This is a genomic window from Pseudoalteromonas luteoviolacea NCIMB 1942, from assembly GCF_001625595.1.
GTDB classification, from domain to species: Bacteria; Pseudomonadota; Gammaproteobacteria; order Enterobacterales; family Alteromonadaceae; genus Pseudoalteromonas; species Pseudoalteromonas luteoviolacea_A.
On sequence record NZ_AUXT01000154.1, the window covers coordinates 1 to 57,671 of the forward strand.

The window sequence follows — 57,671 nt, forward strand, 5'->3', positions numbered from 1 at the left end:
ATGGTAATCAATGTGTACGTGTACCTTCTTCACGAAGGTATATTGATAAACGGTTTGCGGTAAGGGTTTTAACGCGGGTTTATCTATTAAGGTCATGGTTTTACAGCTTAAGGCTTGCTTGACGGTAAGCCAATCAGGTAAAGCATACTGCTTAGGCTGGACTTTGGTTGCGAAGAATGCACGAGTGAGCTTACTGTCATCCCACGTATCATCTAATGGCCAACTGGTAATGCCGAGCTGTGCAGCTCGATTAGCATAAGTTGAAACAGACGATGGGGAAATAGATAAGCTTTTAGCTATTTGACGATGCGTTAAATCTGCGCCGTATTTTAGCCGTAATATTTCTTTTAATTTTCTCATTGATATAGGTGCCGTTGGCATAGTTACCCCCATCGCGGTTAAAACGATAAGAATAACGGTTAAACACACCTACAATGTGAGAGAAAGGGTGACTTTTACGTCAATAACATCAAGTCGATCACTCAACAACATTTTTAGCCAAAAGTGATCGGCATCAATGTTATTCGGTGATCGCGATGCATGAAAATATGCAGCTGGCTAACCGGATAATTTGAAGCTAGCTGTTTAACGGTTTCAAACGCTACTTGGTTTCCTTGAGCAACAGGGCACTGGCCTTTTATAATATATCTTTTTCCATCCTCAGCTCCTTATTTTCTTTGCGAAGACGGAGCAGCTCGTCACGCTCATCGGCACTTAATGCAACACCCGATTGCTCTGCTTCCAATTTGGCCTTCCAGTTGTAAAGCAGCTTGTCTGTTATCCCTAATGACGCCGCCGCTTTAGGCACGCTATAGCCTTGCTCGGTAACCAATGCGACAGCTTCTTGCTTAAACTCGTTGGTATAAGTTCTGTTTTTTCGTTTTGTCATGTAACACCTCAATATCAGGATATTATTCCTTTATTGAAGTGTCTGGTCTGATTAAAGCAGATCACATGCTGCTGCTGATAGTTTTGGAGATAGGGGAGAATTCAATGTTCATGAATTTAAGCTCGCCGGAAAGTTAAATAGTTTATACGCCGATTGGTGGGAAGCCATTGCATTTGGGCTACCGAGAGCTAAAAAACGGTTATGCAAGGAGAGCTTTAAAGTGCCAGTGCAAGAGAGGGCAAGGCACGTCGCCTCTCTAAAATAGAGGCTAGAAAGGTGAGAAAAAAGATAGGGGAAACCATTGCGCAATTGTACATAAATTGACTAATGAACTAAATGGCATATTGTTTTATATGGCTAGACTTATATTAGTTTGGTAAATGGGAATTATTATCATATAAATGCTATTTATACCGCGCATTAACTTTATAAATTAGCGTAACGTAGTGAATCTAGTGTATTTTGCGGCCCAAATAAAAACTAAAAAGTGCTTTTTAGTTAAATGATTACGAGCGCTTTAAAATAGGGTAAAATAACCCTGTTTTATCTATGCGTATTACTGCCTGACGAGGTTTATATGAGTTTGTATAATGAGTACTTGGATGAAATCCAGACCCGTAAAACGGAACAAGGACTAAATCCAAAACCAATTGATAGCGCAGAGCTATTATCTGAAATTATTGCCCAAATCAAAGATGATGGGCATGAGCACCGCGAAGATTCTCTTAAATTCTTCATCTACAACACACTTCCAGGCACAACGAGCGCTGCTGGTGTTAAAGCACAGTTCCTAAAAGAAATTATCCTAGGTGAAGAGATTGTCGCTGAAATCACAGCTGACTTCGCATTTGAGCTTCTTTCTCACATGAAAGGTGGTCCTTCAATCGCTGTGCTTCTTGATCTTGCTCTTGGCAATGACGAAGCGGTTGCGAAGCAAGCGGCTGACGTACTTAAAACACAGGTATTCTTATACGATGCTGATACTGCTCGTCTACAAGACGCATTCAAAGCAGGCAATGCAGTTGCTAAGGATATCCTAGAAAGCTATGCGAAAGCTGAGTTCTTCACTAAGCTTCCTGATGTTGCAGAAAAAATCGAAGTAGTTACTTTCATCGCGGGCGAAGGTGATATTTCTACTGACTTACTTTCTCCAGGTCACCAAGCGCACTCACGTGCTGACCGTGAACTTCACGGCCAATGTATGATCACACCTGAAGCACAACAAGAAATCGTTGCGCTGAAAGAAAAGCACCCTAACGCGAAAGTGATGCTTATCGCAGAAAAAGGTACTATGGGTGTTGGTTCTTCACGTATGTCTGGTGTGAACAACGTAGCACTATGGGCTGGTACTCAAGCAAGTCCTTACGTTCCATTTATCAATATCGCCCCGGTTGTTGCAGGTACAAATGGTATTGCTCCTATCTTCCTTACTACTGTTGATGTAACTGGTGGAATTGGTCTTGACCTTAAAAACTGGGTTAAGAAAGTAGACGCTGACGGCAATACTGTTACTGATCAAAATGGTGACTCAGTATTAGAAGAAGCATACTCAGTAGCAACTGGTACTGTGCTTACTATCGACACTAAAGCTAAAAAACTATTCAATGGCGAAGAAGAGCTTGCTGATATTTCATCTGCGTTTACTCCTCAAAAAGTAGAGTTCATGAAAGCCGGTGGTTCTTACGCGGTAGTATTCGGTAAGAAACTTCAAACGCTAGCTGCACAAACACTAGGTGTTGAAGCACCAACGGTTTATGCACCTTCTAAAGAAATCTCGCATGAAGGACAAGGTCTAACGGCTGTTGAGAAAATCTTCAACCGTAATGCCGTAGGTGTTGCTTCAGACACGCCACTACATGCAGGCTCTAACGTTCGCGTTAAAGTTAACATCGTAGGTTCGCAAGATACAACAGGTCCTATGACGTCACAGGAACTTGAAGCAATGGCTGCTTCAACGATTTCTCCACTTGTTGATGGCGCATACCAATCTGGTTGTCACACAGCGTCTGTTTGGGATAAGAAAGCGCAAGCTAACATTCCTAAGCTAATGGCATTCATGAACAAGTTTGGCCTTATCACTGCACGTGACCCGAAGGGCATTTACCATTCAATGACTGACGTTATCCACAAAGTACTTAATGATATTACTGTGGACGACCGTGCTATCATCATCGGTGGTGACTCTCATACTCGTATGTCTAAAGGTGTGGCGTTCGGTGCTGACTCAGGTACTGTAGCACTCGCGCTTGCAACGGGTGAGTCGGCAATGCCTATCCCTGACTCTGTAAAAGTTACCTTCAAAGGTAAAATGGCAGAGCACATGGACTTCCGTGACGTTGTACACGCAACTCAAGCACAAATGCTGAAGCAATTTGGCGGCGAGAACGTGTTCCAAGGTCGTATCATTGAAGTACACATTGGTACACTAATGGCTGACCAAGCGTTCACTTTCACTGACTGGACTGCAGAAATGAAAGCGAAAGCGTCAATCTGTATTTCAAACGATGAAACGCTTATCAAGTCAATTGAACTTGCTAAGAGCCGTATCCAGATCATGATCAACAAGGGGATGGAAAACGAAGCGAAGACGCTTCAAGGCCTTATCGACCTTGCTGACGAGCGTATTGCGGGTATCAATTCTGGTGAGCAACCAGCTCTTGCTCCAGATGACAATGCTAAGTACTACGCAGAAGTGATTGTTGACCTTGACGAAATCGTCGAGCCAATGATTGCAGACCCTGACGTAAACAACGAAGACGTTTCTAAGCGTTATACGCACGATGTAATTCGCCCAGTTTCATACTACAACGACAAGCCAGTTGATTTAGGTTTCGTTGGTTCTTGTATGGTTCACAAAGGTGACATGCAGATAATTGCGCAAATGCTTCGTAACCTTGAAAAGCAAAACGGCTCAATTTCATTCAAAGTGCCATTAGTTGTCGCGCCACCAACATACAACATTGTTGATGAGCTAAAAGCTGAAGGCGATTGGGAAATTCTAGCTAAGTACGCTGGTTTTGAGTTTGACGATGAAAAACCGAAAACAGCTGCACGTACTAAATATGAAAACATCCTATATCTAGAGCGCCCAGGGTGTAACCTATGTATGGGTAACCAAGAAAAGGCTGAGCCTGGTGACACTGTAATCGCAACTTCTACGCGTCTATTCCAAGGTCGTGTTGTAGCAGATACATCAGAGAAGAAAGGTGAGTCTCTGCTTGGCTCAACACCGTTGGTTGTACTTTCAACTGTACTTGGCCGCTTCCCAACTATGGACGAGTATAAAGCTGCGGTTGAAGGCATTGACCTAACAGCATTTACTCCACTTGAAGAAGAACTAACGACTAAGTTTGGTTCTGAGCAAGCAGTGCCGGTTAAAGTTGTATAATCTCTAAAGATTAACAAATAAACAGCCAGAAAAAGCGCGTTTTTATACGCGCTTTTTTATTACTTTTAAAAAATTGATCCTAGTGTCAGGTTTCGTTGTACACTGGTTTTATATGTAACGATTCATAGCTACCCGTGTGATCTCTATTCACTCTGAAATTAATAAGATGGATTACACTGTTAGCCCAGCCCTGTCTTCATCTCTATCTGTCTTCAAAAGTTAATAATTTGGAGCGTTCTACTGCTGTGTAAATAGTGGTATGAGTCTATTTGTTCATTACTCATCCTTTTAATAAATTTCGGTAGATTTTGGGGAGGGTTGCCTTTCTTAGTATTTTACCCTTTATTTTTAATTAAGGACTTATGATTTTAAGTAGTAAAATATAGAATTACATCTTGTTACAAGTTATAAAATAATTAATTTATAAATTTCGATTATTCTTTTTTTTTAAACTAATATAAAGTGAATAATTAATTTTTACCTTTTCTGGGGAATTAAAAGCTATAAAATCAATTGAAAAGGCTGAATTTAGGGTTAAAGTATTGGTTTGTTTTTTGAAATTAACCTAAAAACAATAATAAGTTTTTATGGATATTATGGTGTTGGGGATTTTTTTACTCGTTTTTTAATTGACATTGAATGTACCAAAGATCAAGAATAATACGCCATTAGGTGAAAATACATTGTTTCGTGGGTAATAACCAAAGGATATTGAAATGAAAACCCTATACGTGCTTACCGAAGCGCTGTTCCATACAGCGTATCTTGTAGATAAAATATCGAAAAATAAAGAATTTGATAATATAGTTTTTTTAGTAAGAGATAATAATAAACTGGACAAAGAAGCTCTCACCAGCTTGCATAAAAAATATGAGGGAAATTCTGACTTATCAATTGAACATATTAATGAATTTGACAAAGCATATGGTGGACTGTCTCTTTCAGAAATAGATATGATAAAGAGGTTTGGCGTACCTAGTACATCGGCTATTGGAATGGATAATTGCATCGTATTAACGAGTTTTAATAGCGATACCATAAAGCAAATGGTGAGTGCGGATAAAACATTTAAATGCGCGGCAATATTTCTAGACTGTATTTTAGATGATTGGTGGATTGATTGTTTTGAACAAAGAATTGTAAATGCTCATTCAGCCGTTCTACCTCATGCCCGTGGTATGTTTGCTATTGAGCAGTACCTGATTTGCGCATCTCCTGCTGATCTTGAAGAGGCTGCCGGTGCAACTATTCACTATGTAAACAGTGGTATAGATAAGGGAAATATCATAAGAACTAAAAAGCTGGAAAACATATGGGAATTAGAGTCAGTGTGGTCGATAAAAGCAGATTCCTACATGACTGCATTTAGTCTAATAGAAGAGTATACTAGCCAAAGAGATTGTTTTTCACTTTCTGATTCAACCCCACAAACCCATTTTGGTCCATTATTTTTGGAAAAAAACTTCACTAAAGAGAAGCGTATATTAGCTCAGGAAATGTTTTCTGAGATGAGAGAGTCTCTTGGAGTTTGCAATGGAGCAGCTTAACATTGTCTTATTTTTGACTACGAGTTTAGTAATAAACGCAATTCCCGGACCGGATGTACTGTATGTAATTAGTAATTACAAATATAAGGGATGGAAAGCGGCGACTCCTAGTATTATAGGGCTTTTCTTAGGGTATTTGTTTCATGTGTTGATTACATTTATTGGTATATCAGCAGTTATTGCTAGCAACCCTGTTTTATTCAGTGTAATAAAGTATCTTGGATCTGCTTATTTAATATGGATGGGTATTAGCATTATATTAGAAGTTTTTAGAAGGGACGGCCATAAGACAGTTCAAGTTGAACAGCCCAATCAAACAAATAAGTATCTAACAAGAGGTTTTATTATTAGTGCATTAAACCCCAAGGTTAGTGTCTTCTTTTTATCTTTTTTACCACAGTTTATTCCTCAGAATGATAAGAATAGTTTTGTTATCGTGATTCTTGGTCTTATTTTCTGTATAGGAGCTACTTTTTTCAATTTTTTATACTGTTTATTAAGCAGTGTAAAAACGAAAAGAGTATTCCAGCATAAACTTTTAGATTACCTCCCAGGCGTTATATTAGCTTCGGTAGGTGTGTATACCGCATTTTAAAAAACCTTATGTCAACCAAGGAACTCGGAGAAAATGATATGAGTATGGCAGAGATCACACTCGGCTTTAAATCAGTATCTTCACTTTTACCATCGGAAGAGCACTGTTCAAATCATGCTAGTTACCTAGCAGATAAAATATCTAAACATAAAGTTTGGACACATCCCGTTTTAATTGATGAACAAACCAATGTAATTCTTGACGGACATCATAGATTTAGCGCCGCTAGAGCACTGAAACTTACAAAAATACCTTGTCTAATGGTTAACTATGATAGTCCATTGATTAGTGTAAAGTGCTGGGATACTGGCGTTGAAATAGACAAATCTCAAGTAATTTCAACGGCGCTTGCAGGAAAATTGCTTAATAAAAAGTCGACTAAACATGAATTGCTGATAAAAATTCCACTTCAATATGCGCTGCCAATCGAGTTTTTGATGGAGAGTAGTCATGATCTTTAAGTCTCCCTTAGATTGCGTGTTTGATGATTTGTTTGTTGAAGAAAATACACTTTTGCCGCATGCCAATTTATTCCTAAAGATGGAAGGTTTTTCAATTGGAGGTTCTATAAAGATAAAACCTGCTCTTAAGATGATCAGCCGCCTTGAGTTGCAAGGTAAATTGAAACAGGGCAGTAAAGTTATTGAAAGCTCTTCAGGTAACTTAGGTATCGCATTAAGTATTATTTGTGCTGCGAAGGGTTATGAATTTATTTGTGTCGTTGACCCGAACATATTACCTAGCTCAGAAAGGCTTATTAGAGCTTACGGGGCTAAGATCATAAAAGTTAAAAACAAAGACGAAAATGGCGGCTTTCTAAATAGCCGAATCGCTAAAATAAGAGCTCTTTGCCAGCAAGATGAGTCGTTAGTATGGATAAATCAGTATGAGAATATCGATAACATAGAAGCACATTACTTGTACACGGCAAAGTCTATTGCGCGTCAATTTCCAGATTTAGATTATATCTTTGTAGGCGCTGGTACTACCGGAACCTTGGGTGGAATAAGCCAGTTTTTCAAAAAGAACATGCCTCAAACCAAAATCATTGCTGTAGATTCTGTCGGCTCAATCACTTTTGGCGGGATCAGTGGCAAGCGGAAAATCCCAGGGTTAGGAGCGAGTAAAGAGCCGCCGATTAGTCGCCTATCTTATTTTGATGGGTTGATAAGAATCGAAGAGCAAGACACGCTGGATATGTGTCATCAACTTGCAAATCGAGGTTTATTAGTCGGAGGCTCGACAGGAACCGTTTTGTGTGGTGTGAAAGCATATGCAGATCAAATACCCGTTGGGGCAAAGGTAGTCGCTATTTCACCAGATCATGGTGAACGTTACTTAAACACAATTTATTCACCCGAGTGGCTTGATGAACATTTCTCAATCAATAACGCCGACTCAGAGCAACTTTTACAAGAAAATTTCTAAAGGAGTATTAGTATGAAACCTTTTAAGGTTATTGGTGCCAAGGCTGTATCACAGTGGTTAAATAATCACGGAGATAAATTACTTGATAGTGTTGCTGATTGTTATTGCGAATTTGAAGCTGGTAACACAGTTTGCCCAGATAGTTATTTTCTGCGCTACCCTGAGCAACCACAAAATCGCATTATTGCGCTGCCAGCATCTATAGAGTCGGAAAAAGAACCGGTTTCAGGCATTAAATGGATAGCTAGTTTCCCTGATAACTTAAAGTCAGGTTTGGACAGAGCATCTGCGGTTGTGATCTTGAATGATAGAGAAACAGGGTACCCTCTTGCGTGTTTAGAAGGCTCGCAAATTTCATCATTTAGAACAGCTGCTTCAGCGGTTCTTGGTGCAAAATATCTGCACGCAACGCCAGGTAAAATTGAGAATTTATCAGTTGTTGGCAGTGGCTTGATATCTCATACAATTGTCAAGCTACTTGAGCAAACAGGGTGGCAAATCGATACGATGACAGTAATTGATTTAGACATTCAGCGAGCGCAAGAGTTCTGCGCTAAATTCCCTCATATCGAAGGCAAAGGAAGCAATGATATTTCTGATATTTCAAAGTCTGATTTAGTCATGTTCGCAACTTCTGCAATTACTCCTTATGTTAAAGATAAAGCGCTATTAGCACATAATCCAACGATTATTCACATGTCACTTAGAGACATTTCGGCGGAGCTAATAGTTGATAGCCAAAACTTTGCTGATGATATTGATCATGCAATTAAAGCCAACACTTCACTTGAACTGGCTGAGCAGATCAATGGCAATAGGGCGTTTATGGGGGGCAATATTGTTGATTTAATTAAACAAAGAGTGAAACCTGATTTTAATAAACCACGTGTCTATTCTCCATTTGGGATGGGCATACTTGACGTATTACTAGGCTATCGAATTTATCAGGATACCACGTCAGACAATTCAGTTGAAATAGAAGACTTCTTCCCTGTTCCGTACAGTAAAAACTAATCAATTTAAACTAAGAAGCAAGTTGTCACTTATGTTGCGCAACTTGCTTTTTTTGCCTATCACCCTACCTTTCGTGATTTACAGGTGCAGCGTTGAAGTGCGCCAAAATATGCCGTTAATTGTGCTGGGTTTTTCGTATTTACAGCTGAGTTTACATGCAAAGATTTGCAGTAAATTATGCGTAGTGACATACGATGGGAAGGCTAGAGGATAAGAGGCTTTATTGAACATTCTGTAGAGTACATTATTTTCTATCCCTGTTTCCTAAAACTCACCGCGCTTGCACAAAGCGCCAATAAATCACGAGGAAATTATGGGCGATCCAAAAGGCAATCCTGAGATAGAGCTTGGGGGTATAGAGAACGTAGCCGGACATACAAGCATTCTTCAGTTAGGTAAAGTTAAAGGTGTAGAAGGTAAAGCAAGCTTTAACCCTTTGGAAATAACAGGTGCTTTTTCAGCTGAATTTGGTATTACAGGGGGAGGTGCAAAAGCCGCCGTTAATTACCTTTCTCATCACTACAATGGTGATAAATTACCATACAAACGTGCTGAGTCAGATGTGGTTGATATTCTTACACCGGAATATCGCTCTTCATTGCATCATTTAGCGGGTGCCAAATATCAAGGCAAAATAGGGGGGAGTGTATTTGTAGGGGTAGCATCTCCGGAGATGGAAGGTACCGTTGTCGTGCAAGCAAAAGCTGGCGTCAGCGGGGAGGGGAAAATAGGCTGCAGTACTTTAATCTTAGCATGTATCAGCTCTGACTATTTTTCAGGAGATCTGATTCAAGTTACAAAAGATGCAGACCAATTGTCTCAAGATAGTCAAGGCATCAAAAATAAAGCGTTTAAAAAAGAAGTCGGCAAGTTCCTTAATGAACAGCACGAACTTAACAAGGAGCTTTATCCATTAAAGGTGGAAGAAAAGTGGTGGTGCTCTGAATATAAAACAGATTCCGTAATAGCAGCCTGTCGAGCACACGTAAAAGCACCTAATTCGGAGCAACCCCTAAACGCTCAAGCCAACTCAGTGGATACTAAAACAGCGGCGATACTGAATGAAATTAGACGGCTAGGCGAAGGCAAGTCGGTGAAACATGAGAATACTAAGGTATATATTACCTTGACTGAACTTGATGGAAGCATAGAAGGAAAGATTGGCGCGGAGGCTGAAGTTGGTCTCAATGCTGCTGTAGGTGAAATCAAGTTTAAAGCTTCAGGTGGTGCGGAACTAAATTTAGCGAGTGCGGACTATGCCAGAAAACATACTACAGGCCGTGTTCAGATTATGCTCCAGCCGCTTAGAGAGGGCCAGGAGGATGTCAGGTTAATGCATACTCAAGATATTGATATGACATACACCCAATATGGTGTAAAAGCGCTATCTGCGAAAGGACAAGTCAAGGGAACGGTTGGTATAGGGAGTGTTGAAGTCGACAAAAGCAAATCATTAGAAGCTGCCGCTTATGAGAGTACTTATTCTCAAGTTAGCTACATGGCATTGCATACATACTGGCGAACTCGACCAACAGCTGAATATCACTCTTCGGGACTCTCTGGTAATAGTTTAAGTGTTGGTAGTAGTGTAAGTTTAAGTTACTTAGACAGCATCGCGAAAAAGTTAGCAGGTCAAGGAAGCCATCTTACTGATGATGATGTAGAAAAGTTTGTAGCGCAGTGGGCTGCTCGATTAAAGGTTAAAGCTGAGGACTTTAGAGCATTTTTAAGTAATGTAAGCGCCTGCGATGGATTACTTTGGATTAGCGAAGGGCTAAAACGTATCAGCGGAAAAGATACCGTATTTATCGAATCTCAATACCTGCTAAAAACACCATTACCATTCTTATTTAATACAGACAATAAATTACAAAAGCATAACTTAAAAGAAATCTTTGTAGATACCAACATTACCCCTAAATACATTCACCTCAGAGCAAACCTGAACGATTCCTATACACCCAAAGACTGGAAGTTGTCGCTTGGTGTAGACTTTAAAGTGTTTAAGCTGGGCGTCGAGTTAAAGTCTGTAGATAACTTTGTTGCGCAGCAGTTATCTGATTTGATTGTCAAAACAGAAATCCTAAGTAGCGATGCTGAAGTAGAGTGGGAACTGCCCGTTGCTACACCTATGTTGCAGTCGTATGTAAGTTAACTAATCTATATATTGGCACATGTACGTTGTTAGCGCGTGATGTGCCTTAGCTTTTCTGAGAGCTTTTTGCCTTGGGCTCATAGGCCCTTAGTTCGTCTTCGTTCAATTTCTGACTAAACTTTGCATTATGTACTTCGTTTAATAACTAGGTGATTAGTGTGAGGTATTATGAATTCAGGACGGTCAGGTATTTTGCAAGCAAGTATATTTGCCGCAGGTATATAAGCACACTAAGGTGAAATCTTAAAGCTTTATGGGAGCCCAAGATATTATGGTTGACGCGACTAATTTTTATTTTCAAAGCTATGAGCAGTGGCGACATGCGATTACTGTGAAATGTCATATCAATCTGACGCCAGAGTATACGCGATCACGAATTGCATCACTACGTGACTCAAATGAGCGTCATACTAAGGAGTTTACCGCTAAATATGGTGAGGCTTACTTAATGCAGGTCATTGAGTGGTTTGCACGCGCTGAGCAGGAAAGCTAGCTGTAAATTCTAATAGGCTTAAATAGTAATAACCTTAGCTATCATTGATATATAAGACCCGTGCTAGCTAAGCGTTTGTTGTGTAAGACAAATACCTTCAAGATAGAGCACTTTCAAGTTTTTAATGCTCTTAGAGTTGTTCTTTGGGCGTGGAAAACTGATTCAATCGTTGCATAGTGATTATTTGCTACCTTGTCCTTTCAGATTCACATTGTGAAACGTTGGATATATGAGATGGGTATCAATGCCTTTCACAACTAAATCTATCTGATGTAGACAAGATGGCTATTTCATCGGAAATGGAGTGTGGCGTTTTGATAGTCTTAAAAAGCTCAATAAACTGAGGCGCTGGTTTTAAATTCGGACAAAAGTAAAGTGCTACCCCTATATATGTTTCTTGGAATGGATGGGCTTTATAGGTTTAAAGCTGCAAATTTTTTACCGCAATGGGCTTTTGTTACTCAGTTTAACAAGTTTTCATGCTGGGTTCGGAAATGAGTGTTTATGAGTGCTCTGAGAATAGTACTTGGTTGAAACAGCACTGTAGAGAATAAAAAGCTCTGTCATTTATATTTGGCAGAGCTTTTAAATTACGGAAAAGATATTAATTTTTATTCATGTCAAAATAGATTTTGCGAATGCCCTAGGTGGCGCATTACAATTCGACACAGCCTTCGCATGGAGGAACACTGGGGCCTTGTACCCAAGTACTACCCATATTAATGGTTCGGTGATAGTTGCCATCATGCACTGTTACTTGTATGTCGTAAATACCACCACCTGCGTGAGCAGAGATTGGCAGTGTGTAGCTACCTGATGTACGTGTAGTCGTAAATGTCTTTGAACTTCGAGTATCGTAACCGTCACTGCGAGAGGTAACAGTTAGTTTTACTGGAGTATTAGAGTCTTTAGCAGCTTTTGAGTAGTTATCTACAGAGTAGTTAACTTTTGCTGTGATCAGATCTCCAGACGTACTTAATCCACTGCCTGACACTGATGGGTTATTTTGAACCCATACACCTTCTGCAGAGCATAATGCACCGCGCGTTATCCAGATTAGGCCGTAACCGTGAGTCTTATCAAAAGACATGTAGTGGTAAGAGTTTGCGTCTAAATTGGATTTATCACGCCCCGTATAACCTTTCTCTGAATTGTGAAAGTTTACGTAGGCGTATTTATCAAATAAATTGCCTTTTGCTCTAAAGCTTGAGCCTCGCAAAACGTGCTTCGGAGTTTCAACTCGCAAATAGTCGAAACTGTCCAGTAGATCAGACATACTGTCAAAAAATTCATCCCACGCTGCGAGGTCGTATGGGTTGCCAAATACCTCTAACCCGTCTGATACAGCACTAGACACTTGATGAAATTCTACATCATATGGCGCATGACGGCCGTAATCACAATTAGCTGGTAGGCTATTTGTCACCGCGAATGCAGAGTTACTAACAATAAGTGTCGCTAAAGCAAGCATTGCTTTTTTCATTTTATATTTCCTTATTTAAGTATTACTTTTTATAAACTATGTTTTCTTTTTGTGGCTCTTAATTTGCGTATTTAAAGTATTTGTATTTTTTTGTTTTATCAATGGTTGTGGGTAATCTTTATGAATTTATTTATAAAATTTCGATGCTTTTAATGTTGGTTTTTGCAACTCGTTTATGTGTTTGTATTTTATTCTTTTTTTATTTTGTACTGTTATTTTTACCAGTTGTTTTTTATTTTCAATGGTTAGTTTTTTAAGTTTTTAATGTTGTTTTTTGACGGTGATTTTTATTTTATTTTTGTTTTTTCTTTTATGTAACAACTTTAATTTGATTGTTTTGTGATCTGGGTTTGATATTAATTAATTTAATTATAAATTTATTTTTGGTTTTTTGTTTCTTTTATATCGAATGGTAGAGAAATAGCAATCCAAAAGGGTTCAATTGGTGCAACGATAATAGTCTGTAATAAAGCTTTTGGCTGCTTTAAGCTAAATTGTGCTTTTAATTAACAGTGGTCATTAAGGAAAATAAATGAAAGTTCAAAGCGTGTAATAACGTTGCTGGCCATATGGTGTCATTCATCACTTGCACACTCTTCATCACACCCGTCATTGGAAAATACCGTGCTTCCTATAGCAGGTGGCGGCGTCAGTACTCAAGCTTTTCAATTTTATACCATGCTCGGTAAAGGGAATGGCTGGAAGTTAGCGCTTTATCAGAATAAAAGGTTGGCAGTCCATATTCTAAGTACATTTAATGCCTATGAGGAAAGAAGCCTATATGAATTTCAAGCGAAAGATATCCCTATCTTCATCACAGATTTACGATATATAGCAATAGCAATGATTGATATGAGTATGCAGGCGGATTTGTTGTGACAGGCATGTACTTTTATGATGAGGGGGACAGAAACGTAGAACGGTTTGAATGCACGAGGGTCTTAGGGAAATCAACTTCTTATCTCCATAGCTACAAAGATTCTGATATTAATGGTCCAGTAGTGTGTGGCAAAGTGGATGGTAGAGAAATTTACGCGACAGGGTTTTATTATCAAGATACTGGTGATGATCGTATTAGCTATGTGAAGTGTAGTTATTTTTATTGATAAATGAGAGCCCAGGGCAAGAGCGTGAATATTTATTAACCACCGGTCCTGATCACTTTATCTGAATTAGTGTGATTACCAAGGGAAACAGACGGTATAAGTACCAAGCGATTCTGACGTAATCACACCCTAGTAGACAAAAGCCGTAGAGCGCCAAATATAAAAAATCGAGTTGATGATGAGACTGAAAAAGCAGTCGTTCAGTATGCTATCGAATATCCAGCTCATGGTCAGCACAGAACGAGTAACGAGTTAAGAAAGCAAGGTATCTTCGTATCTGGAAGCGGTGTGCGTTCAATATGGCTTCGTCATGATTTAGAAAACTTCAAAAAGCGACTTAAAGCATTAGAAAATAAGGTCTCTAAAGAGGGAATTATTTTAACTGAAAGTCAAATAACAGCCCTTGAGAAGAAGAAAAATGATGATGAAGCATGTGGTGAAATAGAAACTGCTCACCCAGGTTATCTCGGTTCGCAGGACACATTTTATGTTGGCAACCTAAAAGGCGTTGGCCGTATTTACCAGCAAACCTTCATTGATACCTACAGCAAAGTCGCATTTGCTAAGCTCTATACGACTAAAACACCGATCACAGCAGCAGACATACTCAACGATAGGGTTTTGCCTTACTTCGGGCAATATGAGTTGCCAATGTTACGAATTCTGACTGATAGAGGCACCGAGTATTGCGGAAAAGTTGAGCATCACGATTATCAGCTATACCTTGCAATCAACGACATTGATCACACTAAAACCAAGGCTATGTCGCCTCAGACAAATGGAATCTGTGAACGCTTCCATAAGACAATTCTTAATGAGTTTTATCAAATTACGTTCCGTAAAAAACTATACGATTCGCTAGAAGAGTTGCAAAAGGATCTGGACGAATGGATGGTTTATTACAATAATGACCGAACCCACCAAGGGAAAATATGCTGTGGTAGGACTCCACTAGAAACACTGCTTGATGGGAAACGAGTTTGGGCTGGAAAGAACTTAGCGCAAAACTAAATAACTAAATTGACAGTCACCGATAGAAAAATGGGTAACTGTCAGATCAAGTCTGAGCTAGTACAGCTTATGACATCGCGAGTGTGTTTATTTCTAGTTTAAAGTAATTTTTTTGTGTGATATGGCAAATAAATGGGGTTGCTGAACAGCCCTAGTTATTGCTTGAATAAAACTGGCGCAGATAAGGAATAATCTCTTGTTTGGGCAGAGCTTTTTGGTAATACCACCCTTGTACAGTTTCTATTTGTAGAGCGCGAACAAATTTTAATTGTTTTTCTGTTTCAACGCCCTCAGCAACTAAGTGTTTGTTCATTTTGTGCAAGAGTGCCACAACATAAGTATAGAAATCTTCGCCAGTTTGGGTCTGAGCCTTGTCCAGCATGGATTTGTCTAATTTTATAATGTCTATGGGCAAGTCAGCCAGCATGGATAGACTAGAGTAACCCGTACCAAAGTCATCGATTACGGTTTTAATATTGTTGTTCTTTAACTTCTCGATATTGCTAATAACTGTGCGCTTATCTTTGAGGTAAGCTGACTCGACAACTTCAATTTTTAATTGATTAGGAAATAACTTAAAGTTTTCACACATGTGGGTGATGAGTATATTGTCGCACAGTACTTTGGGGTTTACATTGATGCTGATAATGGGCCTGTAATTTCTTTTAGCAAAGTAGTGCAGATCTCTCTGTGCTTGTTCTATCACCCATGTATCGATGATATCTGTCCTATCATGTTTTATTAAGGTGTCTAAAAAGTGTGGGCCTATAATCGTGTCGTCTGGCTTTTGTAATCTCAACAAAGCCTCAAAACCACGAATTTCATTTGTTTTCTGACATATCTGCGGCTGATAAAAGAGTAATAATTTACCGTTACTGATCTCTAACAATGTATGCTGTAACGCTTTGTTTGATTTTTCGATATCTTGCCTATGGGATAGAAAGTCCTTTTCGCTAGACTGCCTAAGTTGCTCTGCAATGTTTAATGAGTCGCTGAGTTTACTGACCGCATTGATAAAATGAAACTGCTCACTTTGCTTTTTCAAAAAAGGGTAATAGATAAACGCATTAAGCAATATTAAACAACATTGCAATATAACACCCGAAAAGCCTTTAGATACTTCATACCCGCTAAAAAGCGTAGGGAGCATCCAGCTTATATGTACATCAGACACAGTGACCCAGTCCGCGCTAATAACGATGTATGAAATAATAAAATTCACGATTGGTGCAAGTAAAAAAGGGACTAGCATGACGGGGTTCAAAAATACGGGTAACGCAAATAGGATTATTTCGCAAAAGTTGAAGATAGTGAAAGGCAAAGATAATTTGACGATGTTCTGTTCATGGCTACCACGTTTTAAGAAAAATGCTGCGATAATAAGTCCTGCAAAACAGCCTGTACCCCCCATCAAAACGAAAGTATCGTAAAAAGTTTTAGCTGGTAGATTGGCCAATATTGGTTGGGTTAAGTACTGCGCATCAAACAGCATGTTAAAGGTGTTGTCTCCATGGATACCAACAAACCATAAGGCATGAATGGCAATCATTCGCTGAAAAGTTAATTGAGCGATGGAGAGCTCATCAGGATTTGGAGTGATTAAAACGGCGATTTCATTCCCAATTAAATTGAGCAAGGGCATAAACGCATAAAAGCTGAAAAAAGCGATAAAGAAGGGCAGTATAATTAGCAATTTTTCACTTAGAAATCGACTAACTTGATGAAAGTAAGTAGCGAGATTAGGCTGTATCTTTACCAAGAAAGTTAATAGTAAACTGCTGATACTCGGGATAATAAGCGCGTAAGGCGTCGCCCCACTGGGGTTTAATGAAAAAGCGCCTTGGTCTATGACTATGTATTGACCATGAACCGAAAAGCAAAGCAGCGCTAACATTGCGCCAACAATGCCGCTCTGGCCGTAATTTTTACAAATGAAAAAGCCTATTGAAATCGCAACAATCACAGGGAAGAGAGCCAATATTAAAGAGGCTGCGTTGAATACATTTTCGTACAGAGAGTGCTTAACTGTGATGATGTTAAAAGCAAGTGCGCTATTTAAAATAAAAATCGCCAAAGCACTGCAAACAAAATAAGGGATTAAGGCGATGAATGCTTCTCTCAGCGAGAGCAAAAACTTGCTGTTTAGGATGGTTTTTAATATTGATTTTAAGCGAAGGTACGACAATCAATTAGCTCTTTAATTCTTGTAACGCTAAGTATAATCGCCTTCGGTAATTCTGCACGATACTTTACTTTGTTTGACTGAACATCACCGAATTACCAACGAGTGTAGTCACATTAGGTTCGCTATCTTACTTGTTCATATAGTAGCTGGAGTGAGAATATGAGCGACAACAGAGAGTCTACTTTGCAGAAAAGTCAGTCCTCTTCGTTGATCCAGAGAGTAAAGCAGAACATTCGCAGCATCATACTTGGCTTTGCAGGGGTAATTTCCGCAGCTGTGATCCCTGTGTGGCAAATTTATTTTGTTGAGACACCTGAAGTTGTGATCGAAATAGCGTCTATTAACCGCGATGAATCTTCGCGTTTCAGGGTACCACTTGATACTGACGAGCTCGCACTATTGGAACCGTACATCCCTGACGAATTGCTGTATGAATATAATAAGCTAGGGCAACGAGGTGACAAAATAGATTACCCAGAGTTTACGCTAAACACTGTATTCAGTGCATATGAAAAGGCCAAACAAGATCTAAAAAATATGGCCGTAACGAAGGCAAATTTGCAAAAAAGTATCGAGAGAATTGCAGCGTACTTGGATCCTAATAATCATCAATATCCATTAATTGAATTCAGAGTCAGTGAGCTTAAAGAATGGGATTTGAGCAATTACATCGATGATTCTGAAGCGCGCTATTTTGAAGAGCAGGTATTGGCAATTACACGAAATTATTCTCAAATGGTTTTTGATCAAAAGGAAGATCCAGAAATTAATATTGCTGCACTTAAGTTCCTACTTAATGATGTGAAAGAGGATATTCACGACGTCATCATGGAATCGAGCACTAGGCATGAGCGTCTGCGTGATGATATAAGGAACATAGAAACGCAACTTCAAAAGCTAAAGTCTCAGCAACTAGAGTTATATACTTACTTTGAAGTAGAAATTGTCGCTTCGAATGCTGGCCGAGCAAGTACATCATTGAGGCCTTTAGCGCTTATGCGTGTAAAGATAAGCCGAAATAACTATGTAGATATTCGTCTACAGCTTCTAGACTATACCGAGCAAGCTGAGCTTTCGCCTTCATCAACGAATATTTTGCGCTACCGCTCAAGTGAATTGAATACCTTCCCCCAAGAAGATCAAGGTCTTATCAATACGTTTTGGGGTAGCACTGGGCAGGTGCGACTCTATGCTATGGATACGAAACATAATGTGTTTGTGTCCAATCAAACTGCTTTTGTAGACAATCGCAATCAAAAACTAATAGTGGATAAGCTCAAAGAAGTGGCCACTTCGGATATCGAATAACTGCCAATTTACACTAGGATATTTGCGCGTCAATTGGGCGCAATAATCGCCGCATAAAACATAGTTTTTACAGATTATACTTTTCGCTGTCCAGATAAACTCCAGTTCATAACAATGAATAGATAAGGGGAGTTTTATGCAGGTTAACTCAATATCCGAGAAGTTTTCGAGCACGTTTTCCATTAAGCTAGCCACTACACAAGCAGAAAAGGAGATAAGTTACGGTATTCGTTACCAAGTGTATTGTTCCGAATTAAATTGGGAGCCAAAGAGTTCGTCAAAGCTGGAATCAGATAGACATGATGAGCGAGCACTGCACCTCTTGCTCAAACACAATGAATGTGATCAATTCATAGGGTGCAGTCGCCTCATTACAAGCCCCTCAGCAGGTCAAGTTAGCTCACTACCTTGTATGCACTATCTAACCGACTATCAAATTGAACAGCATCGTAAATTTTTTGACCAAGGTTGTCTTGGCGAGGCTTCACGTTTTGCAATATTGCCTCAAGTGAGAAAAAAAGAGTGTGAAACTTTTAAAATCGACGAGTACGCGCGCCCTTTAATGTCTGCAGGCATGTACTTCAGCAACATTGCACTTGCGAAGTTATTGGGTATGAAAGGCATGCTTATATTTGCCTCTCCTAAAGTGGCGCGTAGAGTTGAGATGTTAGGACTGGAGTTAACAAAGATAAGTCAAGGCATTGATCACAATGGGAGTCGCGCGATTTATTTCTTGCCGGTCGAGCAATCACCATACTTGCTTCAATCTAATCCCAAAATGATTGAGTTCTACAACAGTATTCACACCAGTATTGAGCCGCAAGTAGACGGCTTTCTTGCGTTAAATCAGGCGAAGTAAACTAAGAATAAGGATAAATAAAATGGCACATAATTTTGACTATGACCTCGCTTTTTCAAGAAATATCGGTTGGATTACGCAAACAGAGCAGCACGTTCTTCAAAACAAACGGATTGCGATAGCAGGTATGGGCGGCGTGGGTGGAGGTCACTTACTGGCATTGACTAGGCTAGGGATCACCAAGTTTAGTCTTGCTGACTTCGATGAATTTAATTGTGAAAATACCAATAGGCAGATTGGCGCATCTACGTCCACTTACGGGAAAAAGAAGTTGGAGACCATGATAGATATGGCCAAAGATATCAATCCAGAAATTGATATTAGAGCGTTTCATGAGGGTGTCACCAAAGACAACGTGGATGCTTTCTTACAAGGGTGTGATTGTTATGTAGATGCACTGGATTTCTTCGTTTTGGATATTCGAAGATTGGTATTTTCGCGGTGTGAAGTCGGTAAAATCCCCGCGACGACAGCTGCTCCTATCGGGTTAGGTACGGCTTATATCAATTTTTTGCCTGATAAGATGTCATTTGATGAGTATTTTGATTTTAAGGATGACTCAGAGAGTGAGCAATACCTTAAATTCTATCTGGGTCTAACGCCCTCAAATTTACAACGGCATGCTTTGGTAGACGCGACACAGGTTGATTTAGCCAACAAAAAGGGCCCTTCAAATGTGGCAGGATGTCAACTCGCCGCAGGTGTCGTTGTGGCACAAGTGGCAAAGATTTTACTAGATAGGGGTACTATTGTATGCGCCCCCTATAGTCTACACTTTGATGCTTTTAGCAATAAACTAAATAAAGTTTGGAGACCTTTTGGAAATAAAAACCCAATCCAAAAACTCGCATTTAAACTTGCCAAAAAGCAATTTAACGGGCTTGTGCAAAGTCCACAAAATGATGATTGTGTTGAAGAACCTGTGGATTTAACACTCGCTTGCAAAGTTATTGAACTGGCCAAGTGGGCACCTAGTGGTGATAACTGTCAACCATGGCAGTTTGAATTAGTTGATGAGTTTTCATTTAATGTTCACGCCAATAATACTCGTTCATCTAGCGTGTATGACCTAGATGGTCATTCTAGTCATATTGCTCATGGCATATTATTAGAAACCATTGAAATTGCGGCCAGTAAGTTTGGCTGTGGGGTTGAGATGGAAGAGCTACCTGGTAACGGGGTAAGTGATCTCTATAAAATTTCCTTGATACCGAGCGACACTGTTATACGTGATCCGCTAATACCCAATATTAAGACTCGTACCGTACATAGAAAAGCAATGGGGTCTCGCGCATTAACGGAGGAAGAAAAAAGCAGCTTAGCAGAGAGTTTACCCACGGGTTTTAAAGTGCAGTGGTATCAAAGCACAGCAGAAAAAAGACGTTTTGCGTGGTTAAATGCACATAACGCAAAAACTAGGTTGACGATGAAAGAAGCTTACTTAGTACACAGGGAAATCATCGACTGGGGTAAACAGTTCAGTGAAACAAAGATCCCTGAGCAAGCGCTCGGTTTAGATAAACTCACGGCAAGATTAACCCAGTGGTTGTTTCAGAGTTGGGGGCGAGTGGCCTTTTTTAACCGCTACTTGTTTGGCACAATTGCACCACGCCTTCAACTCGATTTGATCCCCGGTGTTCGTGCCAGTTGTCACTTTACAATTCATAGCGAAGCGCCAATCGAAAATGGGCGTGATTATGTTGCTGCGGGCAGAGCAATACAGCGGTTTTGGCTTAAAACAGACCAATTACAGTTGGGGCTACAACCCAGTATGACACCTCTTATCTTTGCAAGGTATTTGAAGAATGACATTTCATTCACAGAGAGTAGAAATGCCGCGTTCCATGCTTTGAAAAGCTATTATTTGCTTAAAAAAGTGGTTAAAAACCACGAGAGTGTAGTTTTCATGGGTAGGCTGGGACTTTCTAACAGACCACTATCTAGATCTGTTAGAAAGTCATTAAATGTACTTCTTTTTAAACGCTCGTAATTTCACGCATGGTATGAACTGAGTAAGTGCAAACGTAATCGGTCGTCACTCAGTTCATCATTGCCTATTATTTTCTGTGGCTTTGTGGTGTTTGCGTTGAGTTTGTTGCCAAGCCCAAATTGGAGACTTGTAAAGTAGCTTAAATTTATCTGACCAATTAGAAATCATGCCGATTTGTTGTGCTAATTTTATGTAGCCACTAAAGAAAGCCTTTAATGGGTTAACGCTATTTAATTGTGGATAGACACCGTAGTTTACTTTTTCCTCTTCTTTGGCAAAGGTACCGAAAAGCCTATCCCAAATGATAAAAATGCCCGCGTAGTTTTTATCTTGGTACTGAGTATTTCTCGCGTGTACTCTATGATGCGACGGTGTGTTAAAAATCGCTTCGATTGGGCGAGGTAACTTTTTAACTGTTTCTGTATGTAATAAAGTTTGGTAAACCTGCATTATCACTTCGACAAGAAGGATAATAAATGGATGAAACCCTAACAAAGCAAGTAGTAAATAAAAAAACAGTGGGGAAAAACAGTCTAATGGGCCGTGGCGATACGTGACCGAAATATTAAAATGTGGTGAGCTATGATGCACCGTATGCGTCGCCTACGCAAAACCATTTTTGTGTAAAAAGCGATGCTCCCAATAATAGGCAAGATCAGCCAATATTATGCAACACCTTATTGTCCAAAGAGTCGGTGGAAGTTCAACTAGCTTAAAGTTGTCGTAGACAAAAAAGAATACGGCGATGTAGGCAAGTGCTACAAAACTCACCAACAGCATGAACAAGCCCAGTGTAACAAAGTTTGTGATGCTGTCGCCTAATAGGTTTTTAGTGATTTTTTTAAAGGCATATCGTAGTAACTCAATAAAAAATAGGGCGAAGCATACCTATGGCACCCGTATAATCGAAAGGCACAGCCAAATATGTACTGGCTCACGATGTTGTACCTTATTAAGAAATTTATCCTACAAATGTCCTCATGTGCCAAATAAAACATCCCCCCGTTACATAGGGTGACAACAATGCTGTCTGACTCCGGATGCTCATCGGGTTTTAGGTTTCGCAAAAGAATTGATTAAATGATTCCAAGCCGCCTGAAGGGCTATTGGGGTCTGATCTTTCGTACTCGTTGATATCAAAAGGGTGGGCTTTTGTACCTGTATATTTCATCCACTCTCGTAATGTGGCAGTGGAGTCGGTGCTGTTGACCCAAATGCCATGGCAATCTAACAAGGTTTTAAACCAATTTCTAAAATACGATTCGTTCGCAAGCTGAAGCCTCGTTTCTGTATTAACTAGGTAATCCCAGTACTCAATATGCTCATCTGGGGTACTCGGTACTGGCGTGTATGTCAGCCATTTAGTGAAAAAGTGGGTAAGAGTATAGTCAGGTTACTGATAAAGATAAGGTAGCCAGTATTTGGTGACTTCTTGTCTACGCGCAATAGTTGCCTCAATACATAGCTCTGACAGAGCGCCTAAGTATAAGTATTTATAATTTGGGTTTTGCTCAAAAGTTACTGTTAACTGGTTTATATGTGCTTCGCAAGCACTTGCATGATCAAACCAAATGCAAGAAATGGGAAGGGCGGAACGGCGTAATTTGTGACATGCCAATGCATCCTTATTAAGTCGAATTTGATGGCCCACAGTCACTACAAAAATACTTTGAACGGCGATTAAGTTGTTTTAAAAATGGTGGTTATTGATCAGTGTAGTTAAGTGGCAGATATAAATAGGTTCAAAAAGTGCTTTTAGGCATACACTTTTTGAATCGCACATATAGGTATTACTTAGTGCATTATTTGTTTAAGCGCCTCTTCTAAAGAGGTATATCGAAACCGATAATTGGCATCCAGTGCTTTTTGAGGTACGACTTTTTGACCGTAAATAAGAATGTCTGACATTTCACCAAAAGCCCATTTCAAAAAACTCTCTGGTAGCCAAAAAAAGGCAGGTCGATTAAGCACGTTAGCTAAGCAATAAGAGAACTCTTTGTTGGAAACTGGGTTGGGGGCTGTCGCATTAAAGGCACCTTCCAACTCAGTGTGCTTAATTAAAAATAGGATCAGTTGTATCATGTCATCAATGTGGATCCAGGACATCATTTGTTCTCCCGAACCCATTGGGCCGCCCATACCCCAAGAGAAAGCGGGTAACATTTTCTTTAGTGCGCCGCCGTGGCGAGATAAAACAACACCTGTACGTAACAGACAAACTCGAGTTTGTTCACTTTTAGCTACTAAAGCGGCATCCTCCCAGTCTTTACAAAGCTGGTGGCTGAATTCGTTGAACGGTTTATTGAAGCTTTCATCAACAGTAATATCTTCAGACTGCCTGCCATAAAATCCTATGGCACTGCCTGATATGAATGTATGGGGCGGGTTTTGAGCTGCATTTATGTGGCTTGAAATTTGTTCGGTCAAGCCAACACGGCTAGAGATAATCGCCTCTTTTTGTTTATCACTCCAGCGTTTGTCGGCAATAGGTTCACCAGCGAGATTAATGACGATGTCCATTTCATTAAAATCGACCTCGTTAAGCTGCGAAACAAAATGTCCATTTTGAGGCAAAACCTGCCGCGCTTTAACTTCGCTTCTGGTCAAGATGGTTAGGTTGTGTTTGTTGACTAAAAACTTACAAAGTTCTTGGCCGATAAGTCCTGTAGCTCCAGTGATCAGTATATTCATTCCACGCCCAAATAGTGATTGGTTTATATATGTTTTGAGTTTTACCCTAGTGTTTTGAAAACATTTTCCATTACAATAGTAGCAGATACATATTAAAATTATGTGTGTTCATTCCTTCAACGTTGCGACCTCGCATAAGGATCAAAAGTGTCATCATTAACAGGAATAAACAAAAGCTTAGTCGTTTTAGCTTCTTTATTCATTGTATTGGCAGGGATAAAACTTGCAAACGATATATTGGTACCATTTATTTTGGCTGCCTTTATCGCTATTATTTGCAATCCTTTATTAAAGTTTTTTGCCAGTTACCGTATTCCAAAAGGGGCTGCGATACTAATAATCATCGCCTTTGTTGCGTTACTGGGCATGAGCTTAGCTGGCTTAGTTGGTCAGTCTCTAAATGATTTCTCTCAACAATTACCTAGCTATAGGGAAGCACTTCAAGATAAGTTTATTTGGCTGGTAAATATGGCTGCAAACTACAATATTTTAATTGATAAACAGCAGCTAATTTCTCTTTTCGACCCCGGGAAAATGATTGATGTTGCCACTAACATGTTAGCTGGTTTTGGCGGTGTAATGGCAAACATCTTTTTGATTTTATTGACTGTGGTATTTATGTTATTCGAAGCGCCCATGCTGAGTAAAAAAGTACATTTGGCACTCGATGATCCGCAAATGAAAATGCAGCAAATAGACCGTTTCTTAAACTCTATCAACAGCTATCTAGCCATTAAAACATTAGTCTCTTTAGCGACAGGAGCATTGGCAAGTTTAATACTGTGGATTTTAGATGTAGATTATTTTGTCCTTTGGGGCGTATTGGCATTTTTACTTAATTATATTCCAAATATCGGTTCTATCATTGCTGCAGTGCCACCTGTACTACTTGCATTGGTAACTCATGGACCGGTTGTAAGCGGCCTTGTCGCAGCGGGGTACTTATCAATTAATACTGTCATGGGTAACATTGTTGAGCCTAAATATATGGGTAAGGGCTTGGGTTTATCGACATTAGTGGTGTTTGTATCGTTAATATTTTGGGGATGGTTACTAGGCACCGTTGGCATGCTGCTATCTGTGCCGTTAACCATGGTGGTTAAAATAGGTCTAGAAAACAGTGAAGATGGTCGCTGGTTAGCGACCATGCTAGGTAGTTTCGAAGAGTCTAAAAGTTAGCTTTTAGCTCTTTGGTATGGTGCTGTAAAAAAGCTATTTTACAGCGCTTATACACTTTTGCAGCGCTAGTAGAGTTTGGCAGTTCTTTTAAATAACGCCATTTACATGAGTCCTCCATGTAGCGGCTTTGACTCAAGAGGCTACGCTTAATGATGGGCATTAGCTGCGTATTGCCAGTGTCTTTTTCTAGCTCTTCAGTGTCCATTATAAGCTTGTTGATCCACGCCTGTCGGTCCCGCTCCAGCAGTTCAATATTACCGTCTAAACACATCAGGTAACGCTTGGCTTTTTGAGGATGATCCGAGTCAAGATGCGTGCAATCTAAAAGTGTGCTGGTGCGAGCACTCGCATCTATACTGAGTGCCGCGATGGTAATTAAAAATAGATTAGTGATTTTGCTCATAACCAAATTCTATTGTAAATTGGGCCCCGCCAAGTTCACCGTAATCAATGATGATATTGCCATGGTAGGAGGCGACCAAATCAGAAACGATAGCCATTCCGACTCCATGTCCAGCTTCATATGTATCCAGACGCGTTCCACGTTGCAGTAGCTCGTGACGCTTACCTTCAGGTATACCTGGACCATCATCACCAATAATAAAGATAGTGCCTTTACTTGGAGTAGTTTTTACTTGTATATCAATTTTATGTGTACATGCTTTACATGCATTATCGATGATATTACCCAATATTTCCATTAAATCGGTTTTATCGCCAAGGAAAGCGGCATCATCAGCACAAAATGCCGAAAACTGAATGGCTTTATCATGATAGACCTTGCTCATAGCATTGAGAATAGAGTCTAGAACGGGCTTAACCTTGGTTTGCTTCTTCCACGTATCAGATGCGCCTGTCGCTGCGCGCTTCAGCTGATGCTCAATCATGGCATTGATACGGTCAAGTTGTTCTTGCGCTTCTGCATCATTGGCTAAAGAGCTAGACTTTAAAACAGCCAAAGGAGTTTTGAGTGCATGTGCGAGATCACTAAGTGAAGCCCTATAGCGCTCTTTTTGACGACGTTGAGAGTCAAGCAATAGGTTCAAATCAGCTTTGATCGTATTCAGCTCTACCGGATAAAGGCCTGAAATCTTATCGCGTTCACCAGCCTCAACTTCTTTAATTTCTTTATCAAGGCGTTGTAGCGGCCTGGCATTCCATACAAATCCAAATGCCATCAGCGCAGCGATCACAACCCCCATAATCAGCATCCAATTAACCAGCGTATTTCTAAACTCAGACATTAAAGCGACTAAGGCTGAGTTCTTTTTTAGCAAAATAAACTTGGCTTGCTGGGATTGCTCCGCATTGCCGAGTATGACAGTCAAGCTGAGCTGCCAAAACTCTTCACCACTGTATTCGACCTTTTTGAATTCAGAGGCACCAGCTTGTGTCTGAGATACATCAGGCGTCACGGTCAAGCTAACAGCAGACTCTGAATACCAAACTAAAGTATTTTGCTGGTACACGAGAGCATATGTATCGGAGTTCAATCTATTTAGCTCAGGCGCAAGAATGGTTCTGGGCATCGAAATACCATCAGATACAAACTCAACTTCTGAGATCAGCGAGTAAAGGTGTGCTTCGAGCGTTTTTTCGGTGGCATCAATAAGCGTCGCGTGATAGGCCCGACCGATTGAAAAGAACAACGCGGGAAGGGCTATGATTAAAACAAAGACAAGGATAAATCCTTGCCTTATTTTAAGGGAGATCTGTGCGCTACTTACCACTGGGTTTTAAACCTGTAACCTCTACCACGCAGGGTTTCAACTGGGTTTAAAGTACCATCTGGGTCAAGTTTTTTCCTCAGACGAAGTACAAATACTTCAATCACGTTTGAATCTAGGTCAAAGTCCTGATCGTAAATATGCTCTGTGAGCTCTGATTTGGAAATCACCTTGTGTGGGTTGACCATTAAATATTCAAGTACTTTATACTCGTATGCTGTAAGAGAAAGTTCTCTTTCGCCTACAAAAACTTGCTGAGAACGTGTATGTAATGTAATAGGTCCAATGGTGATCTCTGGGTTAGCTTGTCCAGCACTGCGTCTTATCAAGGCATTACAGCGTGCAATAAGCTCTTCAACATGGAATGGCTTGGTAAGGTAGTCATCGGCACCCGCATCTAGCCCTTCGACCTTTTCTTGCCAGCGATCGCGAGCTGTTAATATTAAAATTGGAATTTTAATATCTTCGGCCCTAGCGCGTCTTATCAACTCAATCCCATCAATCTTTGGCAGGCCTAAATCGACTACCGCTAAATCTAGAGGGTATTCCGTTAAGTGAAAAAGGCCATTTTCTCCGTCGTGACAAAGGTCTACGCTATACTTCTCTTTTTCTAAAACGTTACGTAAGTTTTCAGCTAATTGAACGTCATCTTCTATTACTAAAATTCGCATTGTCAATCCTTCTTCACTTCACCCGTTACTTTGTGAACTTTAACATCAATGATTCTGCCGCCGCTTTGAAGAATTCGTACCACATAGAAATCACCTTCAAGGGAGATCTTTAAGGTCTTTCCTGGCTGTTTGGTCGTTGCTAATTGTACGGCTTCTTTTTTGCTTATGGTGTCTTGAGTATTTTTCGCTTGTACAGGGCTAAAAGCCATGACGCAGGCTAAAAACATAACGGCAAGACAGTTTGGCAACTGCATTCTAAGCTCCACAGTAGGGTTGCTTAACATCTTGATCAGGAGGTTAAGATTTATTGTCTTAACCACTGCTGAACTTTACGTTAAGGTAAAACTTTCTTATATGGTTTGACTACGCTGTGAGCGTATACACCAGCTTCAATATAAGGGTCTGCATCTGCCCAAGCTTGAGCTAACTCTAATGAATCAAACTCAGCAATAACTAAAGAACCAGTAAAGCCGGCTTCGCCTGGATTTTCGTCATCAATCGCAGGGAGTGGGCCTGCTACAAATAGCCTTCCGTCGTCCTTAAGCGCATTTAAACGCGCCAAATGAGCAGGGCGAGCGCCTAGACGTTTCTCTAGTGAATTTTCCACATCCGTTGAGTAAATCATGTAAAGCATAATAGTAAGAAATAATGCGTAATTAATTTTGTGTTTCGTATCATAGACTGGATTGTCCCCAAATGTAAATGAATAGGCGTTATCTTAAGAGAATCTTGTTTGGGACTTGAAATCCGCAGGCCTTGGCTGTTACAGTCCTTCGACTATCGTGAAAAATAATAATAAGGTTGTTTTAATGAGTGCAAACCGCGAGCAATTTAGCTCCAGACTGGGTTTCATTTTAGCAGCGGCTGGCTCCGCTGTGGGGATCGGAAACTTGGTCGGTTTCCCTGTATCTGCTGCCAAAAATGGCGGTGGTGCGTTTCTGATTATTTATGCACTGTTTGTTGCGTTTATATGTTTGCCAGTCATGATCGCTGAAATGGCGCTTGGTCGTAAGGCTCAAAAAGACCCATACGGAGCTTATCACTCGCTTACTGGTGGTGATAAAAAGTGGTCCTTCGCCGGTGCACTCGCTGTTTTAACGCCATTTATGATTGCTGTCTTTTATATGGTTATCACTGTTTGGATTTTCGGCTACCTAGTCCAAACCCTCATTGGTAATCTTGATCAACTTGCAAACCCTGACAATTTTGGCATTTTTATTAATGAATACACAGTGTTTGGCTACATGGCAGGTGTTGTAGTACTGGTTAATTTAATTTTAGTCGGCGGTGTTAAAGAAGGCATTGAAAAAGCGGCAAAATTGATGATGCCTGCGCTTTTTGTGCTACTCATCGGTCTCGTTGCTTACGTTTTGACGTTAGATAATGCCATGGCGGGTGTACGTTATTATATTGTACCTGACTTTTCTAAAATGGACGCCAGTGTCTTAAACGGGGCGCTGTCTCAGGCATTTTTTTCATTGTCTTTGGGCATGGGTATTTTAATAACATACGCGTCTTACATTTCTAAGAAAGAAGACATTGTTGGTAGCTCTAAAATGGTGGCAGTGACGGACTCATTAGTGGCGTTTATTGCAGGTCTGATGGTACTGCCAGCTATCTTTAGTTTTAACCCGAATGTAAACCCTGAGGAGCTTTCGGATTCTTCAGTGTCAATGATCTTTGTGTATCTGCCGCAGTTATTGTTGACTTTGCAAGCGGACATCGGTTATATGGGTGCATCGGCTGTTGCGGGTATTTTCTTTTTGCTTGTTTTCTTTGCCGCGATTACCTCTTTGGTTTCGATTATTGAAGTACCCACTGCCAGCTTAATGGAAGCGAAAGGGTATAACCGTAAAAAGTCATTGACCGTATTAGCGGTGACGACTGGTATTCTGACGGTGCTATGTACTATGTCATTTGGCATGGTTGAAGGGCTGACCAAGTTTACTCATTACGGCGATGTCGACAAGAGTTTGTTTGACATTGTTTCGGATGTGTTTTACGACACCATCTTGCCTTTCAATGGTTTGTTATTGTGCTTATTTGTAACCTACCGCTGGCGTAAGGCTAACTTGTCTGAAGAACTTGCGCATGGCAATGAAGGCTACAAGGGGAGTTTCATGGAAAGGTACGTGAACTTCTCACTATCGACTTTTATTCCAGTGATCTTGTTACTGATATTCGTCAACACGGTGGCAACTAAGTACTTTAACGTGAGCTTATTTGGTTTTTAATTAATTGCAAATGTGTGGAGCCCTGCTCCACACATCATGTAAATGTCACTCCCGCATCTAAGTATTTTCCTGCTCCTATTGTAAATAACCACAATCCCCACAAACTATGCTCAAGCACACAAACCACTAAAGAGCGACTGTGCGCATAAGTATAAGAAAATAACAGTCCACCTAAGAAAGACATAATAATGGCCATCCAGTTGTCATACACACAATGGGCCAGCGCAAAAACACTGGCACTGAGTAATATTCTCACAGTTTTACTCGGTAAGATGCGCTTGTAGCGGTGGAAAAAGTAACTTCTAAATATAAGCTCTTGAGGCAAGACAGATAAAATTGGATAGGCGATGAGTAATACTAACCAATCAGTGGTTGAATTAATAGGTAAATCAAACCACGTTTCTTGACTGATTAATCCGTACAGCATGCCAGAAAATAACGCGCCGATAAAAAAAATGGAGAACAATCGTTTTTTGATGGCGGAGAACTGTCCTAAGCTGGTCAATCTGAAACGTTTGAAGTGCGGATCAGAAAGTAGTAAATAGGTACACACAGACATAATAATGATTAGGGCTGGGAAGAGCCAATTAGCCAATTCATGGCGAAAAAAGTAGGCAATAAATGGAAGTAGAAAAAAGACCGAGAATAGCTCAAACCAACGAAACTGATGTGCGTTCAAAGAAGTTACCCCAAATGGTGCTGTATCAATAAAATATAGCAAGTGTTGGGAGGATTTCGCGTAATCTAGAAAAGATTACGCAATTGATAAGGTATACAAAAACTAAAGTAGATTGAATACTATCTAGTCGTCTTCTGGAAGGTATTTCGAGACTTTCATGATGGTAATGAGGATGGCAACAAATGTAATTGCCATCAACCCGAATACCTTAAAATTAACCCAGAAATTCAGTGAAAAATTATAAGCTACATATAAGTTGAGTACCGCAATAAAGAAAAACAGCGCAGACCAAGCAAGATTCAGTCTATCAAATAAAGCCTCAGGAATATCTAACTTCGCAGCAGGGTTATCAGATTGTGCTTCTTCTTTACTCGTTTTCTGCTCTTGTAGCATCGCACTGTTCAAAACGCTTAACAGCGCTTTTTTGGCAAGATTCTTCTTAAACACATAGTGAGACACCAGTAAGCTAGCTCCTAGTATCGCGTAGATGATGGTTGCTTTCCACATGATGAATTGCTCATCTTGGAATAGGATTGTCATACCACCGAGTAAAAGAGCGATTGCAAAAAAGACCCAGTGTCTTTGTGATACTTTTCCATCGGTGAAGTACTGATAGATCATTTGAATCACTGATGCGACAATTAGCACCCCAGTGGCCCAAAAAATATCCATAAATTTATAGACCGCAAAAAACAGTATCAGGGGAAAATACTCTAGTATAAAAGTCATTCACTTCCTCGATGATTAAGCCTTTATTGCGTTTTATCAAGATATTGTCGCAAGTTCAAGATTGACTTTTTAAGACTAAGCTTCTAGCCTCCGCACAATTTATAAATAAATTGAGAACTCTATGAATAAGAGCGAACTAGTATCGGCAATGTCTGCACGCAGTGAACTGACCAAAAAAGACTCAAAAGCAGCATTGGATAGCATTCTGAACGCGATCACGAAGCGTTTATCTGAGGGTGACCCAGTTGCACTTGCAGGGTTTGGCACATTGTCTTTGAGCTATCACCCAGCTAAGGCTGGCCGTAACCCAAGAACGGGTAAAGAAATAATGATTGAAGGACAAAATAAAGTGTTGTTTAAATCGGCTAAAGCGCTCAAAGACGCTTTAGCCAAGTAACTTTATATTACTTTTGTGTTGCAGCTTTCATGGTTGCAACAAATTCACGTAGTCGCTCGCACATCAGTGCAGGCTCTGTTAAGTTTTCTTCGATAATTTTCACGACCGCAGAACCAGAGATTGCACCCGCTGCCCCTGAGTCGATGGCTGCTTTCACATGCTCTGGTGCTGAGATACCAAAGCCTAATATTGCAGGTGCGGCATTGTACTCGAGTAACTTATTGATCATGGTATCCGCTGGCATTTCAGCTTTCGTCTCAGTACCTGTTACACCTGAACGAGAAAGTAAGTATGTATACCCTCGGCCATAACTTGCACACAGACGCAAAGTGTCGTCGCTTGCATTAGGCGTTGCAATAAAGATCGGCTCAATTTCTGCCTGCTGCGCAGCCTGCCTGAACATTTTAGACTCGTGCAGAGGGACATCTGCAACAAGGATTGAATCGACCCCGGCATCTTTGGCTTGCTGGTAGAAGGTTTCAATGCCTTGCGCAAAAACCAAGTTTGAGTATAGCAATAAGCCGATTGGAATATCTGCGTTGTATTCGCGGATCTGGCGAATAATATCAAAGCAGTCTTGCGTGTTGATTTTGCTCTCAAGCGCGCGAATGTTAGCTGCTTGGATAACAGGACCATCCGCAATTGGGTCTGAAAATGGAATACCCAGCTCGAGTGCGTCTGCACCGCCACCAATCAGACTTTTTACGATATCTAGGCTGATTTCTTTAGTTGGGTCACCTAAGGTTACAAACGGTACAAAAGCGCCTTGCCTGGCATCGTTTAGACGTGTAAATAGGTTGCTATATCGGCTCATAGTTCACCTCGTTCATTCAATACGTTGTGTACATGGGCAAGATCTTTGTCACCACGGCCACTCAAGTTAACGACAATAATGGTTTCTTCAGTTTGCTGCTCAGCATATTTAAGCGCATAAGCAAGGGCATGGCTTGATTCAAGCGCAGGGATAATCCCTTCATTTTTTGCCAGTGCTTGGAACGCGTCTAGCGCTTCAGTGTCTGTAATACCGACGTATTGAGCACGACCTGTTTGATGTAAGTAGGCATGTTGAGGGCCGACCGCAGGGTAATCAAGACCCGCAGAGACCGAGTACGACTCTTCGATTTGACCATCATTGTCTTGCATGATGTATGTATATGCACCATGAAGGATACCTTGGCTACCTTTACAAAGCGCTGCACCATGCTCTTCAGTATCAAGGCCTTTACCTGCAGGTTCAATACCTACAAGTTTGACGTCCTTTTCATCGATGAAATCAGCAAACATCCCAATCGCATTTGAGCCACCGCCTACACACGCCATGACAACGTCTGGTAAGCGACCTTCAGCGTCAAGTACTTGCTGTTTAGCTTCTTCACCAATCATACGTTGGAAATCTCTAACGAGTGTTGGGAACGGGTGAGGTCCGGCTGCTGTGCCAAGCAGGTAGTGCGCGGTCTTGTAGTTTGCAGACCAATCACGCATTGCTTCGTTCACGGCATCCTTTAGAGTGCCTGAGCCCGCAGTTACAGGAATAACTTCCGCACCCATTAAGCGCATTCTAAAAACGTTAGGCTGTTGACGCTCAACATCTTTTGCTCCCATGTATACGCGACACTTTAAGCCTAGTAGCGCGCACGCCAGTGCTGTAGCAACACCGTGTTGTCCTGCCCCAGTCTCTGCAATAACTTCTTTTTTACCCATACGCTTAGTCAGTAGTGCTTGACCCAGTACTTGGTTTGTTTTGTGCGCACCACCATGAAGCAAATCTTCACGTTTTAGGTACATTTTTACCTTAGGGTTTTTGATTAGGTTGCGAGACAGCGTTAAAGGAGTAGGGCGACCTGCATACTCATTTAGCAGTCCATAAAACTCTTCTTTAAAGCTTTCATCTTGCTGTGCTTTGTTAAATTCTTGCTCAAGTTGTTTAAGCGCTGGTACTAGTAACTCAGGGACGTACATGCCGCCAAAGTCACCAAAATATCCTGTATTAGTCATATCCACCTCAGTATTTTCGAATATTGTTGAAAGCATCGCGTAATTTTTCTGGACACTTTTTGCCGGGGCTCGTTTCTACCCCTGAGTTAAGGTCAAATCCAGCCGCACCTAAGTATGATGCGTCGCTGACATTGTCTGCATTTAGCCCGCCTGCGAGCATAAATGGCTTTTTCGCACTTTTAAGTAGTTGCCAATTAAATACTTTACCCGTGCCACCAAATGCGCTTGCTGTTTTGGTGTCGTAAAGATGTTTGTCTACTTCATCAAAAGGAGCAGGGAACTCATCGACAATGCCCTGTGCTTTCCATATCTGACAATTAACAGGTAACTGTTTGCGAAGGTTGGTGATAAATTCCTGTGTTTCGTGGCCATGCAATTGCACCACACTCAGGCGCAGGCTTTGTGCATATTCAATGATTTGCTCAGCTGTCGCATCGACAAATACGCCCACATATTTCAGTGGTGCGCTATCAACGACTGCGCGAGCGCAATCAAAGTCAACGTATCTTGGCGACTTAGGGTAGAAAATTAATCCACCGTAAACTGCACCAGCTTCATAAGCTGATAAAGCATCTTCTACACGCGTTAATCCACATACCTTATTTTCACCTAAGATAAGCTTGCGACATGCGCCCTCTAAGTCTTCTTCAGCCATTAAAGAGCTACCGACCAAAAAGCCATTACAGTGTGGCGTTAGGCGTTTCACATCATTATGCGTATAAATCCCAGACTCCGAAATAACAGTTTTATCTTCTGGAATTAAGGTGCGCAGTTGTTCCGTTGTCGCAAGATCTGTACTTAAATCTCTTAGGTTACGGTTATTGATACCAATCAACTTGGCATTTAACTGGAGTGCACGATTGACTTCTTCTTCGTTGCTAACCTCGGTTAACACGGCCATATTTAACGAGTGCGCTAAATCAGCAAGTTCACTGTAAGTTGCATCATCTAATACTGACAGCATTAGTAAGATGGCATCGCCACCTTTCAAACGCGCTAAATACACTTGGTATTCGTCAATGAAGAAGTCTTTACAAATTAGTGGTTGATTGACCTTTGTACGAACGTAACTAAGGTACTCATAACTTCCTTGAAAGTACTTCTCGTCAGTTAATACGCTAATGCAGGTGGCATATTGTGCATAGACGCTCGTGATCTCATCGAGATCGAAGGTTTCTCTGATCAAGCCTTTTGAAGGAGAGGCTTTCTTACATTCCAGAATAAACTGTGTACCAGACTTTGACATTTCACCGTAAAAATCACGTTCAGTGGGTACTACTTGATCTTTAAACTCGCTCAGTGGCAGCGTCTTTTTACGCGCTTCAAGCTCAACACGCTTGTCAGCGACAATATTTTCTAACACGTTAGCCATGACTTACCTCCGCAATGGCTGCTAATGTTTCTTCACAGCGACCTGACGCCAGTACATCAAGCACTTGCTGAGTGGCTGATTTTAGGTCGGTAGCTTTTCCAGACATAACAAGTAAAGCACTGACATTTGCCGCAATTGCAGCGTTATGTGCAGTTTTACCGTTACCACTTAAAATGTTTCGTGTTGCTTGGGCGTTGTACTCAGGTGTGTCTCCTGCGATGTCTTCCAACGAGTAGTTGTCTAAACCGAAATCTGCTGGCGTTAACGTGTACTCTGTAATTTTACCATCCTTTAATTCGGTAACTTGTGTTGTGCCGTGAAGTGCTATCTCATCGCAGCCAGCGCCATGAACGATCATTGCACGCTTAGTACCAAGCATCTGCAGTGTTTCGGCCATTGGGCGGCAAAGCGCTGGGTCATAAACGCCAAGTAACTGAATATCAGGCTTAGCTGGGTTTGCCAGTGGGCCCAGAATATTGAATAGGGTACGTGTTTTAAGCTTGGTACGTACTGGCATCGCGTGCTTTACGCCACTGTGATAGAGCGGGGCAAACAAAAAGGCAAAATTGGTTTTTTCAAGGCAGTTGGCGCCTTGCTCAGGTGTCATCTCTAAATTGATACCTAATGTACGAAGCAAATCAGCCGAACCAGACTTACTGGAAACACTGCGGTTGCCGTGTTTAACCATCGGGATACCGCAAGCCGCCGCTACGATAGCAGCCGTTGTGCTTACATTGATGGTATTGGTACCATCGCCACCTGTTCCGCAGCTATCTGCACAATCTAAGCCCCGGTTGTCAAAAGCAACAGCATGGTCACGCATCGCTTTTGCGGCGCCAGCAATCTCTGCCGCAGTTTCCCCTTTGATTTTCAAAGAAATCAGCGCTGCTGTGAGCTCCACTTCAGAAAGCTGTCCTTGCATTACTTGGCTAAATAACTCGGTTGTTTGTTCAAAGCTTAGCGACTGTTGGTCAATCAATTGATTTAAACTTTCCATGTTGCCTCCTAGCAGGTCAAATAGTCGATGCTTTGCTTCAGTAGCTTGGCACCATCTGGTGTTAAAATAGACTCAGGGTGGAATTGATACCCGATAACCTTGTCTGTCGTATGATATACAGCCATTGGAATATCTTGGTATTTCGCAATCACTTTGAGTGTGTCAGGTACGCTGGTTGCCATTAGCGAGTGATATCTTGCAACTGGGAAGCGCTTTCCAAGGCCCGCAAAGACTGGGTGTTCCTCAACATCGATATGTGAAGATTTACCGTGCACAGTTTCGCCGGCGTGACCAATGGTGCCACCATAGCTTTGCGTAAGAGCTTGCTGACCTAAACATATGCCAAGCATTGGAAATTTGCCTTTGCAGAGATCTATCAGTTCTAACAAGCAGCCAGCTTCGCTCGGCTTACCAGGACCTGGCGATAATACCAAGACAACAGGTGCGGTTTCATTACACATTTTGTCGTAGATGGTGCGCGCATCAATATGATTTCGGTACACGACGAGTTCACTGCCAAGCTGAGACAACTCATCAACAAGGTTGTAGCTGAACGAGTCAAAGTTGTCTAAAAAATATACTTTAGGCGTCATGACCCACTCCTTGGTAGCTTGATTGAATCGCTTTGATCACCGCACGTGCTTTCGCTTTTGTCTCGTCAGCCTCAGCTTGTGGGTCTGAATCAAAGACTACACCTGCACCAGCTTGTACATAAGCAGTATCATTTTTTACAAAGGCTGAGCGGATCACAATACAGGTATCCATCGCACCGTCACCAGTTAAGTAGCCGACGGCACCACCGTAGCTGCCACGACGTTGCTTTTCTGTATCGCGTACTAATTGCGCTGCTTTTACCTTTGGCGCACCAACCAGTGTGCCCATATTCATACAAGCTTGGTAAGCATGCAGTGCATCAAGGTCTGGTTTAAGCTGACCAACAACACGAGATACTAGGTGCATTACTTGTGAGTAACGGTCTACTTTTAAAAGCTCTTTAGCGTGGCGCGTACCAGGTACGCTTATTCGCGCTACATCATTGCGTGCTAAGTCCACAAGCATTAAATGCTCAGCGCGCTCTTTTTTGTCGTCGCGTAATTCAAGCTCAATGCGGCTATCTAAGTCTGGGTTAATGGTACCATCGGCAAATTTTCCACGAGGACGAGTACCCGCTATAGGGTAAACTTCCACTTGGTTACTTTCTTCACAGTACTTCAATGCCGACTCTGGTGATGCACCAAACAGAACAAACTTTTCATCGCGCATATAAAACATATATGGACTTGGGTTTTGTTTCTTTAGGTGTTTGTATGCCGCAAGGGGTCTAGGGCAGGGAAGTGAGAAAGTGCGAGAGGGTACAACTTGGAAAATATCGCCATCGACAATATTTTTCTTCAGTTGTGTGACTTGCGCTTTAAACACGTCATCCGAGATATCTACATTCACTTCATGCTCGGAATCTTCTGGTCCTTCCTTATAGGAGATATATTCGTCACACTGACGATTTAGTTCCTCAAGTTGTCTGCCTACCTCAAAACAATTGGCATGAACATCTGGGCCGTTAAAAACATTACCGATAAGCTCGGTGGTTTTTACTTGATGATCTATCAATACCATTGTTTCAGCGAGATAAAAGACATAATCAGGACAATCATTTTTGCCATCAGGCACTTCCGGTAAGGATTCGAAATTTGCCACCATATCGTAGGCAAATACGCCACCTAAAAATACCGAAAACGGCGTGTCTGAGTTACGTTTTATAGAATCAATACAAGTTCTCAGAGCACTAAAAGCATTATCAGCTTTTAATTTGCTGTACTCATCTAAACTAAGATCCTGAGCATTATAAGTTAGCGTAAGAACTGCATATTCTTTGACAACAGTACAGTTATCTACTTTATCTGCGAGATAATTTAGTAATTGTTCACCATTGTTAGACAGTGCACGTACTTTTACTTCCAGTCCGTTACACTCAATTCTCAATGCAGCATCCGCCAAAATAATACTTTTTACATTGTCCTTGGAATCAATTTCAGCTGACTCCAGTAACAGCGAATTGGGCTTATTGAGGGCCGCGTATAAAGACAGAGGGCTTGCGATATAATCGCGCCGCTGCCTTATACTTGTCACCTCACCCGGTGTTGTAGTTATATGACTAAAAATCAAACCTCATTCCTCTTTAGTACAAAAAACCCCCCGAAGTATTTTTACTTGCGGGGGGTGTGTATTTAGTTACAACAATGCCTTCCCGCTAATTCAGGCACCACCACCAAGATTCTGTAGATGAATTGTTGCAAAAATTGTTAATCATTATAAAAATTCCATAAAAAAACCCGCGAGCTCAGCGCGGGTTTATAAGTCGTCAGACATAACGAATCACACCCGCAGTTACGAGTGCCACCACCAAACGATTTTTGTTTTTTGTGTTAGATTCATTTGTAAAGTTTTCGTTATTCCGATTTAAGTAGGTACAGTAAACCTTACTCTGGTACAAACTGTCAAGTGCAAACATCAAAAAATAACCAATAGCATTAAATAATGTGAATCTATACGAATATTGACCTAGTGCTTAGAGCATATCAGCCTCGCTAACTGCGACTTTTTAAGTAAATTAAAACGTACGCATAAATCTCCTCGTGATATACTGCGAACGTATGTTTTTAGAGGGTTAAATTTTGATTAAATATGACTTACACAGTCATAGTACTTTTTCTGATGGGCGTTTAGCCGTCGCTGAACTTTTGGAGCGCGCAACAGAAAAAGGCGTTGATGTACTTGCTTTAACTGATCACGACACCGTGGCTGGTATTCCAGTGGCGCAGCAATATATTGCCGAGCGAAGTCTTGATCTTGAGTTGATCAACGGTGTTGAAATTTCAACTAAATGGGAAAGCTTCGAGATACATATTGTCGGCTTAAACATTGATATTGAATCTGCACCACTTCTTGAGCTGTTAAGAACACAACAAAGTAAACGACGTGAGCGCGCCAAAGAAATTGGAGCCCGACTAGAAAAACGTGGATATGAAGGGATTTACGTACAAGCCTTAGAGTTGGCAAAGGGAGCTGAAATTACCCGTGCACACTTCGCTAAAGCCCTAGTTGAGCGTGGCATTGCAAAAAATATCCAAAGTGTGTTTAAAAAGTTTCTGGCACGCAATAAAACGGGGTATGTGCCTAGCAGTTGGTGCACAATGGCAGAAGCAATTGAGGCAATTCATAGCGCTGGAGGCATCGCAGTGCTTGCGCATCCAGGGCGTTACCAAATGTCCAACAAGTGGCTGCGCAAATTACTAGATGAATTTAGTACATCTGGGGGTAAAGCAATGGAAGTAGCACAGCCACAACAAGCGCCCAGCGAAAGACAGTTTTTAGGGCAGTTGTCTCGCGAGTATAACCTTCTTGCCAGCCAAGGCTCTGATTTTCATTATCCAACTAGTTGGTTGGATCTAGGAAGAAACCTATACTTACCAAAAGATTGCCAAGGTGTATGGCAGTTTTGGGGAGCCGCAGAGGAATGTTAGCATGAGTCAATTTTTGCATATTCACCCAGATAACCCACAAGCACGTCTGGTCCGACAAACCGTCGAAATAATTCAAAAGGGTGGGGTGGTGATTTATCCTACTGACTCTGGCTACGCAATTGGCTGCAGCCTCGGCAATAAACAAGCCAAAGAAAGAATTGAGCGTATTAGAGGTATCGAAAAGCATCATAATTTCACTTTGATGTGCAGAGATCTATCTGAGTTATCTACCTATGCAAGAGTAGATAATCAAATGTTTAGAATGATCAAGAACAACACCCCAGGTCCATATACCTTTATTCTCAAGGGCACTAAAGAGGTGCCTCGTCGCCTGCTTAACGATAAGAAGAAAACCATCGGGATCCGAGTTACACAGCACCCAATTACCAGTGCAATCTTAGAAGAGTTAAATGAACCGCTGATGTCCTGCTCTTTGATTTTACCGGGTCAACAATTTACAGAGTCAGACCCGGATGACATCCATATGCAACTTGAAAAGCATGTAGACCTTATTGTACATGGTGGCTACCTTGTTGAGCAGGCCACTACGGTTATTGATATGTCGGACGACAGTATTGAGATTTTACGTCACGGCTGTGGTGATGTGTCGCCATTTGAGTAAGCATGACTGAACAACAACAGCAAACACCACTGGCTTTTTTAAAAGGTGAGGCCGTTTTAGAAAAGCCAGAAGATCTTTATATCCCACCCGATGCCCTACAGGTTATTCTTGAGAGCTTTGAAGGTCCTCTTGACCTGCTGTTGTATCTTATCAAAAGGCACAAGCTCGACATATTGGAGTTACCAATACTCAGTATTACGCAGCAATATGTTCGCTATGTTGAAATGATGCAAGAGATGCAGTTAGAACTTGCTGGTGAGTATTTAGTCATGGCGGCGTTACTGGCACAAATAAAATCACGCTTGCTATTACCCAAGCATGAAGAATTAGAAGAAGAGGAAGATCCCCGCGCCGAGTTGGTTAGGCGCTTGCAAGAGTATGAGCAGTTTAAACAAGCCGCTGAAAATTTAGATAAAATTCCGCGTGTTGATAGAGATATTTTTATTGCCCGCGCATTAATTGAAGACGCCAATGACAATGCAGACTCTTTGCCAGACGTTGAACTCAGGGAGCTATTGTTAGCGATGAGTGAAGTAATGGCTCGTGCCAAAAAATTTGAACATCATCAAATTAGCGCAGAAGCATTATCGACTCGCGAGCGGATGTCTATGATATTGCAATACTTGAGCGAAAACCCAAACCCTGTGGAGTTTAGTGTTTTGTTTAGCATGGAAGAGGGAAGAAGTGGTGTTGTAGTAACCTTTATTGCCATGCTAGAGCTTCTAAAAGAACAGTTGATCGCTATCGTGCAGGTAAATATCGGCAGTGCAATTTATTTGTCATTAAAACTACAAGAGTGATGCGCTCTCTGTCATAATACCGCGCTTTCTACTAGCCTTATGAAAAATACAGTGACATGACACGCCGAGTAAGTGACGAGCAATTGGTCGAATTGGTTGAAGCGGCCATATTTGTGGCTGACAAACCACTGTCTAAAAAACACATGAAAGAAACTGTGTTGCAAGAGATCAGTGTGTCTGACAGACGTTTGCAGCAGGCAATTGAAACCATTTCGGAACATTATCAAACTCGGGGCATAAAATTAGTTGAAGTGGGTACTGGTTACCGGTTTCAGGCTTGTCCAAGTCTAAGCCCTTGGCTAAACATGTTGTGGCAAGAAAAGGCACCGAAATACTCTCGAGCAACGCTCGAGACATTGGCGTTGATAGCCTATCGGCAGCCCATCACCCGAGGTGAAATTGAACAGGTGAGAGGGGTTACAGTAAGTTCTAACATAATGAAAAGTTTATTAGAACGTCAGTGGATAAAAGTGGTTGGGCACAAAGAAGTACCTGGTAAGCCAGCGCTTTACGCAACGACCAAGTTATTTTTGGACTACTTTTCGCTTACTGGTTTAGATGGTTTACCAAAACTGCCTGAATTACAAAGTGAGAAGCTAGATCAGATGTTAAATGATCCTTCTGTGAGAGAACCATCAGAATGAGTGAAAAGCTACAAAAAGTATTAGCACGTGCGGGCGTTGGCTCGCGTCGTGAAATGGAAAAGTACATTGAGTCTAACCGAGTTAGTGTCGATGGCAAGGTGGCAAAACTGGGCGACCGTGTTGAAGAAAATGCCGTGATCCGCGTTGATGGACACGTTGTTAAGATTGAGCAAAAAGAAGAGCGCATCTGCCGTGTATTGATGTATCACAAACCGGAAGGCGAGCTGTGTACACGCAAAGATCCAGAAGGCAGACGCACAGTGTTTGATAGGTTACCGCGTTTAGAAGGCGACCGCTGGATAGCAATAGGTCGATTAGATATTAATACTTCGGGTTTATTGTTATTTACAAATGATGGTGAGCTGGCTAATCGTTTAATGCACCCTAAATATGAAGTTGAACGAGAGTACTCGGCTCGCGTGTTTGGTGAAGTCTCGAATCAAACTCTTAAAACCCTAACACAAGGTGTTGAACTAGAAGACGGCCCTGCCAAATTCTTGTCAATCAAGCCACGCGGTGGAGAGGGGATCAATAAGTGGTTCAACGTGACATTAACAGAAGGGCGTAACCGTGAAGTTCGTCGTTTATGGCAGTCACAAGACGTTGAAGTATCGAGACTGATCCGTGTTCGTTATGGGAAATTGGAGTTGAACAAGCGCCTTCCTCAAGGCGGTTGGGAAGAGCTGAAACTAGAAGATGTAAACTATCTTCGTAAATCAGTAAGTCTGCGCCCTGAAACACAAACAAAGCTGTCTGTGATGCCAGAAAAGCGTAAAGATAAACGTGCTAAAGTGAATCGTATTAGAAAAGCCGTTCATAAACATAACCAGAGACTCAAGCAAAATAAACGTCGCTAGATTTTGCTAGCACAATAAAAAGGGCGCTATGGCGCCCTTTTTTTGATCTCAATAACCGGTGACTACTTAGGTTGTGCGTCTATTGACTGGCCATTTACATCTGCAGAGTCATCAGACATCAAGTATAAGTAAGTTGGCATTAAATCCTGCGCAGTTTTTAGTGTGTCAGCATCTTCTCCAGGAAATGCGGTTGCGCGCATACTCGTGCGCGTTGCACCTGGGTTGATACAATTAACACGGATGTTAGTTTTACCCACTTCGGCTGCCCATGTTTGCATCATTCCCTCTGTCGCAAACTTTGAAATAGCGTACGCGCCCCAAAATTCACGGCCCTGTCTGCCAACACCAGAAGAGGTGAATATGATGGACGCTTTAGTCGCTTTGCGCATAACTGGAAACAAAAAGCGCGTGATCATGGCCTGGCCCGTTACATTTACTTTCATGACGTTTTCAAAAGTCGATACACAGAAATGCTCGAGTGGTCCCATTGTGCCTAAAATAGACGCGTTATTTAACAAACCATCCAACTTTCCGAATTGCTGTTCTATGGTAGCCGCTAGATCGCGATAATGCTGTTTAGTTGCACCTTTGAGGTCCAATGGGACGATGGCCGGTTGTGGATAGCCAGCAGCCACAATTTCGTCGTAAACAGCTTCTAATTTACTGGTAGTTTTACCTAGAAGAATAACTGTTGCGCCATGTTTCGCATAATTTATTGCGGCAACACGGCCAATACCGTCACCCGCCCCAGTGACTAAAATCACCTTATTTTCTAGCGCGTTGCTAGCTGCATCATATGTGTGCATATTGGACCTCTAACAAATACATTTGCTATATTTTACCATAGTCATGACGCAAGTTATCGAATTTATTGCAAATAGGAGTGGCGAAAGGCTACACTTTGCGTTAAGTTAAACTGGTCTAATGTCTTATTAAAAGCAAAATTACATAGTTTTAACGAATTATTCTCGGCGGCTTATGGGTGCTTACATCTTAAGGCAGAGGTAAGACTTGACCGAGAAACAATAATAATAAAATTATGTCGGAGCCAATATAATGAAGAAACTGATACTACCACTTGCTGTTTCAGCCGCATTAGCGGGCTGTGGTGGCGGTGAAACGCTAGAAGATGTAAAACAAGATACTAAACCTGTAACGCCAGTTGCATCGGTTAAGTTTGATCCTTCCAACGGCGTTATTTCCTTACCAAATGACATCCTTTTTAGTGGCACACAAGATGGCACATTAAATATCCCGGGAGAACTCGACTCAGAGTCGATGCCTTTGGTTTCAAAAGCCGGCTATGCGGATCCATCTCTAGCGATTGGTGGTCTTGACGGTTGGTCAACACAAATGCCATACCAGATTGCGTTAGACACACCAGCGAATGTTGCGATAGACGCGGCTTCTGTAGCGGCTCCTGGCTCTGTGCGTATATTTGAAGTGGTCATGGGCGCAGACCCAGAAACTGAAGCGTGTGCAGGCTTCTCTGCAGCATTTGCATGTAAGGTAGTGAGCGAACTTACTTTTGGTCCTACAGGCGATTTCGTTTCTCAGTTAAGCGCAGATGGTAAAAGCATCAACGTTATTCCTGTTAAACCATTCAAAACCAATACGACATATATCACGGTTTTAACAACCGGTATTAAAGATAATGTAGATGGTGGTCGCAGCTTATCTCCTTCTTCAACGTATACTTTGTTACGTCAAGAAGCGCCGCTAGTAACGGATGCTCAAAAATCACTTCAAGCATTGATTCGCAGTTACGAACAAGCTCTGGTAGCAAGTGAGTCTATCATTGCATCAGATATCGTATATACAGCTGCAATGACGACGCAATCTACAGGTATCGTTGTTGGTTCAATTAAAAAGATTTTAGCATCAACCATTGGTACTGAAAGACAACCTATGGTAACTGTGCCTGAGCAAGGCGTGACGTCTGTTGCTGACATTTTTACAGCGCTTCAAATTCCAGTTTCGGATCAAGTGCTCGCTTTGGCCCAAGGTGTGAGATACCTAAAAGGTAGTGTTCAGTTACCTATGTATTTGTCACCACCAAAAAGTGCAGATCCGTCTGCTTTAGCTGACACATATTGGGAAGCGCAGTGTGATAACGGTGTTGCTTTGGCCGCAGTTAAAGCTGCTGCTGGAGAGCTTCCACCGGTAACCGACCCTGAGTCAAATGACGCACTATGTAGCGTGTTATCAAACGGTCAGTTACGTGATTTGGGGCTTGATAAGCAAAAGTTCTTAACCAAGTTCAATCCAATTCCAAAGCAGTATGGCGTTGCTAATGCTCCGGTTCAGATCACTATGCCAATGATTGAGACAAACCGTCCTGAAACAGGATGGCCGGTTGTCATCATGCAACATGGTATAACTAGTAAAAAAGAAGATATGCTTGGTCTAACGCTCGCATTGACTCAAGCTGGTTTTGCGACAGTGGCAATTGACCACCCCATGCATGGTGAACGTGGTATTGACGCAAATGGTGATGGTGAAGACGATTTCAATGCAACCACTAAGAGTGTGTTACATTATATGAACTTGCAGTCGCTACTTGTTGCGCGAGACAACCTTCGTCAGTCTACAGCTGACTTGCTTGCACTTCGTTTAGGTTTACATGCTATTAATGCAGCCTCGCAGGTGCCTTTACTTTTCAATACTAACGACGTTAGTTTGGTAGGCCATTCATTAGGTTCTATTGTAGCACCGAGCTTTATTGCACATGCAAATTTACCATTTGAAGAAGATGTGTTAAAACCAGCTGAACCGCTATTTAAAGTAGGTGCTTCGGCACTATCTAGTGGTGGAGCTGGAATAGCAAACTTTTTGATAGAGTCTGCGTCTTTTGGCCCTGTTGTTAAGTCGGCAGTCCTTGTTGGTGCTTCTGATTTGGCCATTTCTAAGAAGTTTACAGCGTACCTAGGTGAAGGTGCTATCACTGATTGTGGTGCATTTGCGCAAGATCCGAGTCGTTTTACAAACTGTGCTTACAGCACATTCACCGCGACGCTGCTGGCTGAAGAAGATACCGCTGCATTGGCAACGATTGCTGCGACAGTCGATCAATTCGCCTATGCATCTCAAACCGTGTTAGATAGTGCAGATCCGCTTAACTATGCACCTTTAGTTAGGGCGGTAAATACGCCTATGTACATGAGTGTGATTGTTGGTGGTGAAGGCGAAAACAAAGCCGACCAAGTTATTCCGCCAAATACAGCGGCGCGTAACCCGCTGGGTGGTAGCACACCTCTGGCTGCATTTATGGGCTTAGAGACTGTAACTGAATCAAAACTGTCTACAGATGGTACGCCAGGGCGTTACGTCGTGAACTTCTCGCAAGGCCACCATAGCTCACTTCTGACAACGTCATTTGATGAGAATACAGGTGGCACAGCTCAGGGCCACGCACAAGCAAGTCTTGAGATGCAAACTCAAGTTGCAACTTACCTAGCTTCAAAAGGTTTATCTTTACCAATTACTGATACAACGGTTATTGCAAAGTAAGTATATTTAAGACAAGATTGAAAAGCCGCTAGTGAGCGGCTTTTTTTTTGTAATATAGTTTGATTTAAAGCATGACATCAGGAGATTACATTGGCATTTTTGTTTGAATATGGTTTGTTCCTAGCGAAGGCTGTAACGGTTGTTGTTGCAATTGGTGCTATTGTCGTTTTAATAGTGGGGGCGAGCCAAAAGCCAAAGAGTAAATCAGGAGAGATCGAAATCAAAGATCTTTCTGAAGAATTAGCGCAAGCAAAAGAATTATTTTTACACCAAACTTTGGATAAAAAAGAATTAAAAGCGCACCTAAAAGAAAATAAGAAAGCCTCAGAGGAAAAGCCTCAAGGCCAAACGTTTGTGATTGACTTTTCTGGCAGTCTTGATGCGCATGAAGTGTCGAGTTTGCGTGAGGAAATCACTGCAATCCTGACCATTGCTAATAAAGAAAAAGATCAAGTTTTGGTAAATTTGGAAAGTGGTGGTGGGGTTGTACATGGCTATGGTTTGGCTGCGTCACAACTGATTAGAATTAAACAAGCGGGTTTGCCATTAACCGTTTCTGTAGACAAGGTTGCAGCAAGTGGCGGCTACATGATGGCGTGTGTAGCTGACAAGATAATTGCGGCACCTTTTGCTATTGTCGGCTCTATAGGCGTTCTTGCACAGATACCAAACTTTAATAAAATTCTGAAAAAAAATGATGTAGATTTCGAACAAATTACAGCGGGTGAATACAAACGTACTCTGACTATGTTTGGTGAAAACACAGAACAAGGTAGACATAAATTCAAAAGTGAAGTTGAACATACACATACGTTATTCAAACAGTTTGTCTCACAACATAGGCCAAGCTTGGATATAGATAAAGTTGCGACTGGCGAACATTGGTTTGCAACGCATGCTAAGGAGTTTGATCTTGTTGACGAGATTAAAACCAGTGATGACATGCTACTGGAGTTAAATAGCACTCAGCAGCTTTACAAGGTGAAATATAAAGCGAAGAAAGCTTTAGCAGAGCGCTTGGGCGTTGGGTTAAGTGTAGTTGTCGAAAAGCTTGGTATAAAAGTTCTGTCGCGTATGCAAAACAGTAAATTTTAACTCCTTAGTTTAAGCTCACAATGAGACTAGATTTAAAACCCAGTAGTCGTCGCTACTGGGTTTTTTTATGGCATTTTCGCTACATTTAGTCACCTACAAATAGTCATAAGTCTATCTTTTTCATATCTATAAACCCGACCTTTTCCTCAACTGTCATTTGTGTCAGTTGTTGGTACCTGCCGAGATTGGTTTAATGACGGCCATTGCACATTAGTCAATACCAAAAATTTTAATTGACGAGTATAAAGTGTTGAGCTGACGGTCATTATCCAAGTTGTGGGTGAGCTTTGTTTCGAAAACATACAACCACCAGATTTAAGTTGTATGATGTATGCATCGATGCCTAGTTTGCGAACTGGATGTACAGTATTTAAATACTTGCCATACCTAACTTGGATATTTAAAGCTGACTTGAATAATGACTGAAGCAAAAATAAATACCATTGACAGCTTTCTCAGGAGAAACAATGAACAAGCCAAAAGTAATCAACTCAGTCGCCAGCAGAAACATGGAGCGTAAAAAGAGCACGATATTTTGTGGATGTATATTTTGTCTTGTAGATAAGAAAGCGCACGTAGGTCCTCGCAATCGATGAACGATATCAATAGCAAGCGTGCGTTGAGCGCTGGATATCCGTTTTATGAGGAGCTATAAGGTTTGCTCGGTTCTCATTTAGAGTTTGGGTATGGCGTTAACCCATTAATTTCGGGTCATTTAGTCAGTGCATCTTTCGAGTTGATGTTAAGCCAACAACAGGCAAAGCAAACTCAAGCTTTTTTAACTTTAGAAAGCGGGATGGAGGTCCTTAATCTCCAATATGAGTCAGGCATTCATTTTCAGTTATCGTCAAGACAATACTATGAAGCTGTCGGGCCTTCGTATTTTGAACATGCAAAACAGATGGCAGAGGAAGCCGATCTTGATGTTAAATTTATCCAAGGTGACAGGCGTTATTTAAGATGTAGGGATAAATATGACAGAGTCTTCCTTACTCTTAGCTGTTTTGAAATGCACAACAACGCGGTAAATCTTATGATAATTAAAGAGATCGCAACTTCGATTAAGGTAGGAGGGCGTTTATTACTTGTGGTATCTGACCACAGTTCAGCTAATATCCAGTGTACTTGCACTGCGCAAGTGCTCGAACTTAAAGAAGTTTGGCACAGTAATAAAGAGCTAAGTAAACTGTTTGAAGCGTGTGGATTAGTGCCAAAAAAATGGTACATAGGTATAGAGCACCCAACGCTGGTGGCTGGTTTTGAGCAAGTTTTTGCTATTGCAGAAAAAGCCAATGTTTTTTAACCATTGGCTAATTTGAGTATAAAACTAATCCCAATAGCTATCCCAGTTTCCGCGAATAGCGAGCGTTTTGGTTGGTGAATATATATTTACAAATAAAGTTGAGCCATCAGGTGAGAAGCATGCGCCTGCAAGCTCTGTTTGAGCGTTGAGTTTAGCAAATGGGTAAACAGCCCCTTCTGGTGATACACCGCGTAAATGGTTTTTTGTGATAGCAGTATATTGATCTTCACACACTAGCAAATGTCCCTGAGGCGTGACAGTTAAATTATCACCAAAATTGTAAAGTGACTTATCGCTGCTTTCTAAAAATAGTTGCAGTTGACCTGGATGTTGAATCTCGTCTGTTGTTCCCTCGTAAGCCGATGGTTGATATCGCATAATTTGGCCAAGCTCTTTTCCCCCACCGTTAGTACAGCAGAAATAAAACTCATTATTACCAAAGTGAATACCTTCGCCTCTGGCAAATAATGCTGCACCTTTTTCATGGCCCTTGATACGAAGATCATCGTTTGGACTTTGTGGGTCGTCTAAAGTAGTCCAGCTTGCTTCGTACCATTGAGATACAGGCATTGTCTGGTTATGCCAATTTCGGGTATCAAATTTATTCGCATGCTTTAACAAAAGGGCTTGCAGGGTACCACCCGCTGCTAAATTGCCCTTATGCTTTGGTATAAAGCGATAAAACAGACTGTCATTTCTGTCTTCAGTCAGGTAAACAATGCCTGTTCTCGGGTCTACCGCAGCTGCTTCGTGGTTAAATCGACCCATATCTACTAGAGGCACAGGGTCGCATAAACCCGTTTTATCTGTTGGGACTTCAAAAATGTAACCATGACTTTTTGATATTTCTTCATCAGGAGTACGTACCGTTTCCTCGCAGGTTAGCCATGTGCCCCAAGGGGTTGTACCACCAGCGCAATTTCTTATTGTACCGATAAGACTGTAATATTGCTGTTCTATTTTTTGTTTTTTCAGGTCATAAATAATGGTGGTTGTACCCCCAGGTAATGCAACCCCTTGCTTATTCGTATCAAACGCTTTTTCGCTCTGATGTTGTGCGATAACTGGTGCGGCTGACTTAAGGTGCTTGGGACTTAACTCATGGTTTCTAACTAACGCAACACGATGTTTATCTAGCCTGATACAACCCATACCATCAGCATTGTCTGGAACAACGAGCCCGTCGTCCATTGGGTCGTTTAAAGAAGAAATCACCTCATAACTAAAGCCGGCAGGTAAATTTAATAAACCTTTTGGATCCGAGGTAAGCGGTCCGTAGCCGGCGCTTGTTGGTGTTTGAATTGACTGCCTTTTTTGAGAGCAGCCAAGTAGGCTGCTATTTAACCCTAAAAATGCGAGTACCACCGAGCCCTTTGTGAATTGTCTTCTTGAGACCATATGAGATACCCCTAAAATTGCTGGTGTAGATGTGCGACGAATTGTTTGCTCACCAGTTATTGATTTAATCATCCGCGCTAAATTTGACGGGAAAGTTATTGCGATAGATAGGTAATGTATGAGATGTTATAATGTAACAAAGTTAATTGCGACATCATCGGGGCAATATGTGTCAAAAAAGTATTAGCACGGATTATTTAATCACGGTTTTTAATCATGCGGGGATTAAAGCCACAGATAAAAGAGTGGCGATCTTCAAAGGACTCATGATGGCGGAGCAAGCTTTATCACCTTATGAATTGGCACAATATTGTAAAGAACATTTAGAGCTGACGTTACCGGCGGTGTCCATTTACCGAGTGTTAGATTTATTAGTTGCAGCAGACTTAGTCCATAAATTAAATACAGTCAACAAGTATATCTGTTGTTCTCATATTGATTGTCATAAACCGCATCCACACAACCAGTTTTTGATTTGTTCTGTGTGTCAAAGAGTCGATGAGGTGCACATGTCTAGCCAGCTGATGACGCAATTATCTCAGCAGATCCAAGAGTGTGGCTATCAGCTCAATTCACCACAATTTGAGTTCCAGGGGATCTGTAACAATTGCCAAACGCAAGCAGGCGAATCTTTTAATGGGTTAAGTGCGTAGCTCTAAAAGCCAAGCATATACCCGTTCACAAATTTGTTTTATTAACACTTTCTAAAGGTGAAGTATCTATGGCGAATATTCTTTTAAAAAATACCCAACTGATTAATGAAGGTAAAGTTGAGCAGTGCGATGTGCGTATTGTTGGGAAAAGGATTGACAAAATAGCGCCAGAAATTATGGCCACTGGTATCGATCAGGTAATTGATTTGGAGGGTGACTTTTTATTGCCAGGCATGATCGATGATCAAGTGCATTTCAGAGAGCCTGGCCTTGATTGGAAAGGCACAATTGGTAGTGAGTCTCGCGCAGCTATCGCAGGCGGTATTACAAGTTACATGGAAATGCCAAACGTCAGTCCTGCAACGACTGACCAAGTAGCTGTAATGCATAAACATCAAATCGCGGCATGTAATTCCGCGGCAAACTATTCGTTCTACTTGGGTGCGACACCGGACAACTTAGATGAAATCAAAGCTTGTGATCCGAGCTTAGTTTGTGGCGTTAAAGTGTTTATGGGCGCATCTACAGGAGATTTACTGGTAGAACACCCGAGTGCGTTGGAAGCTATTTTCAGGGAATGTCCGGTATTGATCGCGACGCATTGTGAAAACGGAGATGTGATCGCCGGTAATTTAGCAGAGCTGGGCAACAGGGAGCTAGCGATACAAGATCATCCAGTGATCAGAGATGCCAATGCATGTTACCAATCATCTTCATATGCGGTAGATCTTGCTAAGAAGTATGGTACACAGCTACATGTCTTACACATAACGACTGCTAAAGAAATGGATCTTTTTGAGCCGGGTCCAATTGATGGTAAGCAAATCACCGCCGAAGCGTGCGTACACCATTTGTGGTTTAACCAAATGGATTACGAACGTTTAGGCAATTTAATCAAGTGTAACCCTGCGATTAAAGCAGAATCAGATAGACTTGCATTAATTGAAGCATTGACTAGCGGTAGACTAGATATTATTGCCACTGATCATGCGCCACACACTTGGGAAGAGAAGCAGCAGACATTTGCCAAAGCACCAGCCGGTTTGCCTTTGGTACAGCATGCTCTGCTTACTTTGTTTGACCAAGTTCAGCAAGGTAATATGACTTTGCCTCAAGTGGTAGAGAAGACAGCTCATAATCCAGCAAAGCGTTACAAAGTCAAAGAACGTGGATTTGTAAGAGAAGGGTATTTTGCTGATTTGGCTGTGGTTAGTGCTAAAGCTGGTGAGCTCGTGAGGCATGACAATACGCTTTACCATTGTCAGTGGTCTCCATTCGTTGGTCACCAATTCTCACATCAAATACGCTATACGTTTGTAAATGGTGAGTGTGTTTACCGCGATGGAAAAGTGATGGACGTGGCAGATAATGCAATGCCACTGGTATTTGACAGATCTTAACTGGTTGTATGGTGGTATTATCAGCGCTGCTACCCACTGAGAACTTTACTAGTCAATTTCTTATAGCATTTTATATTACCTTTATTTTAAAACTCAAAGGAATCAGATGCTGACTCTATTCTCTTTATTCGAATTATAGGTGCGCTTTTTTTGCGAAGCAGCAGACGATTGTCATTAATCTTGTATTACCAACATCAAGTATGTGGAAGCGTTCATTTATCAAACGGTAATTCAACATATGGTTAAGTGGTTTAAAAATATGTTTGCTAGTCGGGAAACGGGCCCAGCTAGAGAAAGAAAAATGACGAATACACTAGTACTTTACTATTCAAGTTATGGCCATGTCGAAGCAATGGCGAGTGAGGTTGCTGAAGGTGCAAAGTTTGTAAATGGTGTTGAGGTGACGGTAAAACGTATTGTGGAGCTGATGCCTGAAAACGTTGCTAAAAATGCAGGTTTGAAACTCGACCAAAGAGCCCCAATAGCGACTCCTCATGAACTGGAAGATTATGATGCCATCATATTCGGGACGCCAACTAGGTTTGGCAATATGGCTGCGCAAATGCGTAACTTTTTGGATCAAACTGGTGGGTTATGGGCTGGAGGTAAGCTCATTGGTAAAGTCGGTAGTGTATTACTTCAACATGTACCGTGGGCAACGAAACAACCATTCAGTCCTTTCATACGACATTGTTTCATCATGGTATGGTTGTGGTTGGGCTGCCATATGCGGCACCTGAAGTAACTGATATATCTGAGGTGAAAGGTGACTCTCCCCTCGCGCTGTATGTATTGCAGGTTCAGATGGAATTTGTGAGCCATCAGAAAAAGAAATCGCATTTTAAGGCAAGCATGTAGCGACAACTGCATCACAGTTAGCGTTAATATTAGTCAAATAAAGGCGTGCTATGCATGCCTTTGTCTACATCTTTAATAAATACTCCATTTTTATCATACACCAGTATCCTAGATATAAATAATTGCTATTTTTTATTAATATAATGATTTCTTTGTTACTGTAAAGTGAGTAAATTTAATTTTAGTCAGGTTTTTTAATCGGTAATAATCAATTTTTTATTTTTTTTGGTGCGGGGGTGAATTGCAAGCTTTTACAAATGTTATTCTATGTTTAATTATTGTATTTTTTAATAGATGAAGCCTGAGAGATTTAATATTTAGTTTAAAAATAATTTAAATTATTTTCAATGGCGATATTAAGCCTAAGTTCGGTGTTTGCTTATGTTGCTCAAACTAGCGATGAGGGTGGTAAAGGATTCTATACTGGTACTTCTTTTTGATAAATAAAATAATACCACCGAATGATTGATTGGTTTTTCTTATCAAAAAAACATTTTTCGATTAAATTTTAACTCTCATGGAGTTAGGTAGTATTTTTCTAAAGGCGGATTTAGGTTCGGTAAAAAAAGAGCGTTATAAGAAGTATTCACGTTTTAAAATTTATTTTTTATTAAATTTGCCCCAGAATTGAGCTTTAAACCTTTTTAGCAATTTTCTCTTTTAGATTACCCCGTTTGATTTTTATTAAAGAAGTTCAGAACTCATTATTTCACTTCAACAATTTTATTGTTGCTCAAGGCTCAATATATGGTTATTTTAACTTGTGGCTTTAATTACGAGTAAGGATTGCACATGCCCATGTTAGACACGCTTCCGCATATGATTTTACCTCATTTAGACTTTGCTGGCGTACTGGAGGGCCTAAACAAAGAGCTTAGCGAGCTTGAGCGGAAAGTTCAAGAAGTGGCAGAGTACAAGGTATGGGATGAACTAACTAAAACACTTTTAGCCTTAAAACGATGCAAAGATATGCTTCAACAGCCAGAGTGGTTGGAAGACTTAATTGACCTGTTTGAAGTGGTTGATAAACTCTTTTCGTGCTTAAAAGTACTTGATGAAGAGAAATATAGAGCTCTGTTACAGACGAGCGCGTATCAAAATTGGTCTAAATTAAGGCGCTCTTGGGTCGATATCACCCAATCGATAGGGGAGCAATCTCTGGTCATCAATGAATCAATTACTCATGCGACAGACTTCGGTTTTAAGCGACCTCTGCAACAACTAAGTGTTGCAGATCTCAGTTTTGGTTTGCTGATCAATTCAGATGCCCGTTTTAAATGGGAGGTGTTGCACCAATCTCAAACTCATAACTTGTTTGAATCTATCTTATGTCGTAATGCGGTTATCGTTTCACATTATTTAAAAGCCTCAATCTGTTTGAAGGCATCAGTGCAAGCGCGCTCAAGCGTTATACAAGTTGCGGCCAATACAAAAAGTGATGTCTCGCTCGAGATGACAGCTTTCTACCAAACGCCAGCTCAAAATAAAACCTGTACTGTGATGCACGCCATGAGTGCAAGCCCTATTATTCCTTGGAGCCTTAGAAGTATCTCTGAGGCCATCCAATGTCCAAACTCTCTTGGAGAAATGCAGGGGTATCGTGCATTTAATTTAGGTCGCAAAGCATCCTTCTCACTACAAGGAGAGTTGGCAGTTGGCAGGTCGATCAGTACATTTTCTAAAAGTGCAAGGCAGCCGGTTGATATTGACGTAAGTGCAAGGTTAAAACTAACAAAGCATGTTGCTGTGACTGGTGAGATTGAGCTCCAAGTTTTTAAAAGCCTTACCAATCAATTGTCAATTCGAGTGAAAAAAGTAGTACAGGACTTCGATGAAAATCGAGCTGATTTGGCATTGGGCGGGCGAATAACCGGTTTAGATGCACTAGCAAGTCATCAACTAGACAAGTTACTTGGTTATGGCAATAAACTTGTAAAATCTCTAGATGAATATAGTAATGTTAGTCAATATTTATTCGATAATTTAAGTGCCAGAACGAAAAACAGCGAACGGGCTAGACACTTGAACACATTGCTTTTGAGTGACGGTCAAGAAAAACAATCACTTAGTGAATCAGTTGGTGATGCTATCAACTTGGCATTTGAAAAGTTGAACTTTAGCCTATCTATAGCAGTAGACGATTTTACACGTGAATTGATAGAACAGTTGATGCACATTTTTGGAGCAGATCTACAAGAGATATACGACGACCCGGCTCAAGTGGAAGTATTTCACGGTGTTCAAAACTTAATAAAGGAAGAGATTGAAAGGTTAAAGAGCGAGTTTTCACACGCAGCTTTTCAGTTGTATCAGGACGTTCAAGCAGGCTCACAAGCAACACTCAAACCTATAAAAAAAATCAGCAAAAATGCCAAGACGCTCATTGAAGATGCGAGTGTGACAGCGGTTGAGTTGTATGAGAAATTAGCCAAAGAATATACTGAGACTAAAAATAGTATTAAGACTGCGTTATCTCGCGCAGCGGATATACAGCTTCACTTGCACTATCAGTCGACAAGTAGTCACGTGAATACGGTTGATCGGAGTTTCACCATTGTAATCAAAGAGCCAAGTTCAGCTTCAGTTGCGAGGCTATATCGCAGTTTGGTAGTTGGAAATGACGACGCGGTATCAACGTTACTTAATGTTTTGAGTAAAACTGATGTGATAGAGTACCAAGCTGGATCATTGTCGCTCACGAACTTAACAAAAAACGAAGTTTCTCTTGGCATAAATGTTTTGGGTTATGACATTGATAATGTATCTGACACTGTCAGCGATCTTCAATTACATATCGATCCTATGGGTAAAATTATGCTTGTTCATACACATAATTTAAGTAAGCAAGCGCGTGGTTTTGACGAAGCACGTCATGCGTGTTTCAATTTAAGCTATGGATTTGCACAAGCTGCACTCGAACAACAGTTTCAAGGAGCGCTGGCATTTAGTTACTCAACTCTTGATCATAATTTGCATAGTTCAGCAGAGTTGCAATCAGTTTTACAAGCGTTAACGCTATCGAACTTTAATGAACAATTAGCACAAAGCGGGTTCGGTTTTTCACCTATTGTGAGTAGCGTTGAAGTGAATGAAGCCCTCAGTATGTTCCAGAAGTATACCCAGCCTTCAGGCGAGAACGCTATTCAATACCAGTCAAATGATAGCCATAGTGATGTTGTGATCACTATGCGCGCAGGGCAGGATGTATACAATCAATTACTTTCGGTTGATAATACACGACTTTTTGATGTCGCTTTTAAGACGCTGCTTTTCTGTGAAAAGGGGCGCTATAAAAACCGAACTTGGCGTGAATACCGCCAAGGTTTGCTAAATATTATCGCAGTTTATGCTCAGCTATCGCCTCATTTTCATGATACAGCAAATCTGTATCGTTATTTTGAAGCGGGTCGAACAATCAATGCTCATAACGTACGTTCAGATTTAAGCGCCAGCGTCTATTTTCAGGACTACTTTGGCTATTACGATGACAAGGATTGGCGAGCACTATCAAAACGTTTAGTGCAGTTATTTCGCAAAGCTGCTGCGCTACGAGATATCCCTTTGGAGTTGCAAAATATAGCCGACTATATTGCTGAACTACCTGAGCACGTTTCACATGATGTTGGTAAGCACCTGATGAACAGTATCAATAGTAGCAATCAAAATATTGAGCGGTGCTTGGAAGAGTGGGTTAAGGTTGATGGTGTTTTTCAAGCTATGTTGAAAGATTTGTGCACAACGTTTGGGGTAAACATGAGTGGTATTAACACAACGCTATTGTTGTTTATGGTGCTCTTACAGCATGCGCTTCGACAAGATAATCTTTTTGCTGTCACCATTGAGCTCCAAAAAAATGACGGTTCCCATCGAAGCGCGATCCGAGTTTCTTAGCAATCACCTTGCATGAGCATAAAGCGCCTTATAAGGTTTCTTATACTGAAGTATTGGATTCAACTTGTGGTGCCATTCGTCTAACCCATGCAACAAAAATCCCAGCGCTGACGAACATAAATAAACCATAAATACTCGGGGCGATAGACATAACCTCGTCTTTTAGAAGGCCAGTTGTAACCAACAGTGCCAAGGTACCATTTTGCAAGCCGACCTCTAAAGTAACCGTACGGGTTTGAGCGCGATTGTGGAGGTAAAGGGTTGCCACAGCATAACCCAATAACATTGTAATCAAGTTGAGGACAATGACAGCAGGTCCTGCCATGAGAATATAATCGATAAGCTTGTCACCGAGTTGAATACAGATACTGAGAATGACCAATAGGAGCACTAACACCGAAAACCAATTTATATAGGGACCCGCTTTTTTTGCAGATGCAGGCCATCTGGCTCGAATGCCCATACCGATGATTACTGGGATAACACCTACAACGATTAGCTGTAACCAAGCTTTCAAAATAGGGAAATCTATCTTATTGCTATCTTGGCCATAATACTCGATAGCCCAAGCTGTCATAAAAGGGAGTATAAATGGCGTGATAAAACCGACGATAGCCGTTAAAGAAACGGATAACCCAACATCGCCTTTGGCAAGATATGTATAGAGGTTTGACGTGGTTCCCCCTGGGCATAAGGCGAGTATAAATAAGCCTATTGCTAATTCCGCGGTTAGTCCAGTGACTGCAATGACCGCAATGGCCATTAACGGCAGAAGTAACAATTGACATGCAGCGCCAACGAAAAAGCTCTGGGGATGCTTTAAAACTCGATAGAAGTCTTGTGTGGTTAGGCTAAGACCCACGCCGGTCATGATTAAAATAAGTGCTATCGGTAGACCTATTTCTATTAAGTTGGGGGGCATGTTCAATAATCCGTTTAATTTGGTTAACGCTAAGCTTAGCAAGGCACGCGTTGATTATATATTACTCTTTTAGGA

General features: G+C 41.2%; 48 protein-coding genes and 2 pseudogenes. 28 read left to right on the plus strand and 22 right to left on the minus strand.

Translation table 11 applies throughout. The annotated features are described in order from the left end of the window. On the minus strand, positions 1–381 hold a 381-nt coding region (locus N482_RS10575), incomplete at its 3' end, for a sigma factor-like helix-turn-helix DNA-binding protein (protein ID WP_331245816.1). A 244-nt stretch (positions 382–625) separates the two neighbouring features. Next, positions 626–889, minus strand: a pseudogene (locus N482_RS10580) (transposase); the annotation flags it as partial. A 577-nt stretch (positions 890–1,466) separates the two neighbouring features. On the opposite strand from N482_RS10580, the gene N482_RS10585 reads away from it, so the two are divergent. From N482_RS10585 to N482_RS10620, 8 genes are all read left to right on the plus strand, one after another. Beyond that, positions 1,467–4,277, plus strand: a complete 2,811-nt coding sequence (locus tag N482_RS10585; protein ID WP_081227882.1) for a bifunctional aconitate hydratase 2/2-methylisocitrate dehydratase — start codon at positions 1,467–1,469, stop codon at positions 4,275–4,277. 716 nt (positions 4,278–4,993) lie between these two features. After that, complete coding sequence (locus N482_RS10590) at positions 4,994–5,824, plus strand: formyltransferase family protein (RefSeq protein WP_063377009.1); 831 nt, start codon at positions 4,994–4,996, stop codon at positions 5,822–5,824. Further along, positions 5,811–6,419, plus strand: a complete 609-nt coding sequence (locus tag N482_RS10595) for a LysE family translocator (RefSeq protein ID WP_063377010.1) — start codon at positions 5,811–5,813, stop codon at positions 6,417–6,419. Before N482_RS10590 ends, N482_RS10595 begins: the two co-directional genes overlap by 14 nt. An 8-nt stretch (positions 6,420–6,427) precedes the next feature. Further along, positions 6,428–6,880, plus strand: coding sequence for a ParB N-terminal domain-containing protein (locus N482_RS10600; RefSeq protein WP_063377011.1), 453 nt, complete (start codon positions 6,428–6,430; stop codon positions 6,878–6,880). Then, positions 6,870–7,847, plus strand: a complete 978-nt coding sequence (sbnA, locus tag N482_RS10605) for a 2,3-diaminopropionate biosynthesis protein SbnA (protein ID WP_063377012.1) — start codon at positions 6,870–6,872, stop codon at positions 7,845–7,847. Before N482_RS10600 ends, sbnA begins: the two co-directional genes overlap by 11 nt. A 12-nt stretch (positions 7,848–7,859) precedes the next feature. Further along, entirely contained in the window at positions 7,860–8,861 is a 1,002-nt protein-coding gene (gene sbnB / locus N482_RS10610; protein WP_063377013.1) for a 2,3-diaminopropionate biosynthesis protein SbnB, read from the plus strand. A gap of 313 nt (positions 8,862–9,174) precedes the next feature. Then, positions 9,175–11,016 carry a hypothetical protein gene (locus N482_RS10615; RefSeq protein ID WP_063377014.1) on the plus strand — a complete coding sequence of 614 codons (1,842 nt, stop codon included), beginning with the start codon at positions 9,175–9,177 and terminating at the stop codon, positions 11,014–11,016. Positions 11,017–11,287: 271 nt separating this feature from the next. Continuing rightward, on the plus strand, positions 11,288–11,509 hold the full coding sequence (locus N482_RS10620; RefSeq protein WP_063377060.1) for a hypothetical protein: 222 nt from the start codon (positions 11,288–11,290) through the stop codon (positions 11,507–11,509). Between the two features lie 655 nt (positions 11,510–12,164). Here the strand turns inward: N482_RS10620 and N482_RS10625 are convergent. Further along, positions 12,165–12,992: a hypothetical protein gene (locus N482_RS10625; RefSeq protein WP_063377015.1), complete on the minus strand. Its 828-nt coding sequence runs from the start codon at positions 12,990–12,992 to the stop codon at positions 12,165–12,167. 624 nt (positions 12,993–13,616) lie between these two features. Between N482_RS10625 and N482_RS10630 the strand changes: the two genes are divergently transcribed. Then, positions 13,617–13,871 carry a hypothetical protein gene (locus tag N482_RS10630; protein ID WP_063377016.1) on the plus strand — a complete coding sequence of 85 codons (255 nt, stop codon included), beginning with the start codon at positions 13,617–13,619 and terminating at the stop codon, positions 13,869–13,871. 356 nt (positions 13,872–14,227) lie between these two features. Beyond that, positions 14,228–15,109, plus strand: a pseudogene (locus N482_RS10640) (IS481 family transposase); the annotation flags it as partial. A 151-nt stretch (positions 15,110–15,260) separates the two neighbouring features. On the opposite strand, the gene N482_RS10645 reads toward N482_RS10640, so the two are convergent. Beyond that, a complete protein-coding gene (locus N482_RS10645) occupies positions 15,261–17,294 on the minus strand; it encodes an EAL domain-containing protein (RefSeq protein ID WP_063377018.1) in 2,034 nt (677 codons plus the stop codon). A gap of 159 nt (positions 17,295–17,453) precedes the next feature. Here N482_RS10645 and N482_RS10650 point away from each other — a divergent pair, with 159 nt between their 5' ends. From N482_RS10650 to N482_RS10660, 3 genes are all read left to right on the plus strand, one after another. Then, complete coding sequence (locus N482_RS10650; RefSeq protein WP_063377019.1) at positions 17,454–18,602, plus strand: hypothetical protein; 1,149 nt, start codon at positions 17,454–17,456, stop codon at positions 18,600–18,602. 136 nt (positions 18,603–18,738) lie between these two features. Then, entirely contained in the window at positions 18,739–19,461 is a 723-nt protein-coding gene (locus tag N482_RS10655; RefSeq protein ID WP_063377020.1) for a PEP-CTERM/exosortase system-associated acyltransferase, read from the plus strand. Between the two features lie 22 nt (positions 19,462–19,483). Beyond that, positions 19,484–21,451: a ThiF family adenylyltransferase gene (locus N482_RS10660; RefSeq protein ID WP_063377021.1), complete on the plus strand. Its 1,968-nt coding sequence runs from the start codon at positions 19,484–19,486 to the stop codon at positions 21,449–21,451. 57 nt (positions 21,452–21,508) lie between these two features. Here N482_RS10660 and N482_RS10665 read toward each other — a convergent pair whose 3' ends face one another. Together N482_RS10665 and N482_RS10675 are read right to left on the minus strand one after the other, a co-directional pair. Further along, entirely contained in the window at positions 21,509–22,042 is a 534-nt protein-coding gene (locus N482_RS10665; protein WP_063377022.1) for a sterol desaturase family protein, read from the minus strand. 1,203 nt (positions 22,043–23,245) lie between these two features. Further along, positions 23,246–24,142 carry a TIGR01777 family oxidoreductase gene (locus N482_RS10675; RefSeq protein WP_063377024.1) on the minus strand — a complete coding sequence of 299 codons (897 nt, stop codon included), beginning with the start codon at positions 24,140–24,142 and terminating at the stop codon, positions 23,246–23,248. 147 nt (positions 24,143–24,289) lie between these two features. On the opposite strand from N482_RS10675, the gene N482_RS10680 reads away from it, so the two are divergent. Next, on the plus strand, positions 24,290–25,321 hold the full coding sequence (locus N482_RS10680) for an AI-2E family transporter (protein ID WP_063377025.1): 1,032 nt from the start codon (positions 24,290–24,292) through the stop codon (positions 25,319–25,321). On the opposite strand, the gene N482_RS10685 is transcribed toward N482_RS10680, so the two are convergent. From N482_RS10685 to N482_RS10705, 5 genes are all read right to left on the minus strand, one after another. Further along, entirely contained in the window at positions 25,311–25,724 is a 414-nt protein-coding gene (locus tag N482_RS10685; protein WP_063377026.1) for a hypothetical protein, read from the minus strand. The genes N482_RS10680 and N482_RS10685 overlap by 11 nt on opposite strands. Further along, positions 25,708–27,051, minus strand: coding sequence for an ATP-binding protein (locus N482_RS10690; RefSeq protein WP_063377027.1), 1,344 nt, complete (start codon positions 27,049–27,051; stop codon positions 25,708–25,710). The genes N482_RS10685 and N482_RS10690 overlap by 17 nt, the downstream gene beginning before the upstream one ends. Further along, positions 27,045–27,719: a response regulator transcription factor gene (locus N482_RS10695; protein ID WP_063377028.1), complete on the minus strand. Its 675-nt coding sequence runs from the start codon at positions 27,717–27,719 to the stop codon at positions 27,045–27,047. Before N482_RS10695 ends, N482_RS10690 begins: the two co-directional genes overlap by 7 nt. 2 nt (positions 27,720–27,721) lie before the next feature. After that, positions 27,722–27,973: a PepSY domain-containing protein gene (locus N482_RS10700; protein WP_063377029.1), complete on the minus strand. Its 252-nt coding sequence runs from the start codon at positions 27,971–27,973 to the stop codon at positions 27,722–27,724. An 80-nt stretch (positions 27,974–28,053) separates the two neighbouring features. Continuing rightward, the gene (locus N482_RS10705; RefSeq protein WP_063377030.1) at positions 28,054–28,353 is read right to left on the minus strand and encodes a YciI family protein; all 300 of its coding nucleotides are present in this window, start codon (positions 28,351–28,353) and stop codon (positions 28,054–28,056) included. 175 nt (positions 28,354–28,528) lie between these two features. Between N482_RS10705 and N482_RS10710 the strand changes: the two genes are divergently transcribed. Further along, positions 28,529–29,953 carry a sodium-dependent transporter gene (locus N482_RS10710; RefSeq protein ID WP_063377031.1) on the plus strand — a complete coding sequence of 475 codons (1,425 nt, stop codon included), beginning with the start codon at positions 28,529–28,531 and terminating at the stop codon, positions 29,951–29,953. 34 nt (positions 29,954–29,987) lie between these two features. On the opposite strand, the gene N482_RS10715 is transcribed toward N482_RS10710, so the two are convergent. Both N482_RS10715 and N482_RS10720 read right to left on the minus strand, forming a co-directional pair. Next, positions 29,988–30,632 (minus strand): CPBP family intramembrane glutamic endopeptidase, encoded by a 645-nt coding sequence (locus N482_RS10715; protein ID WP_063377032.1) that lies wholly within the window; start codon positions 30,630–30,632, stop codon positions 29,988–29,990. A gap of 123 nt (positions 30,633–30,755) precedes the next feature. Beyond that, positions 30,756–31,361 (minus strand): inner membrane-spanning protein YciB, encoded by a 606-nt coding sequence (locus tag N482_RS10720; RefSeq protein WP_063377033.1) that lies wholly within the window; start codon positions 31,359–31,361, stop codon positions 30,756–30,758. Positions 31,362–31,482: 121 nt separating this feature from the next. On the opposite strand from N482_RS10720, the gene N482_RS10725 reads away from it, so the two are divergent. Next, positions 31,483–31,758, plus strand: coding sequence for an HU family DNA-binding protein (locus N482_RS10725; RefSeq protein ID WP_063377034.1), 276 nt, complete (start codon positions 31,483–31,485; stop codon positions 31,756–31,758). Between the two features lie 7 nt (positions 31,759–31,765). On the opposite strand, the gene trpA is transcribed toward N482_RS10725, so the two are convergent. Genes trpA through N482_RS10755 form a run of 6 tightly spaced genes read right to left on the minus strand, consistent with a single transcriptional unit; the run spans position 31,766 to position 38,285 of the window. Beyond that, the gene (trpA, locus tag N482_RS10730; protein ID WP_063377035.1) at positions 31,766–32,572 is read right to left on the minus strand and encodes a tryptophan synthase subunit alpha; all 807 of its coding nucleotides are present in this window, start codon (positions 32,570–32,572) and stop codon (positions 31,766–31,768) included. After that, entirely contained in the window at positions 32,569–33,753 is a 1,185-nt protein-coding gene (gene trpB / locus N482_RS10735; protein WP_063377061.1) for a tryptophan synthase subunit beta, read from the minus strand. Before trpB ends, trpA begins: the two co-directional genes overlap by 4 nt. A gap of 7 nt (positions 33,754–33,760) precedes the next feature. Beyond that, positions 33,761–35,125, minus strand: a complete 1,365-nt coding sequence (gene trpCF, locus N482_RS10740; RefSeq protein ID WP_063377036.1) for a bifunctional indole-3-glycerol-phosphate synthase TrpC/phosphoribosylanthranilate isomerase TrpF — start codon at positions 35,123–35,125, stop codon at positions 33,761–33,763. Continuing rightward, positions 35,118–36,122 carry an anthranilate phosphoribosyltransferase gene (gene trpD / locus N482_RS10745; RefSeq protein WP_063377037.1) on the minus strand — a complete coding sequence of 335 codons (1,005 nt, stop codon included), beginning with the start codon at positions 36,120–36,122 and terminating at the stop codon, positions 35,118–35,120. The genes trpCF and trpD overlap by 8 nt, the downstream gene beginning before the upstream one ends. Positions 36,123–36,130: 8 nt before the next feature. Continuing rightward, the gene (locus N482_RS10750; RefSeq protein WP_063377038.1) at positions 36,131–36,715 is read right to left on the minus strand and encodes an aminodeoxychorismate/anthranilate synthase component II; all 585 of its coding nucleotides are present in this window, start codon (positions 36,713–36,715) and stop codon (positions 36,131–36,133) included. After that, positions 36,705–38,285: an anthranilate synthase component 1 gene (locus tag N482_RS10755; RefSeq protein WP_063377039.1), complete on the minus strand. Its 1,581-nt coding sequence runs from the start codon at positions 38,283–38,285 to the stop codon at positions 36,705–36,707. Before N482_RS10755 ends, N482_RS10750 begins: the two co-directional genes overlap by 11 nt. 509 nt (positions 38,286–38,794) lie before the next feature. Between N482_RS10755 and rnm the strand changes: the two genes are divergently transcribed. Genes rnm through rluB form a run of 5 tightly spaced genes read left to right on the plus strand, consistent with a single transcriptional unit; the run spans position 38,795 to position 42,566 of the window. Further along, positions 38,795–39,643, plus strand: a complete 849-nt coding sequence (gene rnm, locus N482_RS10760; RefSeq protein WP_063377040.1) for an RNase RNM — start codon at positions 38,795–38,797, stop codon at positions 39,641–39,643. A gap of 1 nt (position 39,644) precedes the next feature. Beyond that, positions 39,645–40,265, plus strand: coding sequence for an L-threonylcarbamoyladenylate synthase (locus N482_RS10765; protein ID WP_063377041.1), 621 nt, complete (start codon positions 39,645–39,647; stop codon positions 40,263–40,265). Positions 40,266–40,267: 2 nt separating this feature from the next. Beyond that, entirely contained in the window at positions 40,268–41,065 is a 798-nt protein-coding gene (locus N482_RS10770; protein ID WP_063377042.1) for a segregation and condensation protein A, read from the plus strand. Positions 41,066–41,121: 56 nt separating this feature from the next. Further along, positions 41,122–41,709: an SMC-Scp complex subunit ScpB gene (scpB, locus tag N482_RS10775; protein WP_063377043.1), complete on the plus strand. Its 588-nt coding sequence runs from the start codon at positions 41,122–41,124 to the stop codon at positions 41,707–41,709. After that, positions 41,706–42,566: a 23S rRNA pseudouridine(2605) synthase RluB gene (rluB, locus tag N482_RS10780; RefSeq protein WP_063377044.1), complete on the plus strand. Its 861-nt coding sequence runs from the start codon at positions 41,706–41,708 to the stop codon at positions 42,564–42,566. The genes scpB and rluB overlap by 4 nt, the downstream gene beginning before the upstream one ends. 62 nt (positions 42,567–42,628) lie before the next feature. On the opposite strand, the gene N482_RS10785 is transcribed toward rluB, so the two are convergent. Next, the gene (locus N482_RS10785; protein WP_063377045.1) at positions 42,629–43,372 is read right to left on the minus strand and encodes a YciK family oxidoreductase; all 744 of its coding nucleotides are present in this window, start codon (positions 43,370–43,372) and stop codon (positions 42,629–42,631) included. Between the two features lie 250 nt (positions 43,373–43,622). Between N482_RS10785 and N482_RS10790 the strand changes: the two genes are divergently transcribed. From N482_RS10790 to N482_RS10805, 3 genes are all read left to right on the plus strand, one after another. Beyond that, on the plus strand, positions 43,623–46,076 hold the full coding sequence (locus tag N482_RS10790) for a VolA/Pla-1 family phospholipase (protein ID WP_063377046.1): 2,454 nt from the start codon (positions 43,623–43,625) through the stop codon (positions 46,074–46,076). A 90-nt stretch (positions 46,077–46,166) separates the two neighbouring features. Beyond that, on the plus strand, positions 46,167–47,171 hold the full coding sequence (sohB, locus tag N482_RS10795; protein WP_063377047.1) for a protease SohB: 1,005 nt from the start codon (positions 46,167–46,169) through the stop codon (positions 47,169–47,171). Between the two features lie 658 nt (positions 47,172–47,829). Further along, positions 47,830–48,474, plus strand: a complete 645-nt coding sequence (locus N482_RS10805) for a class I SAM-dependent methyltransferase (RefSeq protein WP_063377049.1) — start codon at positions 47,830–47,832, stop codon at positions 48,472–48,474. 24 nt (positions 48,475–48,498) lie between these two features. On the opposite strand, the gene N482_RS10810 is transcribed toward N482_RS10805, so the two are convergent. After that, positions 48,499–49,872 carry an alkaline phosphatase PhoX gene (locus N482_RS10810; protein WP_063377062.1) on the minus strand — a complete coding sequence of 458 codons (1,374 nt, stop codon included), beginning with the start codon at positions 49,870–49,872 and terminating at the stop codon, positions 48,499–48,501. A 167-nt stretch (positions 49,873–50,039) separates the two neighbouring features. Between N482_RS10810 and N482_RS10815 the strand changes: the two genes are divergently transcribed. The 4 genes from N482_RS10815 (at position 50,040) to N482_RS10830 (ending at position 56,674) form a co-directional block, all read left to right on the plus strand. Next, a complete protein-coding gene (locus N482_RS10815; protein WP_063377050.1) occupies positions 50,040–50,525 on the plus strand; it encodes a Fur family transcriptional regulator in 486 nt (161 codons plus the stop codon). Between the two features lie 68 nt (positions 50,526–50,593). Beyond that, positions 50,594–51,925, plus strand: coding sequence for a dihydroorotase (locus N482_RS10820; protein ID WP_063377051.1), 1,332 nt, complete (start codon positions 50,594–50,596; stop codon positions 51,923–51,925). 301 nt (positions 51,926–52,226) lie between these two features. After that, positions 52,227–52,670: an NAD(P)H:quinone oxidoreductase gene (wrbA, locus tag N482_RS10825; RefSeq protein WP_331245817.1), complete on the plus strand. Its 444-nt coding sequence runs from the start codon at positions 52,227–52,229 to the stop codon at positions 52,668–52,670. Positions 52,671–53,575: 905 nt separating this feature from the next. Then, positions 53,576–56,674, plus strand: coding sequence for a hypothetical protein (locus tag N482_RS10830; protein ID WP_063377052.1), 3,099 nt, complete (start codon positions 53,576–53,578; stop codon positions 56,672–56,674). 40 nt (positions 56,675–56,714) lie between these two features. Here N482_RS10830 and N482_RS10835 read toward each other — a convergent pair whose 3' ends face one another. Then, positions 56,715–57,596 (minus strand): bile acid:sodium symporter family protein, encoded by an 882-nt coding sequence (locus N482_RS10835; protein WP_063377053.1) that lies wholly within the window; start codon positions 57,594–57,596, stop codon positions 56,715–56,717. Positions 57,597–57,671: the final 75 nt, after the last annotated feature.

Coding starts and splice junctions, on each gene's coding strand:
- N482_RS10585 (WP_081227882.1), top strand. CDS start 1,467: ATGAGTTTGTATAATGAGTACTTGGATGAAATCCAGACCCGTAAAACG.
- N482_RS10590 (WP_063377009.1), top strand. CDS start 4,994: ATGAAAACCCTATACGTGCTTACCGAAGCGCTGTTCCATACAGCGTAT.
- N482_RS10595 (WP_063377010.1), top strand. CDS start 5,811: ATGGAGCAGCTTAACATTGTCTTATTTTTGACTACGAGTTTAGTAATA.
- N482_RS10600 (WP_063377011.1), top strand. CDS start 6,428: ATGTCAACCAAGGAACTCGGAGAAAATGATATGAGTATGGCAGAGATC.
- sbnA (WP_063377012.1), top strand. CDS start 6,870: ATGATCTTTAAGTCTCCCTTAGATTGCGTGTTTGATGATTTGTTTGTT.
- sbnB (WP_063377013.1), top strand. CDS start 7,860: ATGAAACCTTTTAAGGTTATTGGTGCCAAGGCTGTATCACAGTGGTTA.
- N482_RS10615 (WP_063377014.1), top strand. CDS start 9,175: ATGGGCGATCCAAAAGGCAATCCTGAGATAGAGCTTGGGGGTATAGAG.
- N482_RS10620 (WP_063377060.1), top strand. CDS start 11,288: ATGGTTGACGCGACTAATTTTTATTTTCAAAGCTATGAGCAGTGGCGA.
- N482_RS10625 (WP_063377015.1), bottom strand. CDS start 12,992: ATGAAAAAAGCAATGCTTGCTTTAGCGACACTTATTGTTAGTAACTCT.
- N482_RS10650 (WP_063377019.1), top strand. CDS start 17,454: ATGAGCGACAACAGAGAGTCTACTTTGCAGAAAAGTCAGTCCTCTTCG.
- N482_RS10655 (WP_063377020.1), top strand. CDS start 18,739: ATGCAGGTTAACTCAATATCCGAGAAGTTTTCGAGCACGTTTTCCATT.
- N482_RS10660 (WP_063377021.1), top strand. CDS start 19,484: ATGGCACATAATTTTGACTATGACCTCGCTTTTTCAAGAAATATCGGT.
- N482_RS10675 (WP_063377024.1), bottom strand. CDS start 24,142: ATGAATATACTGATCACTGGAGCTACAGGACTTATCGGCCAAGAACTT.
- N482_RS10685 (WP_063377026.1), bottom strand. CDS start 25,724: ATGAGCAAAATCACTAATCTATTTTTAATTACCATCGCGGCACTCAGT.
- N482_RS10695 (WP_063377028.1), bottom strand. CDS start 27,719: ATGCGAATTTTAGTAATAGAAGATGACGTTCAATTAGCTGAAAACTTA.
- N482_RS10700 (WP_063377029.1), bottom strand. CDS start 27,973: ATGCAGTTGCCAAACTGTCTTGCCGTTATGTTTTTAGCCTGCGTCATG.
- N482_RS10705 (WP_063377030.1), bottom strand. CDS start 28,353: ATGCTTTACATGATTTACTCAACGGATGTGGAAAATTCACTAGAGAAA.
- N482_RS10710 (WP_063377031.1), top strand. CDS start 28,529: ATGAGTGCAAACCGCGAGCAATTTAGCTCCAGACTGGGTTTCATTTTA.
- N482_RS10720 (WP_063377033.1), bottom strand. CDS start 31,361: ATGACTTTTATACTAGAGTATTTTCCCCTGATACTGTTTTTTGCGGTC.
- N482_RS10725 (WP_063377034.1), top strand. CDS start 31,483: ATGAATAAGAGCGAACTAGTATCGGCAATGTCTGCACGCAGTGAACTG.
- trpA (WP_063377035.1), bottom strand. CDS start 32,572: ATGAGCCGATATAGCAACCTATTTACACGTCTAAACGATGCCAGGCAA.
- trpB (WP_063377061.1), bottom strand. CDS start 33,753: ATGACTAATACAGGATATTTTGGTGACTTTGGCGGCATGTACGTCCCT.
- trpCF (WP_063377036.1), bottom strand. CDS start 35,125: ATGGCTAACGTGTTAGAAAATATTGTCGCTGACAAGCGTGTTGAGCTT.
- trpD (WP_063377037.1), bottom strand. CDS start 36,122: ATGGAAAGTTTAAATCAATTGATTGACCAACAGTCGCTAAGCTTTGAA.
- N482_RS10750 (WP_063377038.1), bottom strand. CDS start 36,715: ATGACGCCTAAAGTATATTTTTTAGACAACTTTGACTCGTTCAGCTAC.
- N482_RS10765 (WP_063377041.1), top strand. CDS start 39,645: ATGAGTCAATTTTTGCATATTCACCCAGATAACCCACAAGCACGTCTG.
- N482_RS10770 (WP_063377042.1), top strand. CDS start 40,268: ATGACTGAACAACAACAGCAAACACCACTGGCTTTTTTAAAAGGTGAG.
- scpB (WP_063377043.1), top strand. CDS start 41,122: ATGACACGCCGAGTAAGTGACGAGCAATTGGTCGAATTGGTTGAAGCG.
- rluB (WP_063377044.1), top strand. CDS start 41,706: ATGAGTGAAAAGCTACAAAAAGTATTAGCACGTGCGGGCGTTGGCTCG.
- N482_RS10785 (WP_063377045.1), bottom strand. CDS start 43,372: ATGCACACATATGATGCAGCTAGCAACGCGCTAGAAAATAAGGTGATT.
- N482_RS10790 (WP_063377046.1), top strand. CDS start 43,623: ATGAAGAAACTGATACTACCACTTGCTGTTTCAGCCGCATTAGCGGGC.
- N482_RS10810 (WP_063377062.1), bottom strand. CDS start 49,872: ATGGTCTCAAGAAGACAATTCACAAAGGGCTCGGTGGTACTCGCATTT.
- N482_RS10815 (WP_063377050.1), top strand. CDS start 50,040: ATGTGTCAAAAAAGTATTAGCACGGATTATTTAATCACGGTTTTTAAT.
- N482_RS10820 (WP_063377051.1), top strand. CDS start 50,594: ATGGCGAATATTCTTTTAAAAAATACCCAACTGATTAATGAAGGTAAA.
- wrbA (WP_331245817.1), top strand. CDS start 52,227: ATGACGAATACACTAGTACTTTACTATTCAAGTTATGGCCATGTCGAA.
- N482_RS10830 (WP_063377052.1), top strand. CDS start 53,576: ATGCCCATGTTAGACACGCTTCCGCATATGATTTTACCTCATTTAGAC.
- N482_RS10835 (WP_063377053.1), bottom strand. CDS start 57,596: ATGCCCCCCAACTTAATAGAAATAGGTCTACCGATAGCACTTATTTTA.